62 protein-coding genes (2 of these 62 cut by a window edge) are annotated in these 55,283 nt (G+C 47.3%); 46 read left to right on the top strand and 16 right to left on the bottom strand.

The features are described from left to right. From FC652_RS09560 to rplQ, 30 genes are all read left to right on the top strand, one after another. Positions 1 to 979, top strand: partial view of an MBL fold metallo-hydrolase RNA specificity domain-containing protein gene (locus tag FC652_RS09560; RefSeq protein ID WP_176298380.1) — the 3' portion only. 362 nt of this gene lie to the left of the window's left edge; 979 of the gene's 1,341 nt are visible here — the last part of the coding sequence; its start codon lies off the left edge, out of view; the stop codon is at positions 977 to 979. 443 nt (positions 980 to 1,422) lie between these two features. After that, complete coding sequence (locus FC652_RS09555; RefSeq protein WP_176298379.1) at positions 1,423 to 5,976, top strand: SslE/AcfD family lipoprotein zinc metalloprotease; 4,554 nt, start codon at positions 1,423 to 1,425, stop codon at positions 5,974 to 5,976. A 772-nt stretch (positions 5,977 to 6,748) separates the two neighbouring features. Continuing rightward, positions 6,749 to 7,060 carry a 30S ribosomal protein S10 gene (gene rpsJ / locus FC652_RS09550; RefSeq protein WP_004410492.1) on the top strand — a complete coding sequence of 104 codons (312 nt, stop codon included), beginning with the start codon at positions 6,749 to 6,751 and terminating at the stop codon, positions 7,058 to 7,060. 14 nt (positions 7,061 to 7,074) lie between these two features. Further along, positions 7,075 to 7,704 (top strand): 50S ribosomal protein L3, encoded by a 630-nt coding sequence (gene rplC, locus FC652_RS09545; protein WP_011078831.1) that lies wholly within the window; start codon positions 7,075 to 7,077, stop codon positions 7,702 to 7,704. Positions 7,705 to 7,720: 16 nt separating this feature from the next. Then, positions 7,721 to 8,323 (top strand): 50S ribosomal protein L4, encoded by a 603-nt coding sequence (gene rplD, locus FC652_RS09540; RefSeq protein ID WP_011078830.1) that lies wholly within the window; start codon positions 7,721 to 7,723, stop codon positions 8,321 to 8,323. Beyond that, positions 8,320 to 8,622 carry a 50S ribosomal protein L23 gene (rplW, locus tag FC652_RS09535; protein WP_011078829.1) on the top strand — a complete coding sequence of 101 codons (303 nt, stop codon included), beginning with the start codon at positions 8,320 to 8,322 and terminating at the stop codon, positions 8,620 to 8,622. Before rplD ends, rplW begins: the two co-directional genes overlap by 4 nt. 16 nt (positions 8,623 to 8,638) lie before the next feature. Continuing rightward, a complete protein-coding gene (gene rplB / locus FC652_RS09530; protein ID WP_011078828.1) occupies positions 8,639 to 9,463 on the top strand; it encodes a 50S ribosomal protein L2 in 825 nt (274 codons plus the stop codon). A 21-nt stretch (positions 9,464 to 9,484) separates the two neighbouring features. Then, entirely contained in the window at positions 9,485 to 9,763 is a 279-nt protein-coding gene (rpsS, locus tag FC652_RS09525; RefSeq protein WP_011078827.1) for a 30S ribosomal protein S19, read from the top strand. 10 nt (positions 9,764 to 9,773) lie between these two features. Then, positions 9,774 to 10,106: a 50S ribosomal protein L22 gene (gene rplV, locus FC652_RS09520; RefSeq protein ID WP_005528535.1), complete on the top strand. Its 333-nt coding sequence runs from the start codon at positions 9,774 to 9,776 to the stop codon at positions 10,104 to 10,106. An 18-nt stretch (positions 10,107 to 10,124) separates the two neighbouring features. Continuing rightward, positions 10,125 to 10,826, top strand: a complete 702-nt coding sequence (rpsC, locus tag FC652_RS09515; RefSeq protein ID WP_176298378.1) for a 30S ribosomal protein S3 — start codon at positions 10,125 to 10,127, stop codon at positions 10,824 to 10,826. Positions 10,827 to 10,837: 11 nt separating this feature from the next. Continuing rightward, positions 10,838 to 11,248 (top strand): 50S ribosomal protein L16, encoded by a 411-nt coding sequence (rplP, locus tag FC652_RS09510; RefSeq protein ID WP_004728605.1) that lies wholly within the window; start codon positions 10,838 to 10,840, stop codon positions 11,246 to 11,248. Further along, positions 11,248 to 11,439 carry a 50S ribosomal protein L29 gene (gene rpmC / locus FC652_RS09505; protein WP_004410456.1) on the top strand — a complete coding sequence of 64 codons (192 nt, stop codon included), beginning with the start codon at positions 11,248 to 11,250 and terminating at the stop codon, positions 11,437 to 11,439. Before rplP ends, rpmC begins: the two co-directional genes overlap by 1 nt. After that, positions 11,439 to 11,693, top strand: coding sequence for a 30S ribosomal protein S17 (rpsQ, locus tag FC652_RS09500; RefSeq protein ID WP_038963691.1), 255 nt, complete (start codon positions 11,439 to 11,441; stop codon positions 11,691 to 11,693). Before rpmC ends, rpsQ begins: the two co-directional genes overlap by 1 nt. Positions 11,694 to 11,855: 162 nt before the next feature. After that, complete coding sequence (rplN, locus tag FC652_RS09495) at positions 11,856 to 12,227, top strand: 50S ribosomal protein L14 (protein WP_017420316.1); 372 nt, start codon at positions 11,856 to 11,858, stop codon at positions 12,225 to 12,227. Between the two features lie 13 nt (positions 12,228 to 12,240). Further along, positions 12,241 to 12,558 (top strand): 50S ribosomal protein L24, encoded by a 318-nt coding sequence (gene rplX, locus FC652_RS09490; protein ID WP_017420317.1) that lies wholly within the window; start codon positions 12,241 to 12,243, stop codon positions 12,556 to 12,558. Between the two features lie 26 nt (positions 12,559 to 12,584). Next, on the top strand, positions 12,585 to 13,124 hold the full coding sequence (gene rplE, locus FC652_RS09485; protein ID WP_011078821.1) for a 50S ribosomal protein L5: 540 nt from the start codon (positions 12,585 to 12,587) through the stop codon (positions 13,122 to 13,124). Positions 13,125 to 13,141: 17 nt separating this feature from the next. Beyond that, positions 13,142 to 13,447: a 30S ribosomal protein S14 gene (rpsN, locus tag FC652_RS09480; protein ID WP_176298377.1), complete on the top strand. Its 306-nt coding sequence runs from the start codon at positions 13,142 to 13,144 to the stop codon at positions 13,445 to 13,447. Between the two features lie 30 nt (positions 13,448 to 13,477). Then, positions 13,478 to 13,870, top strand: a complete 393-nt coding sequence (gene rpsH / locus FC652_RS09475) for a 30S ribosomal protein S8 (protein WP_011078819.1) — start codon at positions 13,478 to 13,480, stop codon at positions 13,868 to 13,870. A 12-nt stretch (positions 13,871 to 13,882) separates the two neighbouring features. After that, entirely contained in the window at positions 13,883 to 14,416 is a 534-nt protein-coding gene (rplF, locus tag FC652_RS09470; RefSeq protein WP_176298376.1) for a 50S ribosomal protein L6, read from the top strand. A 9-nt stretch (positions 14,417 to 14,425) separates the two neighbouring features. After that, on the top strand, positions 14,426 to 14,779 hold the full coding sequence (rplR, locus tag FC652_RS09465; protein WP_011078817.1) for a 50S ribosomal protein L18: 354 nt from the start codon (positions 14,426 to 14,428) through the stop codon (positions 14,777 to 14,779). 14 nt (positions 14,780 to 14,793) lie between these two features. Continuing rightward, a complete protein-coding gene (rpsE, locus tag FC652_RS09460) occupies positions 14,794 to 15,297 on the top strand; it encodes a 30S ribosomal protein S5 (RefSeq protein WP_011078816.1) in 504 nt (167 codons plus the stop codon). 7 nt (positions 15,298 to 15,304) lie between these two features. Then, the gene (gene rpmD, locus FC652_RS09455; protein ID WP_011078815.1) at positions 15,305 to 15,481 is read left to right on the top strand and encodes a 50S ribosomal protein L30; all 177 of its coding nucleotides are present in this window, start codon (positions 15,305 to 15,307) and stop codon (positions 15,479 to 15,481) included. A 6-nt stretch (positions 15,482 to 15,487) separates the two neighbouring features. Continuing rightward, positions 15,488 to 15,922 (top strand): 50S ribosomal protein L15, encoded by a 435-nt coding sequence (gene rplO, locus FC652_RS09450; protein ID WP_176298375.1) that lies wholly within the window; start codon positions 15,488 to 15,490, stop codon positions 15,920 to 15,922. Positions 15,923 to 15,942: 20 nt separating this feature from the next. Further along, complete coding sequence (gene secY / locus FC652_RS09445; RefSeq protein ID WP_176298374.1) at positions 15,943 to 17,277, top strand: preprotein translocase subunit SecY; 1,335 nt, start codon at positions 15,943 to 15,945, stop codon at positions 17,275 to 17,277. Between the two features lie 38 nt (positions 17,278 to 17,315). Continuing rightward, complete coding sequence (gene rpmJ / locus FC652_RS09440) at positions 17,316 to 17,429, top strand: 50S ribosomal protein L36 (protein ID WP_000868186.1); 114 nt, start codon at positions 17,316 to 17,318, stop codon at positions 17,427 to 17,429. A 146-nt stretch (positions 17,430 to 17,575) separates the two neighbouring features. Then, entirely contained in the window at positions 17,576 to 17,932 is a 357-nt protein-coding gene (gene rpsM, locus FC652_RS09435) for a 30S ribosomal protein S13 (RefSeq protein WP_011078812.1), read from the top strand. 18 nt (positions 17,933 to 17,950) lie between these two features. Continuing rightward, positions 17,951 to 18,340 (top strand): 30S ribosomal protein S11, encoded by a 390-nt coding sequence (rpsK, locus tag FC652_RS09430; protein WP_005597095.1) that lies wholly within the window; start codon positions 17,951 to 17,953, stop codon positions 18,338 to 18,340. 27 nt (positions 18,341 to 18,367) lie between these two features. Continuing rightward, entirely contained in the window at positions 18,368 to 18,988 is a 621-nt protein-coding gene (rpsD, locus tag FC652_RS09425) for a 30S ribosomal protein S4 (protein ID WP_176298373.1), read from the top strand. Between the two features lie 23 nt (positions 18,989 to 19,011). Beyond that, a complete protein-coding gene (gene rpoA / locus FC652_RS09420; RefSeq protein WP_010445384.1) occupies positions 19,012 to 20,004 on the top strand; it encodes a DNA-directed RNA polymerase subunit alpha in 993 nt (330 codons plus the stop codon). A 26-nt stretch (positions 20,005 to 20,030) separates the two neighbouring features. Continuing rightward, entirely contained in the window at positions 20,031 to 20,414 is a 384-nt protein-coding gene (rplQ, locus tag FC652_RS09415; protein ID WP_011078810.1) for a 50S ribosomal protein L17, read from the top strand. 178 nt (positions 20,415 to 20,592) lie between these two features. Here rplQ and FC652_RS09410 read toward each other — a convergent pair whose 3' ends face one another. Further along, positions 20,593 to 21,213 (bottom strand): FKBP-type peptidyl-prolyl cis-trans isomerase, encoded by a 621-nt coding sequence (locus FC652_RS09410; protein ID WP_176298372.1) that lies wholly within the window; start codon positions 21,211 to 21,213, stop codon positions 20,593 to 20,595. 227 nt (positions 21,214 to 21,440) lie between these two features. Here FC652_RS09410 and FC652_RS09405 point away from each other — a divergent pair, with 227 nt between their 5' ends. Further along, complete coding sequence (locus FC652_RS09405; protein WP_176298371.1) at positions 21,441 to 22,004, top strand: LysM-like peptidoglycan-binding domain-containing protein; 564 nt, start codon at positions 21,441 to 21,443, stop codon at positions 22,002 to 22,004. 67 nt (positions 22,005 to 22,071) lie between these two features. On the opposite strand, the gene FC652_RS09400 is transcribed toward FC652_RS09405, so the two are convergent. The 4 genes from FC652_RS09400 to cpdB all read right to left on the bottom strand — a co-directional run bounded on the left by FC652_RS09400 (position 22,072) and on the right by cpdB (position 26,093). Next, positions 22,072 to 22,965, bottom strand: a complete 894-nt coding sequence (locus tag FC652_RS09400) for a DMT family transporter (protein WP_176298370.1) — start codon at positions 22,963 to 22,965, stop codon at positions 22,072 to 22,074. Continuing rightward, a complete protein-coding gene (locus FC652_RS09395; RefSeq protein WP_176298369.1) occupies positions 22,962 to 23,417 on the bottom strand; it encodes a GNAT family N-acetyltransferase in 456 nt (151 codons plus the stop codon). Before FC652_RS09395 ends, FC652_RS09400 begins: the two co-directional genes overlap by 4 nt. Before the next feature lie 70 nt (positions 23,418 to 23,487). Continuing rightward, on the bottom strand, positions 23,488 to 24,060 hold the full coding sequence (locus FC652_RS09390) for a Crp/Fnr family transcriptional regulator (protein WP_176298368.1): 573 nt from the start codon (positions 24,058 to 24,060) through the stop codon (positions 23,488 to 23,490). A gap of 71 nt (positions 24,061 to 24,131) precedes the next feature. Beyond that, complete coding sequence (cpdB, locus tag FC652_RS09385) at positions 24,132 to 26,093, bottom strand: 2',3'-cyclic-nucleotide 2'-phosphodiesterase (RefSeq protein WP_176298367.1); 1,962 nt, start codon at positions 26,091 to 26,093, stop codon at positions 24,132 to 24,134. Positions 26,094 to 26,372: 279 nt separating this feature from the next. Between cpdB and cobA the strand changes: the two genes are divergently transcribed. From cobA to cysC, 5 genes are all read left to right on the top strand, one after another. Then, positions 26,373 to 27,242: a uroporphyrinogen-III C-methyltransferase gene (gene cobA, locus FC652_RS09380; protein ID WP_176298366.1), complete on the top strand. Its 870-nt coding sequence runs from the start codon at positions 26,373 to 26,375 to the stop codon at positions 27,240 to 27,242. Positions 27,243 to 27,299: 57 nt separating this feature from the next. Beyond that, positions 27,300 to 28,208 carry a sulfate adenylyltransferase subunit CysD gene (gene cysD / locus FC652_RS09375; RefSeq protein WP_176298365.1) on the top strand — a complete coding sequence of 303 codons (909 nt, stop codon included), beginning with the start codon at positions 27,300 to 27,302 and terminating at the stop codon, positions 28,206 to 28,208. A gap of 17 nt (positions 28,209 to 28,225) precedes the next feature. Then, the gene (gene cysN / locus FC652_RS09370; protein WP_176298364.1) at positions 28,226 to 29,653 is read left to right on the top strand and encodes a sulfate adenylyltransferase subunit CysN; all 1,428 of its coding nucleotides are present in this window, start codon (positions 28,226 to 28,228) and stop codon (positions 29,651 to 29,653) included. An 82-nt stretch (positions 29,654 to 29,735) separates the two neighbouring features. After that, positions 29,736 to 31,460, top strand: a complete 1,725-nt coding sequence (locus FC652_RS09365) for an SLC13 family permease (RefSeq protein ID WP_176298363.1) — start codon at positions 29,736 to 29,738, stop codon at positions 31,458 to 31,460. A gap of 12 nt (positions 31,461 to 31,472) precedes the next feature. After that, positions 31,473 to 32,096: an adenylyl-sulfate kinase gene (gene cysC / locus FC652_RS09360; protein WP_176298362.1), complete on the top strand. Its 624-nt coding sequence runs from the start codon at positions 31,473 to 31,475 to the stop codon at positions 32,094 to 32,096. Between the two features lie 89 nt (positions 32,097 to 32,185). Here cysC and FC652_RS09355 read toward each other — a convergent pair whose 3' ends face one another. The 7 genes from FC652_RS09355 to FC652_RS09325 all read right to left on the bottom strand — a co-directional run bounded on the left by FC652_RS09355 (position 32,186) and on the right by FC652_RS09325 (position 37,794). Further along, on the bottom strand, positions 32,186 to 33,088 hold the full coding sequence (locus tag FC652_RS09355) for a TIGR03899 family protein (RefSeq protein WP_176298394.1): 903 nt from the start codon (positions 33,086 to 33,088) through the stop codon (positions 32,186 to 32,188). A gap of 348 nt (positions 33,089 to 33,436) precedes the next feature. Further along, a complete protein-coding gene (locus FC652_RS09350) occupies positions 33,437 to 33,934 on the bottom strand; it encodes a DUF3299 domain-containing protein (protein ID WP_176298361.1) in 498 nt (165 codons plus the stop codon). Positions 33,935 to 33,938: 4 nt separating this feature from the next. Beyond that, positions 33,939 to 35,198: an ABC transporter permease gene (locus FC652_RS09345; RefSeq protein ID WP_176298360.1), complete on the bottom strand. Its 1,260-nt coding sequence runs from the start codon at positions 35,196 to 35,198 to the stop codon at positions 33,939 to 33,941. Beyond that, complete coding sequence (locus FC652_RS09340) at positions 35,195 to 35,899, bottom strand: ABC transporter ATP-binding protein (protein ID WP_176298359.1); 705 nt, start codon at positions 35,897 to 35,899, stop codon at positions 35,195 to 35,197. Before FC652_RS09340 ends, FC652_RS09345 begins: the two co-directional genes overlap by 4 nt. Before the next feature lie 64 nt (positions 35,900 to 35,963). After that, positions 35,964 to 36,647, bottom strand: a complete 684-nt coding sequence (locus tag FC652_RS09335) for a DUF2796 domain-containing protein (RefSeq protein WP_176298358.1) — start codon at positions 36,645 to 36,647, stop codon at positions 35,964 to 35,966. 155 nt (positions 36,648 to 36,802) lie between these two features. Then, complete coding sequence (locus tag FC652_RS09330) at positions 36,803 to 37,081, bottom strand: DUF2607 family protein (protein WP_176298357.1); 279 nt, start codon at positions 37,079 to 37,081, stop codon at positions 36,803 to 36,805. 161 nt (positions 37,082 to 37,242) lie between these two features. After that, a complete protein-coding gene (locus FC652_RS09325) occupies positions 37,243 to 37,794 on the bottom strand; it encodes a YtfJ family protein (RefSeq protein ID WP_176298356.1) in 552 nt (183 codons plus the stop codon). 321 nt (positions 37,795 to 38,115) lie between these two features. Between FC652_RS09325 and FC652_RS09320 the strand changes: the two genes are divergently transcribed. Continuing rightward, complete coding sequence (locus tag FC652_RS09320; RefSeq protein ID WP_176298355.1) at positions 38,116 to 38,325, top strand: DUF1107 domain-containing protein; 210 nt, start codon at positions 38,116 to 38,118, stop codon at positions 38,323 to 38,325. A gap of 96 nt (positions 38,326 to 38,421) precedes the next feature. Here FC652_RS09320 and msrA read toward each other — a convergent pair whose 3' ends face one another. After that, positions 38,422 to 39,051, bottom strand: a complete 630-nt coding sequence (gene msrA, locus FC652_RS09315; protein WP_176298354.1) for a peptide-methionine (S)-S-oxide reductase MsrA — start codon at positions 39,049 to 39,051, stop codon at positions 38,422 to 38,424. A gap of 227 nt (positions 39,052 to 39,278) precedes the next feature. Between msrA and FC652_RS09310 the strand changes: the two genes are divergently transcribed. The 3 genes from FC652_RS09310 to FC652_RS09300 all read left to right on the top strand — a co-directional run bounded on the left by FC652_RS09310 (position 39,279) and on the right by FC652_RS09300 (position 45,165). Further along, positions 39,279 to 40,994, top strand: a complete 1,716-nt coding sequence (locus FC652_RS09310; RefSeq protein ID WP_176298353.1) for an autotransporter assembly complex family protein — start codon at positions 39,279 to 39,281, stop codon at positions 40,992 to 40,994. Next, positions 40,991 to 44,746: a translocation/assembly module TamB domain-containing protein gene (locus FC652_RS09305; RefSeq protein WP_176298352.1), complete on the top strand. Its 3,756-nt coding sequence runs from the start codon at positions 40,991 to 40,993 to the stop codon at positions 44,744 to 44,746. The genes FC652_RS09310 and FC652_RS09305 overlap by 4 nt, the downstream gene beginning before the upstream one ends. 71 nt (positions 44,747 to 44,817) lie before the next feature. Further along, positions 44,818 to 45,165, top strand: coding sequence for a gamma-glutamylcyclotransferase (locus FC652_RS09300; RefSeq protein WP_176298351.1), 348 nt, complete (start codon positions 44,818 to 44,820; stop codon positions 45,163 to 45,165). An 11-nt stretch (positions 45,166 to 45,176) separates the two neighbouring features. Here the strand turns inward: FC652_RS09300 and FC652_RS09295 are convergent, their stop codons facing one another. After that, complete coding sequence (locus FC652_RS09295) at positions 45,177 to 45,362, bottom strand: DUF2065 domain-containing protein (RefSeq protein ID WP_176298350.1); 186 nt, start codon at positions 45,360 to 45,362, stop codon at positions 45,177 to 45,179. 173 nt (positions 45,363 to 45,535) lie between these two features. Between FC652_RS09295 and FC652_RS09290 the strand changes: the two genes are divergently transcribed. Both FC652_RS09290 and FC652_RS09285 read left to right on the top strand, forming a co-directional pair. Then, positions 45,536 to 46,852, top strand: a complete 1,317-nt coding sequence (locus FC652_RS09290; RefSeq protein WP_176298349.1) for an adenylosuccinate synthase — start codon at positions 45,536 to 45,538, stop codon at positions 46,850 to 46,852. 234 nt (positions 46,853 to 47,086) lie between these two features. Continuing rightward, the gene (locus tag FC652_RS09285; protein ID WP_176298348.1) at positions 47,087 to 47,722 is read left to right on the top strand and encodes a tetratricopeptide repeat protein; all 636 of its coding nucleotides are present in this window, start codon (positions 47,087 to 47,089) and stop codon (positions 47,720 to 47,722) included. Between the two features lie 120 nt (positions 47,723 to 47,842). On the opposite strand, the gene hmpA is transcribed toward FC652_RS09285, so the two are convergent. Continuing rightward, positions 47,843 to 49,027 carry an NO-inducible flavohemoprotein gene (gene hmpA, locus FC652_RS09280; RefSeq protein WP_176298347.1) on the bottom strand — a complete coding sequence of 395 codons (1,185 nt, stop codon included), beginning with the start codon at positions 49,025 to 49,027 and terminating at the stop codon, positions 47,843 to 47,845. 130 nt (positions 49,028 to 49,157) lie between these two features. On the opposite strand from hmpA, the gene nsrR reads away from it, so the two are divergent. Beyond that, positions 49,158 to 49,583 carry a nitric oxide-sensing transcriptional repressor NsrR gene (nsrR, locus tag FC652_RS09275; protein WP_011079284.1) on the top strand — a complete coding sequence of 142 codons (426 nt, stop codon included), beginning with the start codon at positions 49,158 to 49,160 and terminating at the stop codon, positions 49,581 to 49,583. A 63-nt stretch (positions 49,584 to 49,646) separates the two neighbouring features. Here nsrR and FC652_RS09270 read toward each other — a convergent pair whose 3' ends face one another. After that, positions 49,647 to 51,053, bottom strand: a complete 1,407-nt coding sequence (locus FC652_RS09270) for an amidohydrolase (protein WP_176298346.1) — start codon at positions 51,051 to 51,053, stop codon at positions 49,647 to 49,649. Positions 51,054 to 51,303: 250 nt separating this feature from the next. Between FC652_RS09270 and rnr the strand changes: the two genes are divergently transcribed. The 3 genes from rnr to FC652_RS09255 form a co-directional block, all read left to right on the top strand. Then, on the top strand, positions 51,304 to 53,757 hold the full coding sequence (gene rnr, locus FC652_RS09265; protein ID WP_176298345.1) for a ribonuclease R: 2,454 nt from the start codon (positions 51,304 to 51,306) through the stop codon (positions 53,755 to 53,757). A 37-nt stretch (positions 53,758 to 53,794) separates the two neighbouring features. After that, positions 53,795 to 54,538: a 23S rRNA (guanosine(2251)-2'-O)-methyltransferase RlmB gene (rlmB, locus tag FC652_RS09260; protein WP_011079287.1), complete on the top strand. Its 744-nt coding sequence runs from the start codon at positions 53,795 to 53,797 to the stop codon at positions 54,536 to 54,538. Between the two features lie 93 nt (positions 54,539 to 54,631). Beyond that, positions 54,632 to 55,283: the 5' portion of a phosphoglycolate phosphatase gene (locus FC652_RS09255; RefSeq protein WP_043877341.1), read on the top strand. The gene runs 35 nt beyond the window's last position; the window shows 652 of its 687 coding nt (coding positions 1-652); its start codon is at positions 54,632 to 54,634; its stop codon lies beyond the right edge, outside the window.

Genomic DNA, 55,283 nt, shown 5'->3' with positions numbered 1-55,283 from the left:
GAAGTATGGAGAATGGTTAAGGCTGACTCCTCGCGTAACAAATGGCAATCGGGCTTCGCGCTCTGCTTCTTATGCTTTAGAAAACTACCTCTATCTGCGTTTTAATCCTGCTGGTCATATACTGGGTTCAGCCTATTTGGAGTTTAAGCTACCAAACGATGAAATCGTGGTTTTTTCTGGTGATTTAGGTCCGAGAAATACCCCGTTACTGCCAGATCCCATTTCGCCTCCTCGAGCCGATTATCTGTATATAGAAAGCACTTATGGTGACAAATTGCATGAAAGCGTTGAAGAAAGAGGAGAGCGCCTCAAGTCGATCATCAATCACTCATTGCAAGACGGTGGCACCATCTTGATTCCTGCGTTTAGTGTCGGCCGCACACAAGAGTTGTTGTTTGATATTGAGCAGTTGATATTTGAGCATAATATCGGTACCGACATCCCTATTATTCTCGATTCGCCATTAGCCAAAAGAGTAACTCAATCGTATCGCCGATTTAAAAAACTATGGGGAAAGGAGGCGAAACGTCGGCTGGAGGTGCATCGCCATCCGTTGGCCTTTGAACAATGCATAACGATAGATGATTATCGTCAACATAAAACATTAGTGAATCGTCTCGCATCAACAGGGGAGCCAGCGATTGTGGTTGCCGCATCTGGCATGTGCCAAGGTGGCCGGATTATGGACTATCTCCAAGCGTTGTTGCCTGATGAGCGTACGGATGTGTTGTTTGCTGGATATCAGGCGAACGGTACTTTGGGGCGTGAGATTCAGTCTGGCGCGAAAACGGTACAAATAGAGCAGAAAATGGTGGAGGTTCGCGCTCAGATACATACGATGTCTGGATACTCGGCCCATGCAGACCAAGCAGACCTACTGGCGTTTATTCAAGGTATTGCGCAAAAGCCGAAGGAGATCTATTTGATCCATGGTGAAGAAGAAGCAAAACAAAGCTTGCTCCGAGCCATGCAGTTTTAGGTTTCTGGTTTCTTTTGTCTTTTCTTCATTTTTATCTTTTACTTGCTTTAGTCTTTAGTCTTTAGTCTTTAGTCTTTAGTCTTTAGTCTTTAGTCCTTAGTCCTTAGTCCTTAGTCCTTAGTCCTTAGTCCTTAGTCCTTAGTCCTTAGTCCCTAGTCCCTAGTCCCTAGTCTCTTATCTCATCATCTTCGCGCACGCGGGGAGTCATTGTTCAGCTAGCGCTGTAGTTTGCTGCGACTAAATCTCTAATTCTGCCTCTGCCACATTTTTTGAATGTACCAATTCATTTCTATTTCCCAAATTTGAATCCATATATAGAATGTTGAACTGTAAAAAATGAGCTTTAAAATTAAGTAAATTGCAGTTCTTTCGTCTTTTCTTTTTTATTTTGAGCTAATTAAGAAAGTCTGCTTGTTCAATGTATTCTTAAGAAGGATGACATCTTGAAACGAAGCCTTTTGTCGCTTTTGATTGCTTCTATGCTGGTGGCTTGTGGGAGTGAAGATCAAGTACTTGCCCCCGTTCTCCCCCCAACGTTAGAACCAGAGCTGCCCGATATTGGGGTTGATGACCCGATCATCGTCAGCGCCTTATCTTTGGATGGGCATTTGATGTTGAGCGGTTCGGTTGAGTGTAATGGTGAGCCTGCGAATCAGTTCGATGTTCCTCAAAAAGAGGATGTCGTGTGCATGGTGCAAGGTCGCACACTTGCAACCTTCACAACCCCATACGTTGCGGAACAAACTCGCAGTCGTGCCGTCAATGTGGAAGTCTTGTCGCTGGCTCAAGCCGATGAATACAAAGCTTCGCCAGTACGTTTGAGCAATATTCAAACGCTGATTAAAAACATCGGTAGCACACAGGGCAATACGATAGAGTTGGATTTGTCTTCGTCACGCGATGTGCTCACGTTCGAACATTATTTTGACCACAACCTAGACATGCCTGTTGATGAGTTTCGAGCGTTGATCACCGAGAAAGTGAGCAATGATAACCAAGTGGATAAGCAGCCTACCACGCACGTGCCCGATGTTCCACCGGCGGTGACGCCCGGCGCATCGAGTGACTTAACGAGTGGTTTTGTGTCAGCAAGTGCTGAAGAGTCTCTGGTTTATAAACCGAGCGAAGTTATCTTAACTCAAGCACAGTTGCTTAATGAGCAAGGTTTGCCTGTCAATGGTATTGCGTATTTCAGTGCCCATGGTCGAGGTGTCTCTGGAGTCGATAAGCAAGGAAATATGATCGGTGATGGTCGCTTTGAATTCTCTTGGGGCGAAAACATCAGTTTTGCTATCGATACGTTTGAACTGGGTGAGATACGTGGCAACAAAACAGCCTTCCAGCTAACAGAACTTGCTCAAGGAAATGAGGGGAAAAACGTTGAAAAACTGGTGCATCGTTATGCCGACCGTACTGACAGTAAAGTAACGCTTCCTCAACAAGTCACGGAGGTTTTTGCCCTCTATCCGAACGTGGTCAATGAAGCGATCTCTTTATCGCTCAATAGCGATGACACGTTACTTGATGTGGGTGGAGGCCAAACGCAACTGGTTCCGGGTGAATTTGAACAGCAATTTGCTCATGGTCTCGCTGCGGATATCGATCAACAGCTAGCCAAGCCATCTGCTCGCTCAAACTTTGAGGTGCCAGTGGTTAAAGGCGCACTCGATCCGCAAGCAAGCCGCATTCAAGCGGATATCCAAAAACTTTGGGGGGCGACTCACCAAGTGCAGCAAGCCGGATGGAAAAAAGTAGAACGTTTCCATGTGTTCCATGACAGTACCAACTTCTACGGGAGTACAGGTAATGCACGTGGCCAGGCGGCGGTGAATATTGCCAATAGCGCGTTTCCGGTCATGATGGCTCGTAACGACAACAATTACTGGATCGACTTTGGTCAACCGAAAGCTTGGGATGCGCAAGGTCTGGCGTTTATCACCGAGGCCCCTTCTTCTGTGGTGCCAGAAAAAGTGTCGGCGGAAACGGCGACCTTCAATCTGCCTTTCATGAGCATTGGTGAGTTGGGCGAAGGCAAAGTGATGGTGATGGGCAACGCGCGCTACAATAGTGTGTTGGTTTGCCCGAATGGCTTTAGTTGGAATGGCGGGGTGAATCCAGATGGCTCGTGTAAGCAATCCAGCGACGCTGACGACATGGCAAACTTCTTTGCTAACACGCTGCGTTATTTAACCGGCAAATCAGCGCAAGCGCTGACGGTTGGCACCAATATTCCTTATGTCTACTTTAAGCGTCATGGTCAAGTGATGGGCGAGCGGGCTGATTTTGTTATCGACCCTCGTTTAGCGGCTAAAACGGAGCAACTCCCTGATTTTGGCTATCTTGACCCTGAAGCGATGCCTGTTGTGATCATCAATGGGTATGAGTATTTAGGTCACGCGGGTATCGGCGCGTACGATCTGCCAATGAGTGCCAATATCAATAAGCCTAAATTGAGCCAGCAAGATGTCTCGGATCTCATCGACTACGTGAATCGTGGTGGCAATGTTTTGATGATGGAAACCATCATCAATCGTGCTAACGCGGGTGAAGTTGCTCGGCTACTCGATAGTGCCGGTATCGCGTTTGGCATGGGGCAGAGTGTGGTGCCAAATGGCAATGGACCAAGTGGCGGTTATCCTGATCGCCCGCGCAATCAGCGTCAGCACGGCATTTGGGTGTTAGAGCGCTATGCGGCGGTACAAGATGCGGATGGTAAACCAGTATTGCCGTACACCATTAAAGACGATGGTTCGGTTGAGTGGCAATATCAAGTAGAAGGCAAGCCAGATGATAAACCCAATCTAGAGATGGCACGTTGGCCTGAGTTGGATGAGCAAGGTGAGCCAGTGCTGGATAAAGATGGCAACCCGGTCATTAATGTCGCCTTTATTGATGAATCACAGCATTGGCGTAAAGATGAAGAGGGCCATGTGGTTGTCGATGAACATCAACAGCCTATATTGGATCAAGACAGCCTTGCCAAGGCAAAGCAACGTATTTTGAACGCTTTCTTGGTAGACGGAGAACCCGCTTATCAAGAGTGTCACGATAGCCAATTTCATTATGAAGTGAACTGTTTGGAAGACCGCCCAGGGAACGGCATACCCATAGGAGGGGGGATGCATGTGCCTTATTACACTGAGCTCAAACTTGGTGAAGCGGAATCGCAAGCCATGGTGAAAGCGGCGAACTTAGGGACCAATATTGAGGCGCTGTATCAGCATGAGCGCTATTTCCGTACCAAAGGGAAGGTGGGTGAGCGTTTAAGCAGTGTTGATCTCAACCGTCTCTACCAGAATATGACGGTTTGGCTATGGAACGACCTCGATTATCGCTACGAATCACAGAGTGATGATGAGCTAGGTTTCCAGCGTTTTACTCAATTCTTAAACTGTTACACCAATGATGTGGCAGGCGGTAATACTCATTGCCCAGAAGAGGTGAAATCTGAGTTGATCCGGTTGAACATGGTCTATGGTGATGAGGCTGGTGAGTATGCCGGTCAAATGAACCCTAGCTACCCGCTCAACTATATGGAAAAACCGTTAACCCGATTAATGCTTGGTCGCTCTTTTTGGGATTTAGACATCAAGGTGGATGTCCGTGCATTCCCTGGAGAAGCTGGTGAGGGGGCGGGTGGCCGTAATGTTACTTTGGATATGCGTAACTTGACGACCGCATGGTTTGCGGGCAACCGTCAGCCAACAGGGCAGTGGGCGGTCGCGCAGCAGCCGTTTACGGTATCGGTGGCTGGGGAGGAAGCGCCAGTCACTATCACCATCGCTTTGGCGGATGATTTAACTGGTCGTGAAAAACATGAGCTTGGTTTGCAGCGTCCGCCAAGAATGACCAAGTCGTTCGTCATTGGTGGTGGCCATGCCACAAGTCAGCAGTTTACCATTCCTTATGGTGGGTTGATTTATGCCCAAGGTGGCAATAGCGAGCAAGTGAGCTTAACGTTTAGTGGCACGGTTGATGCGCCTCTGTTTAAACAGGGCAAATGGCAAAATCCAAAGACCTCTCCTGCGCCAATGGGGGAGGTGATTTCAGATACCTTTGTCTTTACTGCCCCGAAAGCGAATTTAAATGCTTCTGGTTACTCTGGTGGTATCGAACAGTTCGCACGGGATCTCGATCGTTTTTCGGCGGATCTCAATGATTTTTACGCTCGTGATGAAGGTGTTGAAGGGCGCTTAAATCGTCAAGCGACCAGTTCAAGTAATCCTAATAACCGCCATCACTTTGTAAATGATGTTGCGATCAGTATTGGTGCGGCTCACTCTGGTTACCCAGTGATGAATGCGAGCTTTAATGCCAAGAGCCAAAGTCTAAATACAGCGCCACTGAACAGCTGGCTGTTATGGCATGAGGTTGGACATAACGCCGCAGAGGCACCGTTTAATGTCGATGGCGCAACGGAAGTGGTGAATAACCTACTGGCGTTGTACATGCAGGATCTACACTTAGGAAAAATGGCGCGCGTTGAGCAAGACATCCGAATCGCGCCAGATTTTGTGCGTATGGAGAATGGTCATGCATGGGGCGCGGGCGGTGCGGGTGAACGCCTAGTGATGTTTGCACAGCTGAAAGAGTGGGCCGAGAGTGAATTTGATATTCAGCAGTGGTATGGCGATGAGTTGCCAAGTTACTACAGCTCGGAAGAAGGGAGCACAGGGTGGAACCTCTTTAAGTTAATGCATCGATTAACGCGTAATAAGACTGAGGATTTGTTTAAGCTAAAAGGTGAGAACATGTGCCAAGCGTCAGGGTTTGGAAAGAGTGACATGTTGATGCTTTGCGCCTCTTATGCGGCTCAAATGGATCTGAGTACTTTCTTCCAAGCGTGGAATCCGGGGTCTAAAGCGTTTCTCTACCCAGGTGACCCAACACCAAGGTATGAAGGCGGGATAACGAAAAGTGGGCTAGACAAGGTGAAAGCGCTCAAGTTGCCTGAACCACAACATGATCCATTAGCGATAAATCAGTTATCAAGATAATAGACAAGGCCCTAGTTCTCTAGGGCCTTTGTTTTCGTGCTAAGCTGCAGTTACCTTTCTAGTTTTCTAGTTTTCTAGTTTTCTAGTTTTCTAGTTTTCTAGTTTTCTAGTTTTCTAGTTTTCTAGTTTTCTAGTTTTCTAGTTATCTAGTTATCTAGTTATCTAGTTCCTAGTTTTCTAGCTCCTAGCTCCTAGTTCCTAGTTCCTAGCTCTCTAGTTTCCTTCACTTCTGACTTGTATTTGAGCTCTGGGTCGATTCATTTCTTTCTCATCGTTTACCTCATTATCCTGTGTCTACGGGAAAAGGGCTGGTGGTCGGGGCGCGCGATTGATTCCGTCTATTGTCTATGTCTATCACTCTATATTGAGGTTTAAGCTCGGCCGATGTGACTCTCGTTGCTAGGGTTCCAATCCATGGAATCTTTCTCCGATTATTTTTCAAACAGCCCTTGCAAGCAAAACTGTGATCTGTATAATACGCCGCACTGACTTGTTCAGTTGTGAACCAATGAGCAGCGAGGAGCCAGCAGCTTCGGTTGTAGGGTAATGTATACTCAGCTTATGTTCGCAGTTAATACAATTAGCTTATCTATTTTAGTGTTCCTATCTGATAGCGTTCCTTTCATAGATACATGGTTAATCGAAAATTAACTGACAATGCGTCCTAATCTTGGATGCTACGGTTTCACATAAATCAATCGGCATTCTCTCGTCTTAACGAGTTTGAGTGGCGATATTGTTTGTGTAATTTTTAATATTGGAGCTCTGTCTCATGCAGAACCAACGTATCCGTATCCGCCTTAAAGCTTTCGATTACAAACTAATCGACGCTTCAACAGCGGAAATCGTTGAAACAGCTAAGCGCACTGGCGCACAGGTTCGTGGTCCAATCCCACTACCTACTCGTAAAGAGCGTTTCACCGTTCTTATCTCTCCACACGTTAACAAGAAAGCTCGTGACCAGTACGAAATTCGTACTCACAAGCGTCTAATCGACATCGTTGAGCCAACAGACAAAACTGTTGACGCTCTGATGCGTCTAGACCTTGCTGCAGGCGTTGACGTTCAAATTAGCCTAGGTTAAGGGAGATTAGAAGAATGATTGGTCTAATCGGTCGTAAAGTGGGCATGACCCGCGTATTTACTGAAGAAGGCGTTTCTATCCCTGTAACTGTTGTTGAGGTTGAAGCGAACCGTGTTGCTCAAGTGAAAACTCTTGAGACTGACGGCTATGCAGCAATCCAAGTTACAGCTGGTACAAAGAAAGCTAACCGCGTAAACAAAGCTGAAGCAGGTCACTTTGCTAAAGCTGGCGTTGAAGCTGGTCGTGGTCTTTGGGAATTCCGTTTAGAAAACGGCGAAGAGTTTGCAGTTGGTTCAGAACTAACTGTTGAACTATTCAACGAAGTTAAAAAAGTAGACGTTACTGGTACATCTAAGGGTAAAGGTTTCCAAGGCACTGTTAAGCGCTGGAACTTCCGCACTCAAGATATGACTCACGGTAACTCATTGTCTCACCGTGCTCCTGGTTCTATCGGTCAATGTCAGACTCCAGGTCGCGTATTTAAAGGCAAGAAAATGGCAGGTCACATGGGTGCTGAGCGTGTAACGACTCAAAACCTAGAGATCGTACGTGTTGACGCTGAGCGCAATCTGCTTCTTATTAAAGGTGCAGTCCCTGGCGCAACTGGCGGTAACGTGATCGTTAAACCAGCTGTTAAAGCATAACGTCTAGGAGTAAGTAATGGAATTGATGGTTAAAGGTGCTGCTGCACTAACTGTTTCCGAAGCTACTTTCGGACGTGAGTTCAACGAAGCTCTTGTTCATCAAGTAGTTGTTGCGTACGCAGCAGGTGCTCGTCAAGGTACTCGTGCTCAAAAAACACGTTCAGAAGTTTCTGGCGGTGGTGCTAAGCCATGGCGTCAAAAAGGTACTGGCCGTGCACGTGCTGGTACAATCCGTAGCCCACTATGGCGTACAGGTGGTGTTACTTTTGCTGCGAAACCACAAGATCACAGCCAAAAAGTAAACAAGAAAATGTACCGTGGTGCGATGAAGAGCATTCTTTCTGAGCTAGTTCGTCAAGAGCGTCTAATCGTTGTTGATAACTTCTCTGTTGAAGCACCAAAAACGAAAGAGCTAGTTGCTAAGCTTAAAGAACTTGAGCTAAACGACGTGCTTATCGTAACTGGCGAAGTAGACGAGAATCTATTCTTAGCTGCACGTAACCTATACAAAGTTGACGCACGTGACGTAGCTGGTATTGACCCAGTTTCTCTAATCGCGTTTAACAAGGTTCTAATGACTGCTGACGCAGTTAAGCAAGTTGAGGAGATGCTGGCATGATCACTCAAGAGCGTCTACTAAAAGTTCTACGTGCACCGCACATCTCTGAAAAAGCAACTATGGCAGCTGAGAAAGCGAACACTATCGTTTTCAAAGTAGCGAAAGATGCAACTAAGAAAGAGATCAAAGCAGCTGTAGAACAGCTATTTGAAGTTGAAGTTAAGTCTGTAAATACTCTTATCACTAAGGGTAAGACCAAGCGTCAAGGTCTACGCCAAGGCCGTCGTTCAGACGTGAAGAAAGCGTACGTTACTTTGAAAGAAGGTCAAGATCTTGACTTTGTTGGCGGCGCGGAATAACAGGAGTAGTTGAATAATGGCTATTGTTAAATGTAAGCCGACTTCGGCTGGTCGTCGTCACGTTGTTAAAGTTGTTAACGCTGACCTACACAAGGGCAAGCCTTACGCACCTCTTCTAGAGAAAAACTCTAAGAACGGTGGTCGTAACAACAACGGTCGTATCACAGTACGTCACATCGGTGGTGGTCATAAGCAACACTACCGTGTAGTTGACTTCAAACGTACTAAAGACGGTATCCCAGCGAAAGTTGAGCGTCTAGAATACGATCCAAACCGTAGCGCAAACATCGCTCTAGTTCTGTACGCAGACGGTGAGCGTCGTTACATCATTGCACCTAAAGGTATGCAAGCTGGTGACGTTATCCAATCTGGTGTTGATGCACCGATCAAAGCGGGTAACACTCTACCAATGCGCAACATCCCAGTAGGTTCTACAATTCACTGTGTTGAATTGACTCCTGGTAAAGGTGCACAGTTGGCTCGTTCAGCGGGTGCTTACGCTCAGCTAGTAGCTCGTGATGGTTCTTACGTAACTATCCGTCTACGTTCTGGCGAAATGCGTAAAGTTCTATCTGAAGGTCGCGCAACAATCGGTGAAGTTGGTAACTCTGAGCACATGCTTCGTGAGCTTGGTAAAGCTGGTGCAAGTCGCTGGCGTGGTGTTCGTCCAACCGTTCGCGGTGTGGTAATGAACCCAGTAGATCACCCACACGGTGGTGGTGAAGGTCGTACTTCTGGTGGCCGTCATCCAGTTTCACCTTGGGGTGTACCAACTAAAGGCTACAAGACTCGTAGCAACAAACGCACTGACAAGTACATCGTACGTCGTCGTAACAAGTAATCTATATAAAGAGGAATCGCCATGCCACGTTCTCTCAAGAAAGGTCCATTTATTGACCTACACTTGCTGAAGAAGGTAGAGAAAGCGGTGGAAAGCGGAGACAAAAAGCCACTTAAGACTTGGTCCCGTCGTTCAATGATCATCCCTACGATGATCGGTTTGACCATCGCTGTCCATAATGGTCGTCAGCACGTTCCAGTTTTCGTTACCGAAGAAATGATCGGTCACAAACTGGGTGAATTCGCACCAACTCGTACTTACCGCGGTCACGCTGCGGATAAGAAAGCTAAGAAGCGTTAAGGAGTAAATAATGGAAGCTATTGCTAAACATAACTTTGCTCGCATTTCGCCTCAGAAAGCTCGCTTAGTTGCGGATCTAATCCGTGGTAAATCTGTTGACCAAGCTCTTGAAATCCTAACGTTCAGCAACAAAAAAGCTGCTGTACTAGTTAAGAAAGTTCTTGAGTCTGCTATCGCTAACGCGGAGCACAACGAAGGTGCAGATATTGACGATCTGAATGTTGCAAAAATCTTTGTAGATGAAGGCCCAACCATGAAGCGTATTATGCCTCGTGCAAAAGGTCGTGCGGATCGTATCTTGAAGCGTTCAAGCCACATCACTGTTGTTGTAGCAGATCGCTAGAGACTAGGAGAGTAAGCAATGGGTCAAAAAGTACATCCTAATGGTATTCGTCTAGGCATCGTTAAGCCTTGGAATGCTACATGGTTTGCTAACACCAAAGATTTCGCTGACAACCTAGACGGCGACTTCAAGGTACGTCAGTTCCTAACTAAGGAACTAGCAAAAGCGTCTCTATCACGCATCGTTATCGAGCGTCCTGCTAAGAGCATTCGTGTGACTATTCACACTGCTCGCCCAGGTATCGTTATCGGTAAGAAAGGTGAAGACGTTGAGAAGCTACGCACAGCTGTAGCAAAAATCGCAGGTGTACCAGCGCAAATTAACATCGCTGAAGTACGTAAGCCTGAACTAGATGCGCAACTTGTTGGTGACAGCATCGCGTCTCAGCTAGAGCGTCGTGTTATGTTCCGTCGTGCTATGAAGCGCGCAGTACAAAACGCAATGCGTCTAGGTGCTAAGGGTATCAAAGTGGAAGTAAGTGGCCGTCTAGGCGGTGCTGAAATCGCACGTTCTGAGTGGTACCGTGAAGGCCGTGTGCCTCTACACACTCTACGTGCAGACATTGATTACGCAACTTCTTCGGCTCACACCACATACGGTGTAATCGGCATTAAAGTTTGGATCTTCAAAGGTGAGATTCTAGGCGGTATGCCAGCAGCAACTGAAGCTGCAGAGCCAAAGGCTGACAAGCCTAAGAAGCAGCGTAAAGGCCGTAAGTAAGGAGTCGACAGATGCTACAACCTAAACGTACTAAGTTCCGTAAGGTTCATACTGGTCGTAACCGCGGTCTAGCTAAAGGTACTGAAGTAAGCTTTGGTTCTTTTGGTCTTAAAGCTGTTGGCCGTGGTCGTTTGACTGCTCGTCAAATCGAAGCTGCACGTCGTGCTATGACGCGTCATATCAAGCGTCAAGGTAAAATCTGGATCCGTGTGTTCCCAGACAAACCAATCACAGAAAAACCACTTGAAGTTCGTCAAGGTAAGGGTAAAGGTAACGTTGAGTACTGGGTAGCCCAAATCCAACCTGGTAAGGTTATGTACGAAGTTGATGGTGTACCTGAAGAATTGGCTCGTGAAGCGTTCCGCCTAGCGGCTCGCAAACTGCCATTCAAGACTACATTTGTAACTAAGCAGGTGATGTGATGAAAGCACAAGATCTACGCGAAAAGAGCGTTGAAGAGCTTAACGCTGAGCTATTGAATTTGCTACGTGAACAGTTCAACTTGCGCATGCAAGCTGCAACTGGTCAACTTCAGCAGACTCATACTCTGAAAGCTGTACGCCGTGATATCGCACGTGTGAAAACTGTTTTGACTGAGAAGGCAGGCGCATAATGAGCGACAAAATTCGTACTCAACTAGGTCGTGTTGTTAGCGACAAGATGGACAAGTCTATCGTTGTTGCTATCGAGCGCATGGTGAAGCACCCTATCTACGGTAAATTCGTTAAGCGCACGACTAAAGTTCACGCACATGACGAAAACAACGAGTGTGGCATTGGCGACACTGTTGAAATCGTTGAGTGTCGTCCACTGTCTAAGACTAAGTCTTGGACTTTGGTAAAAGTTGTAGAAAAAGCGAAGATCTAATCTTCACTATTCTATGAATATAAACGGCTCCAAAAATTTTTTGGGGCCGTTTATTTTTTGACTACCCAATCACAAAAAAGGGTGGTACAATTCGCGTCCCTTATAAAGAGGCAGCCCGACCCGAGAGGGTCTAGTTTTTTTAATATTTAGCGGAGCACTAACATGATCCAAATGCAAAGTATGCTGGACGCAGCTGATAACTCAGGCGCTCGCAGCGTAATGTGTATTAAGGTTCTGGGTGGCTCTCACCGCCGTTATGCACATATCGGTGACGTTATCAAAGTTACTGTTAAGGAAGCAATTCCTCGCGGTAAAGTTAAAAAAGGTGACGTTCTGAAGGCGGTGGTAGTTCGCACCCGTAAAGGCGTACGTCGTCCAGACGGTTCTGTCATTCGCTTCGACCGAAATGCTTGCGTACTGTTGAACAACAACAGTGAGCAACCTATCGGTACACGTATCTTTGGTCCTGTGACTCGCGAACTTCGTGGCGATAAGTTCATGAAGATCGTTTCACTGGCTCCAGAAGTTCTGTAAGGAGCGGCAAATAATGGCAGCTAAAATCCGTCGTAACGACGAAGTAATCGTTCTTGCTGGTAAAGATAAAGGCAAGAAAGGTAAAGTAACTAAGGTCCTAGCAACTGGTAAAGTTGTTGTTGAAGGTATCAACCTAGTTAAGAAACATCAGAAACCTGTTCCAGCTCTAGGTATCCAAGGCGGTATCGTTGAGCAAGAAGCAGCTATCGACGTTTCTAACGTGGCTATCTTCAATGCAGCTACTGGCAAAGCTGACCGTATCGGTTTCCGTTTTGAAGACGGCCAAAAGGTTCGTTTCTTCAAGTCTAACGGTGAAACTGTTTCTAACTAATTTAGAAAGTAATTTGGAGTTCTACTATGGCGAAACTGCATGATTACTACAAGTCGTCTGTAGTCGCTGAACTGACCAAACAGTTCGGTTACACAAGCGTCATGCAAGTCCCTAGAATCGAAAAGATCACCCTTAACATGGGTGTGGGCGATGCTATCAACGATAAGAAACTGCTAGAAAACGCAGCTGCTGATATGGCAACGATCTCTGGTCAAAAGCCACTTATCACTAAAGCGCGTAAGTCTGTTGCAGGCTTCAAAATTCGTGAAGGCTACCCAATCGGTTGTAAAGTAACCTTGCGTGGCGAACGTATGTGGGATTTTATGGAGCGTCTAATCTCTATCGCTCTTCCACGTGTACGTGACTTCCGTGGTGTTAACGCTAAGTCTTTTGACGGTCGCGGTAACTACAGCATGGGCGTTCGCGAGCAAATCATCTTCCCGGAAATCGACTTTGATAAAGTTGATCGTGTACGCGGTTTAGACATCACTATTACGACGTCTGCTGGTACTGATGAGGAAGGCCGTGCTCTGCTGGCTGCCTTTAACTTCCCATTCCGTAAGTAAGGTGAAGGGTTACTGTTATGGCTAAACAATCAATGAAAGCACGTGAAGTAAAACGTGCAAAGCTAGTAGCTAAGTTCGCTGAAAAGCGTGCTTCTCTAAAAGCTATCATCAGCGATGTAAATGTATCTGAAGAAGATCGTTGGAATGCGGTTCTAAAACTGCAAACTCTTCCACGTGATTCTAGTGCGTCACGTCAGCGCAACCGTTGTAACCAAACTGGTCGTCCACACGGTTACCTACGTAAATTCGGTCTGAGCCGTATCAAAGTTCGTGAAGCTTGCATGAAAGGCGAGATTCCTGGACTTCGTAAGGCTAGCTGGTAATTGCCACTTTAATCATTTGGAGTAAATCATATGAGCATGCAAGATCCGATTTCGGATATGCTGACCCGTATTCGTAACGGTCAGGCAGCAAACAAAGTTGCTGTTAAAATGCCTTCTTCAAAGCTGAAAGTTGCAATCGCTGCACTACTAAAGGCTGAAGGTTACATCGTTGACTTCGCTGTTGAAGGCGAAGCAAAACCTGAGCTAGAAGTTACTCTTAAGTACTTCCAAGCTAAACCAGTAATCGAGCAACTTAAGCGTGTTTCACGCCCAGGTCTGCGCGTCTACAAGAAGAAAGACGATCTGCCATCTGTAATGGGTGGTCTAGGTGTTGCTGTAGTTTCCACTTCCAAGGGTCTGATGTCAGACCGCGCTGCTCGCAAAGCAGGTCTTGGTGGTGAAATCATCTGCTACGTAGCTTAATAGGAGTAGAATATGTCTCGTGTTGCTAAAGCACCTGTCGCTATTCCAGCTGGCGTAGAGGTGAAACTGAACGGCCAAGAAATCACTGTAAAAGGTGCTAAAGGTGAACTATCTCGCGTTATCAACAACGCAGTAGTTGTCGCTCAGGAAGAAAACAAGCTAACTTTCGGTCCTCGCGAAGGTGTTGCTAACGCATGGGCTCAAGCAGGTACTGCTCGCGCTCTAGTTAACAACATGGTTGTAGGTGTTACTGAAGGCTTTACCCGTAAGCTAACCCTTAAGGGTGTAGGTTACCGTGCTGCTATTAAAGGCAACGCGGTTGGTCTAACTCTTGGCTTCTCTCACCCAGTTGAGCATGAATTGCCAGCGGGTATCAAAGCTGAGTGTCCTAGCCAAACTGAAATCGTTTTAACTGGTTGTGATAAGCAGTTGATCGGTCAAGTAGCAGCTGACATTCGTGCTTACCGCGCGCCTGAGCCTTACAAAGGTAAAGGTATTCGTTACGCAGATGAAAATGTGCGTAGTAAAGAAGCTAAGAAGAAGTAAGGTAACACTATGGATAAGAAAGCATCTCGCATCCGTCGTGCTACACGTGCACGTCGTAAGATTGCAGAACTTGGTGCAACTCGCCTGGTAGTACACCGTACTCCTCGCCACGTTTACGCTCAAGTTATCGCGGCAAACGGCTCTGAGGTTATCGCAGCAGCTTCTACTGTAGAAAAAGCGATCCGTGAGCAAGTGAAATACACTGGTAACATCGAAGCAGCTAAAGCAGTTGGTAAAGCTGTAGCAGAGCGCGCTCTTGAAAAAGGCGTATCTACTGTTGCATTCGATCGTTCTGGTTTCCAATACCACGGTCGAGTAGCGGCGCTAGCAGATTCTGCTCGCGAAGCTGGTCTGAAATTCTAAGGTAGGGTTGGAAGATGGCTAAAGAACAACAAGTTCAAGCGAATGATTTGCAAGAAAAGCTAATCGCAGTTAACCGTGTTTCTAAAACGGTTAAAGGTGGTCGAATCATGAGCTTTACTGCACTAACAGTAGTTGGTGATGGTAATGGTCGTGTAGGTTTCGGTTACGGCAAAGCACGTGAAGTACCTGCAGCGATCCAAAAAGCAATGGAAAAAGCGCGTCGTAACATGGTTACTATCGCACTTAACGAAGGCACACTTCACCACCCAGTGAAAGGTCGCCACTCGGGCTCTAAAGTTTACATGCAGCCTGCTGCAGAAGGTACTGGTGTTATCGCAGGTGGTGCGATGCGTGCAGTACTAGAAGTTGCTGGTGTACACAACGTACTGTCTAAAGCGTACGGTTCTACTAACCCAATCAACATCGTTCGTGCAACGATTGATGCGCTAGTAGACGTTAAGTCACCAGAAATGGTTGCTGCTAAACGTGGTCTAACTGTTGAAGCTATTTCGGAGTAAGAACACCATGGCAACTATCAAAGTAACACAAACTAAAAGCTCAATTGGTCGTCTACCTAAGCACAAAGCTACACTTCGTGGTCTAGGTCTTCGTCGTATCAACCACACAGTAGAACTTGAAGATACTCCGTGTATTCGCGGTATGATCAACAAGGTTTACTACATGGTTAAAGTTGAGGAGTAATCAGAAATGCGTTTGAATACTCTATCACCGGCTGCTGGCTCTAAGCATGCTCCTAAGCGTGTAGGTCGCGGTATCGGTTCTGGCCTTGGTAAAACAGGTGGCCGTGGTCACAAAGGTCAAAAGTCACGTTCTGGCGGTAAAGTTCGTCCAGGTTTTGAAGGCGGTCAGATGCCTCTAAAACAACGTCTACCAAAATTCGGTTTCACTTCTCGTAAGAGCCTAGTGTCTGCTGAAGTTCGCGTAGCTGAGCTAGCGAAAGTAACTGGTGACGTGGTAGATCTAAGCAGCCTTAAAGCTGCTAACGTTATCACCAAAAACATTGAGAACGTGAAAATCGTTCTTTCTGGTGAAATTAACAAGGCAGTGACTGTTAAAGGTCTACGTGTGACTAAAGGCGCTAAAGCTGCAATCGAAGCTGCAGGCGGCAAAATCGAGGAATAATCTCGAGGAACGAGGTACAGATGGCTAAGAAACCAGGACAAGATTTTCGTAGTGCTCAGAGCGGCTTAAGTGAATTAAAGTCGCGCTTATTATTCGTAATTGGTGCACTTTTAGTATTCCGAGCTGGCTCATTTGTGCCGATTCCTGGTATTGACGCAGCTGTACTTGCCGATTTGTTCGAACAGCAAAAAGGTACCATCGTTGAAATGTTTAACATGTTCTCCGGTGGTGCTCTTGAGCGTGCATCTATTTTAGCTCTGGGCATCATGCCGTATATTTCGGCATCTATTGTTGTCCAGTTGCTAACTGTAGTTCATCCAGCGTTAGCTGAACTCAAGAAAGAGGGTGAAGCAGGCCGTCGTAAGATCAGCCAATATACACGCTACGGCACGCTTGTACTTGCAACATTCCAAGCTATTGGTATTGCAACTGGCCTACCAAACATGGTCGACAATCTGGTCGTTATCGACCAAACCATGTTTACGCTAATTGCTACCGTGAGTTTAGTAACCGGCACCATGTTCTTGATGTGGTTAGGTGAACAAATTACAGAGCGTGGAATTGGTAACGGTATCTCGTTACTTATCTTTGCAGGTATTGTTGCTGGATTGCCTTCGGCAATCGGTCAAACAATCGAGCAAGCGCGTCAAGGTGAATTGCATGTACTTCTTCTGCTGTTAATCGCAGTTTTGGCTTTTGCTGTTATTTATTTCGTTGTTTTCATGGAGCGTGGTCAGCGTCGTATCGTTGTTAACTACGCGAAGCGTCAACAAGGTCGTAAAGTGTTTGCAGCGCAAAGCTCGCACCTACCATTGAAAATTAATATGGCTGGTGTAATTCCTGCGATTTTCGCATCAAGCATTATCCTGTTCCCTGGAACATTGGCCCAGTGGTTTGGTCAGAATGGTGAAAGCAGCGCGTTTGGTTGGTTAACTGACGTGTCATTGGCTCTAAGTCCTGGTCAACCTCTGTATGTAATGCTTTATGCAGCAGCGATTATTTTCTTCTGTTTCTTCTACACGGCGTTGGTTTTCAACCCGCGTGAAACAGCAGATAACCTGAAGAAGTCAGGTGCATTCGTACCCGGTATCCGCCCAGGCGAGCAGACAGCCAAGTACATTGATAAAGTAATGACGCGTTTAACCTTAGCTGGTGCGCTATATATTACCTTTATCTGTCTGATTCCGGAGTTCATGATGGTCGCGTGGAACGTACGTTTCTACTTCGGCGGTACATCACTACTTATCGTAGTGGTTGTAATTATGGACTTTATGGCACAGGTACAGACACATTTGATGTCTCATCAATATGAGTCTGTGTTGAAGAAAGCGAATCTGAAAGGCTACGGCCGTTAATCCGGCGGTAGTTTCAGTTTCAATTACGGAGTTTAGCAATGAAAGTTCGTGCTTCCGTTAAAAAAATCTGCCGTAACTGTAAAGTAATCAAGCGTAACGGTGTCGTTCGCGTGATTTGCAGTGAGCCAAAGCACAAGCAGCGCCAAGGCTAATCAGCAGAAATTTTTACTTGAAATAAAAGGTAGTGTCGAGTATATTCCTCGGCCTACCTTTTGCGTGCAAAAGAAGTAGTATCCCGCAGCGTATCCGACACGGGCTTTGCTGCGGATAATTCTTTTATGAAAACTAGGAGTGAATAATGGCCCGTATTGCAGGCATTAACATTCCTGATCAAAAACATGCTGTAATCGCACTAACTGCGATCTACGGTATCGGTAAGACTCGCTCAAAAGCTATCCTAGCTGACGTGGGTATTGCTGAAGATGTTAAGATCAGTGAACTAACTGAAGAGCAGATCGATCAACTGCGTGATGGTGTAGCTAAGTACACTGTAGAAGGTGATCTACGTCGTGAAGTATCTATGAACATCAAGCGTCTTATGGACCTTGGCTGTTACCGTGGTCTTCGTCATCGTCGCAGTCTACCTCTACGTGGACAGCGTACTAAAACCAACGCTCGCACCCGTAAGGGTCCGCGTAAGCCGATCAAGAAATAATCGGGAAGGTAGAGTACAATGGCTAAACAACCAACTCGCGCGCGCAAGCGCGTACGCAAGCAAGTTGCGGATGGCGTTGCGCACATCCATGCTTCTTTCAATAACACAATCGTAACCATCACTGACCGTCAAGGTAACGCTCTTGCATGGGCAACTGCAGGTGGTTCAGGTTTCCGTGGTTCTCGTAAGTCTACTCCGTTCGCTGCACAGGTTGCTGCTGAGCGTTGTGCTGAAATGGCTAAAGAATACGGTCTAAAGAACTTGGAAGTTATGGTTAAGGGTCCTGGTCCAGGTCGCGAGTCTACTGTTCGCGCACTGAATGCAGCTGGTTACCGCATCACAAACATCGTTGATGCTACGCCAATCCCTCATAACGGTTGTCGTCCACCGAAGAAACGTCGCGTTTAACGTTTCTAGGAAGATTGGAGAAGAATCATGGCAAGATATTTGGGTCCTAAGCTGAAGCTTAGCCGTCGTGAAGGCACTGACTTATTCCTTAAGTCTGGTGTACGCGCGATCGATACCAAGTGTAAAATTGATAACGCACCAGGTGTACACGGCGCTCGTCGCGGTCGTCTATCTGAGTATGGCGTTCAGCTTCGTGAGAAGCAAAAAGTACGTCGTATGTACGGCGTTCTAGAAAAACAATTCCGTAACTACTACGCAGAAGCTGCTCGTCTTAAAGGCAACACAGGTGAAAACCTACTTCAGCTTCTTGAAGGTCGTCTTGATAACGTAGTTTACCGCATGGGCTTTGGTGCAACTCGCGCAGAAGCACGTCAGCTAGTTAGCCACAAAGCTATCCTAGTAAACGGTAAAGTTGTAAACGTTCCTTCTTTCAAAGTAGCGGCTAACGACGTTGTTTCTATTCGCGAGAAAGCTAAACAGCAATCTCGTATTAAAGCAGCTCTAGAAGTTGCTGAACAACGTGAAAAACCAACTTGGATTGAAGTCGATGGTGGCAAGATGGAAGGTACATTCAAGCGTATGCCTGAACGTTCAGATCTATCAGCTGACATCAACGAACAATTGATCGTCGAGCTTTACTCTAAGTAAGGTTAAACTAAAGAGAGGACACAATGCAGGGTTCTGTAACAGAATTTCTTAAGCCACGTCTAGTTGACATCGAACAGATCAGCTCGACTCACGCAAAAGTAACTCTTGAGCCATTGGAGCGTGGTTTCGGCCATACTCTAGGTAATGCACTACGCCGTATTCTTCTATCTTCTATGCCAGGTTGTGCTGTGACAGAAGTAGAAATTGAAGGCGTTCTTCATGAGTACAGTACGAAAGAAGGCGTTCAAGAAGATATTCTTGAAATCCTACTAAACCTTAAGGGTTTGGCTGTACGTGTTGCCGAAGGCAAAGATGAAGTGTTCATTACACTGAACAAATCAGGCTCGGGCCCTGTGGTTGCAGGTGACATCACCCATGACGGTGATGTAGAGATCGCTAACCCTGAACACGTTATTTGTCATCTAACGGATGACAACGCAGAGATCGCAATGCGCATCAAAGTAGAACGTGGTCGTGGTTATGTTCCAGCTTCTGCTCGTATCCATACTGAAGAAGATGAGCGTCCAATCGGTCGCCTACTAGTAGACGCTACTTACAGCCCTGTAGACAAAATTGCCTACGCTGTAGAAGCAGCTCGTGTAGAACAGCGCACTGACTTAGACAAGCTTGTTATCGATATGGAAACGAACGGTACTCTTGAGCCTGAGGAAGCAATCCGTCGTGCAGCAACTATTCTTGCTGAACAATTGGATGCGTTCGTAGATCTTCGTGATGTACGTGTACCTGAGGAGAAGGAAGAGAAGCCAGAATTCGATCCGATCCTACTGCGTCCTGTAGACGATCTTGAACTAACAGTTCGCTCTGCCAACTGTTTGAAAGCAGAAGCGATTCACTACATCGGTGATCTAGTACAACGTACTGAGGTTGAGCTACTTAAAACTCCAAACCTTGGTAAGAAATCTCTTACAGAGATTAAAGACGTACTTGCGTCACGTGGTTTGTCTCTGGGCATGCGCCTAGAAAACTGGCCACCTGCATCAATCGCTGAAGATTAATCGATACTAGTTAGAAGGATTAGGTCATGCGCCATCGTAAGAGTGGTCGTCAACTCAACCGCAACAGCTCACATCGCAAAGCGATGTTCAGCAACATGGCTAGCTCTCTTGTACGTCATGAAGTTATCAAGACTACATTGCCAAAAGCTAAAGAGCTACGTCGCGTAGTTGAGCCTTTGATTACACTAGCTAAGACTGACAGTGTTGCTAACCGTCGTCTTGCGTTTGCACGTACTCGTGACAACGAAGTAGTTGCAAAGCTATTTAACGAACTAGGTCCACGTTTTGCTGCTCGTCAGGGCGGTTACACTCGTATCCTAAAAGCTGGCTTCCGTGCTGGTGATAAAGCTCCAATGGCTTACATTGAGCTTGTAGATCGCCCAGCTGCAGAAGAAGCTGCTGCTGAGTAATCAGGTTCGTAAGAACGGAAAAGCCGAGCATTAGCTCGGCTTTTTTGTTGACACAACCATGTAAGGTTGGCAAAAATTCCGCACCTCGCACCTCGCACCTCGCACCTCGCACCTCGCACCTCGCATATAAAAAAAGCCGACCGAAGTCAGCTTTTGCAATCCGTATAGAAATTACTGCTTAAACGATATCTAGCAGTTCTACTTCAAATACAAGTGCTGCAAATGGAGGGATAGATGCACCCGCACCACGCTCACCGTAAGCAAGATCGTGTGGGATGTAGAGTTTCCATTTAGAGCCTACAGGCATCAGTTGTAGTGCTTCAACCCAACCTTTAATCACGCCTGTTACTGGGAATTGCGCTGGTTGACCACGTGATACTGAGCTATCGAATACCGTCCCATCAACCAGTTCACCGTGGTAGTGAACACGTACAGTTTTGTCTGAAGTTGGGATTTCACCATTACCTTCAGTAATGATTTCGTATTGAAGGCCAGATTCAAGAACCGTGACTTCTGAACGAAGCGCGTTGTCTTTTAGGAAGGCTTCGCCGTCAGCCGCTGCCGCTTTTGCCGCTTCTGCACGAGCAGATTCTGCGCGAGTGTACAGCTCATGTAGTGCTTTGTTGATTTCGTCTACTTCTACCGCTGGCATGTCGCCAGTTAGAGATGTTGCGATACCCGCAGCGATGGCAGCAACGTTTAGGCCATCTAGACCTGAACCTGCTAGCTGCTGGCCCATTTGTAGGCCGATACCGTAGCTTGCTTTCTCTTCTACGGTTTCAAATTTAATGTCAGACATAAAAGTCACTCTTATTGAACGAATAAAGGCGAAAGGATAACAGTTTCAGCCCGATGTTTAAACGTTTCATCTCTCATCAAAAGGCCTTAAGAGAACCCGGGTGTTTGTTTTTGTTCACGCTTTTAAACCATTTTTACTTGGGAATGACTAACACTTGCAGCAAAGCACTATACTCAGCTGATTTGTATTTTTATACTTAAGTGCAAAGGGTTTGAGGAAGCACTAGCATGAATCGACGTAAAAAGAAAAAAGCGCAGGTTGATTATATTGCGCTGATAAAACAGCGTGTCGCTAATTTTGATGCAAAAGCCAAACTCATGGCTACACGCCAGCTCTGGCAGAGGTTGCCACGTCTCCATCAGCGTGCACTTTATGTTCTGGTGCCGATATTGTTGATTTTATTGGTTTGGCCAGCAAGTGAGCCTAAACAACAAGAGCTGGTGACGAAGGCACCACAACGTGTATCGTTAGATATCGATACCACGGGCTTGAGTGAGCAACGCACACAAGAGCAAAAAAGCTTAAAATCAGTCGCTTGGAAGGAGTATCTGGTACGCGATGGGGACACTTTGTCGCAAGTATTTCGTAACAACCAACTTGCTATGTCAGACCTCAATGCCTTGGTGAGGATCGAAGGGGATGACAAGCCTTTGAGTCAAATTAAACAAGGTCAGTTGGTGCGATTTAAGCTCAATGATGCTGGGCAACTGGATATTTTGCAGCTTGAGAAAGGCGCCACTTCGGTCATGTTCTTCCGTCTTTCTGATGGTGGCTTTGGCCGTAGCAAGTAACGATTAGCTTTGCCAAGTTGACGTTTAGTTACTGAGAAATAGGGCACACTGAGTGTGCCTTATTCTTTCATTCCTCGTACGAGGAGTTGCTGTCACGGATGGTCTCTTTTGCTCGATGTTTCTTTCTCAATCTTAGATGCTGGATAGGCATTAAAGGCAATATGATCAAAAGAATGCCCAGCCAAGTGAAGGTGTCCGGTATTTCACTGAACCATACGACGCCAATCACCGTCACGAAGATCAATCCAGAGTACTCCGAAAGCGCGATTTGGCCTGCGGGTGCTTTCCGATAGGCCGCCACGGCTAACCCGTTATAACCAAGAATGCACAGTGCGCTAATAGCAACGTATAGAACGTGATCTAACTGGATGGGTTGCCAGAAAAAGGCCGCCAGCAATGCTGCCACAGGTAGGGAAAAGAGCGTGGTCCACCACAATGTTGTCACTACCGATTGTTGCGCTGGTAGCTTTCTTACCAAGATATTGAACAGAGCTAATGTTGCCGCGGTACCCAAAGCACACAAGGCGGCCCAATGGAAATGTGATGGTCTCAACACAATCAAAACACCAATAAAGCCGATAGTGGTTGCGATGATTTTGCCTAAAGAAGGGCGCTCTTTTAATAGCCAGACCGAGAGTGGCAACATGAGTAGCGGTGCTGCGTAGAAAATGGCGTTGGCCGTGGCGAGTGGTAAATAGGTGATTGATACCATCATGCAACCGCTACCAACTAAAATCAGGTGTGCGCGAGTTAGAGTCACCTTAGGTTGTGATAATGAGCGTAGCTCGCGGCCTTGTGTTAACCAAAAAGGAGTCAATATGAGAAGTGAGCACAGCTGGCGTAAAAACATGTATTGAAAGGGTGAAATGCCACCGTCGAGCAGTTTCACCGCCACGTCAGAAAGGGTGGCGAATAGATTACCCAAAACCAGCAGAGCAATAGCGACTTGAGGCGTTGTCATCTCGCGTGCTTTTTCATATCGACATGAGGTATGCCATCTTCTAAGTACATCTCTGATGTAGTTTGAAAACCATGGTGTTGATAGAAACCTTCTAAGTGTTGCTGGGCTCCAATTTCAATGGCGGCCCCAGGCCAAAGCTGCTCACAGTGCGTCAAGGCTTGGTTTAGTAGCTGATGTCCTAATCCTTCGCCGCGCGCAGATTTAAGCGTAGCGACTCGACCAATGGAGACATTCTCGTACGTAGTGCCCGCAGGCAACAGACGACTGCACGCGACAAGCTGACTATTTTGGTAACCGAGTAAGTGCTGTACTCCGGGTTTCGTATCGTGCCCATCCAATTCTGGATAAGGGCAGTTTTGCTCAACAACAAAAACGTCAACACGCAGTTTGAGAAGTTCATAGAGCTGCTGAGTGGAAAGCTGTGAAAAAGGCAGGAGTTGCCATTGGGTCATCGTTATTGTTCCTTACGCCATTGATTAGTGGAATGTACGGCTTGTGTCGCTCGTTTGCCATTAACATAAGTTAAGATTGCCCTTTGCAATAACGATTTTTTATCCTACTCAAGCTGACCGGTGTGATGCCTAAATACGCGGCAATTTGTTTATCACTTAATCTCTCTAACAAGGTTGGGAAAGAATCTTTAAATAGCTGGTATTTTTGCTCCGGTGTATACAGCAGTAAAAAGCGTTCTTTCCGCTCTTTATACAGCAGTTGTGTTTCCAACAGCTTTACGTAAAGCGGATGATGGGTTTCTCGCCACTGTTTAAAAACCTCGATTGGGAAAGTCAGTAAATGAACCGGAGAGAGCGTCTCAAGCAGAAAAGGGCTGGCTTGTTGTGAAATGAGGCTTTCAAAGTCGATCATCCAATCCACTTCCCAATAGAACTCTTTGCTAAATTCCTTACCTTCTTCGGTGAGATAACAGGCCTGGCAAAGTCCATCGAGCAGAAAATAGATCTGTTGTGGCTGCTCACCTTGGTGAGTAAGGATATGGCGAGTAGGGAGTTGTAGCTCTTTGGCGTGCTCACTGATCATCGCAATATCACTGGGGGTTAAGTTCAGTGTGGCTAAGTGTTGTGTAAAACGAGTATCCATATCGCTCCCATAAAAAAACCGTTGCCTTATGACAACGGTTTGAGTTTAAAGATATCTCTTCATCAGAAAAGTTATTTTTGCAGATCGACTTGGTAAACCGCGAAACCAACGTCGTCGGTCGCCACTTGTTTCATTGGATATACACCTTTGTCCTTGATGAACTGCGCCGCTTTTTCACTTGGTGAGGTTTCAAAACGAATATCAAGCGCTTTGTCCGACTTAATTGGTGCGAAAGTCCAGTTATTGTCAGCACTTGGTGTCACTTCGCCTTTCTCTTGGCTAACGCGAGAAATGTAGTTTGCCACCACGGTGCGGTTTTCATCTGGAGAATCGAATGCGACAAACTCTGAGCCAGTGCCAGGGAACTTGTTGCTATAAGCACGGTAGTTGTTGGTTGCAATAATGAACGTTTGCTTCACATCGATCGGCTTGCCTTGGTACGTTAAGCCTATTACACGCTGTGCGTCTGGGTTGATCACCTTACAATCACCATCGTATTTCGCAGGCTTAGTGATGTCGATCTGGTAGTTAACGCCATCGATCACATCAAAGTTGTAAGTGCGGAAGCCATCCCAATCGATCAGGGATTGAGGTGCGGTGCTGTTTACGTCGATTTGTTTGAATTGACCCGCGCTGCATTCAAGCCACTCTTTCACTTCGTGACCAGTGACTTTCATCGTCACCAGTGTATTCGGATAGAGGTACAAATCCGCCGCGTTACGGAAGGTGAGCTGACCAGATTCTACCTCAGTAAAGTTGGCCGGATCGTTTTTGCGACCACCGGCTTTAAAGGGGGCTGCGGCAGAAAGAACTGGGAGACCTGCGAGATCGGGATCGCCTTGGATAAAACGCTCTACGTAGTCTTTTTGCGCCAAGTTAACAATTTGCACGGTTGGGTCGTCTTGAACCAAGGCGAGGAAGCTGTACATCACGTCATTCGCCTTACCGATAGGTTGGTTAACGAACTCACGAGTGCCTTTGTGATCCGCTTCCAGTGCTTTTACCATCGTAGGATCGGCATCGACTAGGGGTTGCTTGGTCGCTTTGTCGAAAATTGGGCGCGCTTCGGTTTGTCCTTTAACAACCGTCCATTTACCTTCTTTTTGCTGCAGCTCTAAGTCAATAATACCGACATGGCTACCCCAGCGGCCTGGCATTACCGCAGCAACACCATTGATGGTGCCTGCTTGATTATCGACACCTTGGATGTTGTCAAAGCCTTTGCCTGGGAACACGGCGTGGGAGTGGCCAAACGCAATTGCATCAATGCCGTCCACTTCTGAGAGATAGTACACCGAGTTTTCAGCACCAATTTTGTATGGATCGGATGAAACACCGGAATGCGGGATAGCGACGATGACATCAGCACCCTCTTTTTTCATCTGTGGAACCAGCTCTTCAGCGGTTTCACGAATATCTCTGGCGAAGACCTTGCCTTCTAGGTTTTTCTTGTCCCAAACCATGATTTGAGGTGGAACAAAACCAATGTAACCCACTTTGATAGTGTGTTCTACGCCGTTGACATCTTTGAACACATGTTCCTTGATAAGGTATGGTTTGAAGTAGTGCTTGCCCGTTTTCTTATCAAACACGTTGGCGCTGACATACGGGAAATCTGCGTCGTTAATCGTTTCTGCTAAGAATTCTAAACCGTAGTTAAACTCATGGTTTCCGATGTTACCGACATCATAGTTCAATTGATTCATCGCTTTGTAAACAGGATGAACCTCACCGACTTCAATGCCCTTTGCAGCCATATAGTCACCCATTGGACTGCCTTGAATCAAATCACCATTATCAACCAACACGCTGTTGACCACTTCGCCACGAGCTTGTTTTACCAAAGTTGCTGCGCGTGTCAGACCAATTTGTTGTGACGGTTTGTCTTTGTAGTAGTCGTAGTCCATAACATTGGTATGGATGTCTGTGGTTTCGACGATACGTAATTTGATGGTCTCTGCCATTGCTGGTCCAGCCATCACTAACATACTGGTCAACACAGCGAGAGATAGGGGTTTCACTGCCAGTTTCATCGTTTGCTCCAAAAAGAGGTTTGCGGAAATAACGGTGATTAATGTAACAAATAATTATGAAACCCATATTGAACAGCATGTTGAATTGTGATTTTGAGCAATTACTTTAGCGTGTAGTGCTTGCTGGATCTCATCTGATGCCGATTTTTTCAACAATGTCGACTAATGAGTAATCGTTCCTTAGCAGTTTTTTGAATAAAAAATGAAATTTTAGAATTTCAGGTAATATGAAGAGCTCGCCATAATGCACACATCAATAGGTTCGATGGAAAGATGACCATGGCAAAAAAGGACACAGCAACGGTTTTCCCTTTTAAGCGCCCAAGTACTGTGGCGAGCAATTCGGTGGCAAATCGTTATGGCCATAGTCAACTAAAAGCGGGTGAAGTTGCCTTAGTGGGTGCGGGGCCAGGTGATCCAGAGTTACTCACATTAAAAGCGCTTAACTATCTGCAGCAAGCCGATGTGGTGTTGTATGACTACCTTGTTTCCGAAGAAATCATGGCTTTGGTGCCGAGTGAGACGATTCTGGTGTGTGTGGGTAAACGTGCTGGCCATCATAGTGTGCCGCAAGAAAAAACCAACCAGCTATTGGTCGACTTTGCCAAACAAGGCCACAAAGTGGTACGCATCAAAGGTGGCGATCCTTTTGTCTTTGGCCGCGGTGGCGAAGAACTCGAAGTGCTGGCCGATGCGGGGATCAATTTCCAAGTGGTGCCGGGGATCACCGCCGCCGCTGGTGCCACTGCCTACGCAGGCATTCCACTGACCCACCGAGATTACGCGCAGTCCGCTATGTTTATTACAGGGCATCTCAAAGCGGAAAGCGATCAAATGGATTGGTCGACTCTGGCGCGAGGTCAGCAAACACTGGTGATCTACATGGGGTTGATGAAGTCCAACTACATCCAAGAACAACTGATCAAGCATGGTCGTGCTCCTCACACGCCAATTGCGATCATCGAACGTGGTACGCAGTTATCGCAGAAAGTATTCAAAGGTCAGTTAGCCGAGTTGGCTGATTTGGCCAAGCAAGCCGAGGCTCCTGCACTGATCGTGATTGGTGAAGTAGTGCAGTTGTCTCAGAAATTAGATTGGTTCTTATCTGGTAGTCGAAGCATCAATAGTGCTATTGCCAACTCAATGTAATCGTTACCAAAGATTTAGGGATACGTATAAACCAACCGGTTTAAAAAGGAAATAACTATGGATCAACAACGCCTGACTCACTTGAAGCAGCTGGAAGCTGAAAGCATTCACATTATCCGTGAAGTGGCTGCTGAGTTCGACAATCCTGTAATGATGTACTCAATCGGCAAAGACTCTTCGGTCATGCTGCACCTAGCACGCAAAGCCTTCTATCCTGGAAAAATTCCTTTCCCACTATTACACGTGGATACCGATTGGAAGTTCCGCGAAATGATCGAGTTTCGTGACCGTACCGCACAAAAGTATGGTTTTGAGTTGTTGGTGCACAAAAACCCCGAAGGTCTCGCAATGGGCATTAACCCGTTCGACCATGGTTCTTCTAAGCATACCGACATCATGAAAACACAAGGTCTCAAGCAAGCATTGAACAAGTATGGTTTTGATGCTGCTTTTGGTGGGGCTCGTCGTGATGAAGAGAAGTCACGAGCGAAAGAGCGTGTCTACTCGTTCCGCGACAAAAACCACACTTGGGATCCGAAGAATCAGCGCCCTGAGTTGTGGAAAACCTATAACGGTCAAGTAAATAAAGGCGAAAGTATCCGCGTGTTCCCGCTGTCGAACTGGACCGAATTGGATATTTGGCAATACATCTACCTAGAGAACATTGAGATTGTACCGCTGTATCTTGCGGCAAAACGTCCGGTGGTTGAGCGTGATGGCATGCTGATCATGGTGGATGATGACCGTATGAAACTCAAAGAGGGTGAAGTGGTTGAAGAGAAAAGCGTACGTTTCCGTACCCTCGGTTGTTACCCACTGACCGGCGCGATCGAGTCAGAAGCGAATACGCTGACAGGTATCATTGAAGAGATGCTGGTCGCGACTTCCAGTGAACGTCAAGGACGAGCCATCGACCACGATCAATCGGGCTCGATGGAACTGAAAAAACGTCAGGGTTATTTCTAAGGATCTAAGGAAAGAATATGAATAGTGCAGTTCAAGCTCAGCTCGCTGAGTTAGGTATTGAAGGTTACCTAAATCAACATCAACACAAATCACTACTTAGATTCCTCACCTGTGGTTCAGTAGATGATGGTAAAAGTACCCTGATTGGTCGTTTGCTTCACGACTCAAAACAGATTTATGAAGATCAATTGGCCGCTGTGCATAACGATAGCCAGCGCGTCGGTACCACCGGCAGCCGTCCAGACTTGGCGTTGTTGGTCGATGGTCTACAAGCGGAGCGTGAGCAAGGCATCACCATCGATGTGGCTTACCGTTACTTTTCAACCCAGAAGCGTAAGTTCATTATCGCCGACACTCCGGGGCATGAGCAGTACACGCGTAACATGGCAACTGGTGCTTCGACCTGTGATCTTGCGGTTATTTTGATCGATGCTCGTAAAGGGGTGTTGGATCAAACACGTCGCCACTCGTTTATCTCCAACTTGCTTGGCCTGAAACACTTTGTGGTGGCGGTGAACAAAATGGACTTGGTGGAATTCTCTCAACAGCGTTTTGAAGAGATTAAAGCCGAATACCAAGCGTTTTCTAAGAATCTTCGTGGTGAAACGGATATTCAAATTATCCCAATCTCTGCTCTGGAAGGCGACAACGTGGTTGAACTAAGCCAGCAAATGGCTTGGTACCAAGGCCCGACACTACTGGAAATTTTGGAATCGGTGGACGTAGTAAAAGAGAAAGAAGCGGGTGAGTTCCGTTTCCCTGTTCAATACGTTAATCGTCCGAACCTCGATTTCCGTGGTTTTGCTGGCACCATTTCGTCCGGAGTGGTCCAAGTGGGCGATCGCATTACCGCGTTGCCATCGGGTAAGAGTTCAACCGTTGCGCGCATCGTCACTTTTGATGGTGACCTTGAACAAGCACAAGCGGGTTTGGCCGTAACGCTCACGTTAGCCGATGAAATCGACATCAGCCGCGGTGATTTGATTGTTCATCAAGGAACAGACGTTGAGCTGACTAACCACTTCGCCGCCGATGTGGTGTGGATGACTGAGCAGCCACTTCAGCCAGGGCGTGATTACGATATCAAGATCGCTGGTAAGAAAACCATTGGCCGTGTTGAGCACATTCATCATCAATATGACATCAACAACCTGTCAACGCACAGTGCGGCAGAGCTTCCGCTCAACGGTATTGGTTTGTGTGAATGGACGTTGAACGAGTCGATTGCCCTCGATAACTACCAAGATTGTGCCGACACGGGTGGTTTCATCATTATCGACCGTCTTACCAACGTTACGGTAGGCGCGGGCATGGTGAGTGAGAGCTTGGTGGAAGTGCAGAAAGCCGTTGGCGATTACTCGGCATTTGAAATTGAACTCAATGCTCTGATTCGTAAACACTTCCCTCATTGGGATGCGAAGGATTTGAGCCAGTTGCTGAAGTAAGCACTGCGCACAAGTCAGTGAAATAATCAGAAATCAATTGTAGTCATGGGAGAGACACACTCTCCCTTTATGGGGATGTAGTATGTGGGAGCAAGGATTTGTATTGGCGGTGTTGCTGGGCATCATCACTTGTTTGCTCGTCACAAAAATAAAGCCAAGCTACATTTTTGCAGGCGCAGCGTTTGCGGCCTTTATGGCGGGGTTAAGTGATTTAACCACCATTGCGGCCAATTTCACTAACTCATCCCTATTAACATTGGTTTTGTTGATCTTAGCGTCAACGGCATTGGAAAAAACGCGTCTCATCAGTTGGGTGAGTCGCAGTATTTCAGAAGGAAGTTTAGTGACGGTGATTGCCAAGTTAGGCTTTTCCACCGCCTTTCTCTCCTCGTTTACCAACAACACCGCAGTGGTCGTGTCGTTGATTGGCGCGATTAAGCGCAACCGACAACACTCTCCATCTAAGTTGTTGATTCCACTATCTTATGCCGCTATTTTTGGTGGCACGCTAACGCTGATTGGTACATCAACCAACTTGATCATCAATAGCTTTGTCGAAGATGCCGGCTTGCCAAGCCTCAATTTCTTCACCCCCACCTTAATCGGATTGGCGGTGGTGCTTGGTGGGGTATTAGTGCTGATCCCATTGAGTTATTTGTTGCCCGATTATGATGAGCAAGGCCAAGATGATTTACCCTATTTTCTCGAAGCGAGGGTCGAACCTGGTTCGCCTTTAGTTGGGCGCAGCGTCACTGAAAATAACCTGCGTGCTTTACGTAAGCTGTTTTTGGCCGAAGTGATTCGGGATGGGCAAACGGTATCATCGGTTGGCCCAGATTTTGTTCTGCAAGCGAAAGACAGACTGCTGTTTTGTGGCGAGGTGGACAGTGTGTCGACATTGCAAGAGATTCAGGGGCTTACTCTGTTTGGCCAGCAGCATCTTAATGGCCAGAACTTTGTCGAAGTCGTGGTGAGCTCCTCCGCAACCTTCTGCAATAAAACGCTAAAATCGAGCCGTTTCCGTGACCGTTTTGATGCGGTCGTGGTGGCAATTCGCCGTGGTCATGAGCGTTTAGAAGGTGGTTTAGGCAATATCACCTTGGCTGCGGGGGATACCTTGGTGGTCGTTCCAGGAAAACGCTTTGAAGCAGAGCGCCAAGCGCACCGCAAAGAGTTTGTGTTGATGAACGATTTAGACTCTAGCGCGCGTTTGGACAGTCACAAATCGGCACTGGTGTTGCTCGGCTTCGCGGCGGTGATTGTTGCTGCATTGGTGGGTTTAGTGCCTATCATCAAAGGGTTAGCCGCCTATCTATTGGCGTTGGTGGTGTTTGGCATCGTGCAACTGAATGAGCTAAGAAGACGCTTTCCGATTGATATTGTGGTGATTGTTGGCTCGGCGCTATCCATTGCGCAGCTGATGATCAGCTCGGGTTTTTCTGAGCGTATGGGAGGGATGTTCATTGAGGCGTTCAATGGTTGGGGAGTGTTTGGCGCGCTCGTCGCTACCTATGTGATGACCTTAATACTGACTGAGTTAGTGACCAACAACGCTGCCGCTGCCCTCGCTTTTCCCTTGGGCTACAGTATGGCGCTAGGCTATGGCGTTGATCCAATGCCTTTTATCATGGCGGTGCTGTTTGGTGCGAGTGCGAGTTTTATCTCTCCTTATGGTTACCAAACGAACTTGTTGGTTTATAGCGTAGGCAACTATCGTTTGTTGGATTATTTGAAAATTGGCGTACCCATCTCACTGGTCTATTCCGCGCTAGTGCTGACGTTGATTCCGGTTTTCTTCCCGTTTTAAAAAGGATTTTCTATGAGCAGCGTTATCGCGCAAAAAGATGAAAATGTAGTTTGGCATCAACATGCTGTGACTAAGGAACAGCGCGCCAAATTAAAACAGCAAAAGCCGGCCGTATTATGGTTTACCGGACTCTCAGGCGCAGGCAAATCTACGGTGGCCGGAGCGTTGGAAAATCGTCTTGCGGAGCAAGGTTTTCATACCTATTTGCTTGATGGTGATAACGTGCGTCACGGTTTGTGCAGCGATTTGGGGTTTTCGACGCAAGATCGTCGTGAAAATATCCGTCGGATTGGTGAACTGGCTAAGTTAATGGCGGATGCGGGTTTGATTGTCCTGACCGCTTTTATTTCTCCGCATCGTGCAGAGCGACAATTGGTGCGAGATCTCTTGCCAGATGGTGAGTTCATCGAAGTGTTTGTCAACACTTCCTTGGAGGTCTGTGAACAACGGGATCCGAAAGGCTTATACAAGAAAGCACGAGCAGGGGAGATTCGTAACTTTACTGGGATTGATTCTGAGTATGAGGTGCCGCTGAACCCTGAAATTGATTTACCTGCCGGTGAGAAAAACATCGAACAGCTGGTGGATCAACTGATAGAAGCGCTCAGCCAACGTGGGGTGATTTCACCGCGCTAGATTGAAACCTATGGATAGACTAAGCCGAATTGAAAACGACCGCTCACTGCGGTCGTTTTTTATGGCGAGAATGTTACGGTTAGAGAGCGCTAAACGGTGTGATGGACGGAGCTTTGTACGTCACTTTGTACGGTGAACTTCTGATTAAGTAGAGCGACCAGCTGATCGTAATACTGGCTGTGTGGTTTGTTGCCAAGTAATTTACACAGTTCATTGCCTGTTGGGGTAAAGCGGTAATAGAGCAGACGCACCCCTTTTGACTGCGCATTTAGCTGTAGATTTCGCCCTTGATAAGTCAACATTAAGGGTGTTTGTTGGTCAATTTCGCCCGATTCCAATTCGGTACCATGCAGCAAACCCAGTTCAATCAACACCAACAAGCTGGAAAATGGCAGTTGAAAGCTGCCAATGTTGATGTTGGTTGTGGTATCGCGTTTACCAAAGCTGAATAACCCTCCTTGAGCGCGATAACCGATCAGCAGTTTTCGACTGGCATCTCCACCAAAGCTGCACGCTAAGGAAGCGGCTCGCTGTAACGTATGGGCTTCTTTCGGCGTCATGTCCTGCAATACCTTGAGGGCTTTCATTGAGGTCGAACCAGGATTGGTCACTTCGCGCTTGAGCACCTGTGCCCAGAGTTTCTGCATGGCGGCATTGTGGATCTCTTGTGCCATATCGAAGAAACGATAGAGCCAATCTTGGTCTGGATCACCAGCGGTTTCATCTTTGCATGAGAGGTGTGCCAGCTTCAGAATCTGTTCCAAGTTTTGCTGGCGCTGCTCTTTACGCTTTTGTTCACAAAAAACGGCCCGCTCTAAAGCGGTTTTTGCTGGGGGATCTTTTTGCAGCAACGCATCGAGACCGTAAGTTTGGGCAATGGTTTGAATGCGGCTAGCGCTGTCTTTGATATAGCTGGATTTTTTCTCCTGAAAACTTTGGTTTTTCGTTTCAGGTTCTACATCAATCACCACGGGAGGTCTGCTGTCCGCCATGCCCATATCCTTCGCGTTATTCATTACACATAGGTCTCAATGTACCTTTTATCGGAAGGGGACTGCAAGATTTACGCCTCACACTCTCGGCTTCACTCGTGTGATCTTACTTTGTCCTCGGAGAAAATCGTAAAACGCCACACAATAAGCTATGACAAAATGATAATAACTTGTTAAAATTGTTGCCGTCTTTTGTGAGGGAACTATGAAGTATTTCGGAGAGAATAAGCTGAAAAAACACCTGTCAATCGCTCTGCTTTTGGCGGTTTATGTGGCAACACTAATTTATTTATCTAAATTTATTGCGTAATGCAGAATGATTGACAGGTCATACAAATGTTAATCTAGTTACATGTCATCGTAAGGTTCAATCGCATCACCTTCAATCACGTATGCTGTTTCAGCCAATTCATGATTGACGGTTTCTGTTTTTAATGTCCCTACCAAGTAGATCACGTCCCACAGCTCTTGTACTGGCGCCCCTTTTGGAAATTTAACATAGATAATTTGGTTCGGCGGTGGCGGTGGTACGTGAATACAAGCGCCAAAGTAAGGTACAAGAAGAAACTCGGTGACCTTGTTTGCATCACCTTCCAGAGGGATCACAAAGCCTGGAATTTTTACTTTGGTGTTGTTTAGCTCAGGTCTTACGCCGCCCACTTTTGATTGTGCGGCAGCAGTCCCTGAATGGTCAGCGGCTGGCATGCCAACGCTATCAAACATTTTGCGTTCTTGCTCAGGTACCAAGTCAATCCAATCTAGCGTAGTGACTTCGTTTGCTAGCACCTGCACGGGGAGCCAAGCTGCAAAAATCACGGCTAAAAGCAGAGTTATTTTACCTTTCATCACGTTAAATCCTTATGGTCATTCCATCACTCAGTGATTGTTTATAGGCTCGAATAGCAGGAATGAAACCGATCAAAATTCCTGCAATTTGGACAAAGGCGAGTAACATCCATTCATGGGGTGAAATAGCCGTCATGGTGATGTTAATGCCATATTGTTGTTGAATAATGGGTTGGGCAACACTCAACAGCGCGTAAACCCCGGCAACACCCAGTGCGATACCTGCAAAAGTGAGTAAACTCGCTTCGCTGATCAGCAGGGCGAAAACATGACGAGGACGAGCGCCCATCGCTCGTAGGATAGCCATCTCCCGACGTCGTTCTTGTAAGCTGGTCAGCAGGCTACTCAGCATGCCAAGTAAGCCGGCGATCACCACAAATACCGAGACGGCCATGAGAGCCTGTTCTGCCACGGACATCATGCCCCAAAGTTCGTGCAGAGCAACGCCGGGCATGATGGCGCTAAGCGGTTCTTGATTGTAGGTGTTGATCTCACGTTGCAGCGCAAAGGTCTGAATGCGTGATTTCAAACCCAGCATCATGGCGGTGATCTGCTTCGGTTGAAATGCTTTCTGTTCCAGTTGCGATGCGTCTGGCGATGGGCCCATGCGCGCACCCGACTCCCAACCCACATGAATGGCTTCAATGGCTTCCAGAGAAACATGCACGGTTTTATCGACGGGCGTTCCTGTCGGAGCAAGAATGCCGACGACTTTAAAAGGAAGGTTGTCGTGGCGGCTGAAGCCGACATCGCTAATGCCATGAGCGATAATGATTTCGCTACCGATACGGTAGCCCAGTTGCTTGGCAACATCCGCCCCTAATACGGTTTCAAATAAGCCATGAAACTCATGACCTTGTGAAAAAGTAAGTGGTTGCTTACTGCCATATTTATAGTGTTCAAAGTAGCTATGATTGGTGCCCATCACACGGAAGCCTTTGTGTGAATCCCCAAGCGCAATTGGAATTGCCCATGCGACAGCACGATGATGAGCAAACTCTTGGTAACTTTTCCAATCAATATTGTTGGTGGCATTGCCGATGCGAAAAACAGAATAGAGCAGCAGATTGACCTGGCCGGAGCGACCGCCAACGATCAGATCGGTACCAGAAATGGTATTGGCAAAGCTCTCTTTCGCTTGGGTACGAATGCGTTCAACGCCCATCAAAAGAATGACGGAGATGGCGACCGTCATGATGGTGAGAACTGCGGTGGCTTTGCGGTTGCATAAACTTTTCCACGCTAAGGTAAAAGTCGCACTCATTGCTGATCTCCTGCTTGGTTTAACTGGCGTAAATCAATGGTGCGGTCAAACAAACGCTCTAGCGTTGGATCGTGGCTGACAAATACTAAGGTGGCATTCACCTCGTTTGCTTGCTCCATTAATAGCTCGATAAACGCACTGCGGTTATCAAAATCGAGTGCTGAAGTGGGCTCGTCAGCGATGACTAAGGCAGGTGAGCCAATTAATGCGCGAGCAGCGGCAACGCGTTGTTGCTGGCCGATGCTGAGTTCACTGACCGCTTTGAAATGCAAAGACTTAGGCAGGTGAAGTCGGTTTAAGAGTTGCGCCGCTTTTTGTTGTGCGTCCCCAGCGACATTGTTTGCACGCGTCTTGGAAAACTGGCAAGGCAGCAATACGTTTTCCAACACATTGAGGTAGGGCAATAAGTTAAACTGCTGAAAAATGTAGCCAATATTGTCTGCTCGAAATCGGTCTCTTTGACTGGGTGATAATTTGGCTAACTCTGTCCCTAAGATGGTGAGTTGACCGGATTGAACTTGGTTGATGCCAGTGAGCAAGCTCAGCAGTGTGGATTTCCCGCAGCCACTTGGACCTTTAATAAATACATGCTCACCACGAGCAACTGAAAAATGCGGGATCTGCAGGATCGGTTTGGCGGCGTCTTTCCAAGTAAAAGAGACGTGACTCAAACCAATCACTTCAGATGGGGTGTTCACCATAACGTTTATCCTATCAGTGGCGAGGAATTGTGGGTAAGTGATGGCTTACCCACTTGCTCTTCTATTACTTCAGCGAGATCGTCGTTTGTGTTGCTGAGAGTTTGACGGAGTTTTGCAGCTTATCGGTTAGCACATTAGCTTGAATGGCTTGAGTCGCAGAAAACTGACTAAACCAACCAGTTTTCAGTGACGTCAACGCGGCCAGATTATCGCAGTGATATTGGTATTCCACCGTAAATGCGCCATGGCTATCGTGGTCATGGTCGTCATGATGTTTGTGGTCGTCATGGTGTTTGTGGTCATCATGGTGTTTGTGGTCATCATGGTGTTTGTGATCGTCATGATGTTTGCGGTCATCATGGTGTTTATGATCGTCGTGATGTTTGTGATCATCATGCTCTTCATGTTCATGATGCTCTTCACCACCTAAAGTGTGCTTCACCGAGACCGTTTCGATAGAACATTTAGCCGCACCATCCAGTTGAACGATCAACTCGGCTTTAGAAAGGGTCTCTAGTGCTGTTTTGAGCTGAGTTTCTTGATCGTGATTCTCTGGGGCGTGCTCAAACCCCACGACATCGGCTCCCGGCGCGGTGATCTCAATCAGTAGATCATGGCCGTCTTGAGCCACGTTAAACTCCACTTGGCCGTGGACGTGCGCATCATGTTGACGAAAGCCCTCTTGTGCGAAAGCGAGTGAAGAAAACGTTAGTCCAACCACAATGGCGAGAGAAGTTTTGCGAAGCATGGTTCTAATCCTTATCGTAAATAAATTGATTGTTGTACAGATTTATTTAGTGCGCCTCAGTTTGGGACGAGAAAGTTCGCTAAGTGATATTGCAATACCCACGTAAGCTCGAAAGTGTGTAAATAGGCATTGTCGTGACAGGCTTAAACGCTCCCCTACTGAGGTGCGGTAACCGGAGGTGAGCGCGCAAGATAAGCTGTAACTATAGCGACAGGTGCTTCAAAGGATGGAGGTGTACTTTCAAACCAGCTTGGTGGATCGATTGGTATGGTGATAACCGCTGGGCTCACACCATGATGAGCATTGGCAAACAACTGGCAATGGTGCGAGTTGTGATGTTCTGCATTAAAGTCAAAATCATGTGCAATACTGGCGAAACTCAAGAATAAGCTTAAGACCACCGCAAATAGAGCAGTGTGGTGCAGCTTGTTCATGGAAGTAGTGAGACCGTGTTGCATAAACTGATTGAGACGTAAGAAAGTGTTATAACATAACAGAAATTACAGCGAAACGTTGATTATTTTTGTCAAAACCGGGTACAAAAATAAAACCCATCACGATGGAGTGTATGGGTTTTATTGATGAAAAGAAGTAATTAAATGTTAGTTTTGATTAATTCAAGAACTTGAGTGATTTCATCAGCAGAAAGTGCCCCTTCTTTCACAAATAACACCTTGCCTTGCTTGTCTTGCACAATGATCGCAGAGCTTTCTTTGTTTAGTTGCCAACTTTGTGCGACCACGCCATTTTCATCCAACACCATGGAAGACCATGGAAACTCCATTTTACTCTCTTGTGCTGATGATTTTACGAATGACCCAGTGCCCCAAATTGCGTCGTCTTGATTGATAATGGTGGTGGTTTGGTAGTGATCCGCCGAAAATTGCGCCGCTGTGATGGCCTGCATTAATGGGGCATTCAGTTCTTTCGCACTGCTGCGACCAGCGATGGCTTGAATCACGCGAACTTTCCCCATCATTTGCGCCGATGCCCATGGTTGGAAAGCGGTGCCTTTACCTTGAAGAACGATTTCGCCGTAAGCATCGACTTTGACGCTGGGAACATTGGTGCCGATGGAAAGATTGTGTGCCGCCGTATTAAATGAAGCGCCTAGCAGAGCCAGTGCGAGGAGAGTCTTTTGTTTCATATCTCTTTTTCCTTATTTTCCCCGTTATCTGGGTATCCTGAGTGGGGGTTATTTTATCCTTTACGGCACCAGTATAATATGGGTGAGAGATAAATAATTGACTGAAAGTAACATTTTATTAACAAAAACACTTAGGATGAGTTTATCTGTCGGCGACTCTGATGTATGCTTTATCGGTCCATTAGATACTACTAATGATGAATAAGTGAGTTGGCACAGCGTTGCTTGCACAGCTCAGACAAAAAAGACATTGCCGGGAAAGGCAGGAGTGGCGTGGATTCACCATGTCACATTGGACTGATACGGAAGTTGAGGTTATTTATGTTGCGCGAGTTTGCTGTCTATCGGCCACGTCAAGTGGCTCGATTTGTAAAAACCCTTTTTAAAGGATCGTTTTCTATTGATGGGATCGGGGAGTTTGAGTTCGATAATGGAAAAGTACTGTTGCCCGATACATACAACGCAAAAAAGATATCGGTTTATCGTGAAGTGAATGCGGAAATCGCGGCACTTTCTTTAGCAGCGGCATAATCAGCGAAGAGAGCCAAAGCCGATCTTTAATCTAGAGTAGAAGCTTTCGAGCGATCGCAGTAAAGCGATCGCTGAAATGGGCGTTTTATCAGCGCTCTAAGCAGTAGGGAAACAGACCCCTGTACCACCAAGGCCGCAGTAGCCATCGGGATTTTTGGCTAAATACTGCTGATGGTAGGTTTCTGCATAGTAGTAGGCTCCTGCTGGTTGAATGTCGGTGGTGATGTTTGCCAGTTGATTACCGGATAGCGCTGCTTGGTACGCTTCTTTGGATGCGAGAGCGATAGCCATCTGTTGTTCATTAAAGGTGTAAATCGCCGAGCGGTACTGTGTGCCTAAATCGTTACCTTGTCTCATGCCTTGAGTAGGATCATGGCGCTCCCAGAATTTCTCTAGAAGTTGTGTTAACGGCAAAACTTGAGGATCAAACACCACACGGACCACTTCGGTGTGGCCAGTTTGTCCGCTGCAGACTTCTTCGTAAGTGGGGTTGACTGTGAAGCCGCCGCTGTAACCCACCGAGGTCGAAACTACCCCTTCAAGTTGCCAAAACAGGCGTTCTGCACCCCAAAAACAACCCATGCCGAGGAGAATTTCTTCTTGTCCCGCTGCGATGGGGGCGGTGATGTCGCTGCCATTGACAAAATGAACCGTTTCCACCGTCATTGGTGTCGCTCTCCCTTTGAGTGCTTGTGCGGCATCAATGAGAATCTGTTTGTTGAGCATGTCTCTTCCCTTTTAATCATCTGTGATATGAGTCCGAACAAAAAAAGGAATCTGGTTGTTCCTTTGTGGGTCGGGTGCTATCTTGCAAGCTAAGTCTCAGCTGGTAATGCAGGATAGTTTAGAGCGTCAGCCTAACGCAACTTATCTATCGGTAGCTTGTGTTGATTTCCAACGATATTCCACCCGCATCGCCTCGATCTCAGCCGACGTTTTGTACTTACTAAAACATGATAAAAAAAGTATTACCACTATTCGTCAGTCTTATCTTGTCCGGTAAGCTTTTTGCGGAGCCACAGATCTCTTTAACTTTGGAAGGGGTCAGTGGTGCCATTGAAGATAATATAGAAGCACATTTGAGCGCTATCGACGAAAAGGATTATTCCACATCGCTCCGCTTTCAGTCGCGTTTAGACGTTATCATCAATAGTGCATTGAACGCGCTTGGCTATTATCACGCCACGATCGACTATCAAATTTCCACTGATCAACAAGAATTGATTGCGCATATCACCCTGGGTGACCCCGTTACTATTGATACCATGGATGTGAAAATCGATGGTGAAGCGAGCACTGACAAAGATTTTATCCAGTTGATAGAAAAGTCACCGGTGAAACAAGGGGCGGTATTGAATCATGGTGATTACGACGCGTTGAAATCCTCCATTCGCAACTTAGCCTTACAAAAAGGGTACTTTAAGGGTGACTTTACGGAAGCGCGCTTAGAGGTCGCTGCCGATCTCAATCGTGCTTTCGTGCGCCTGCACTATGCCAGCGGCATCCGTTATCACTTTGGTGAAACCACAGTGACGGGCAGCCAAATTGAAGACAACCGAGTACGTTCCCTTCAACCCTATCAAGCCGGTGATCCTTACCTTGTCGCCAAAGTGGGCGAGTACAACCAAAATCTGTCGAACACCGATTGGTTCTCGTCTGTGTTTGTCGAGCCCGATTTGACCCTGTTGGATGAATCACGCGTGTTGCCGATGAAAGTGAGCCTTGCTCCTCAAGCGAAGAACCAAATTGAAACGGGTATTGGTTACGCAACCGATGTTGAGTTTCGTGGCACGCTCAAGTGGAAAAAACCTTGGGTGAATGAGCTGGGCCACAGTTTTGATAGCAGCTTACTGATTTCAAAGCCTGAGCAAACTATTACCGCTGGCTATCAGATCCCTTTGGAAGACGTGTTGCACGATTACTATCGTATTCAATATGCGATGAAGAATGTGGATAGTCGTGACACTAAGAGCTTGGAGTCTAACCTTGCAGTCGAACGTCATTGGTTACTAGACAACCGTTGGCATCGAACCGTCTTCGTCCGCTATTTGATTGAAAACTATGAGCAAGGTTTGCAAGATGATGTCGCACAGTTTGTGCTGCCGGGTATCTCTTTTTCTCGCAGTCGAGTGCGGGGAGGAAGTATGCCAAGCTGGGGAGATAAACAGAGTATCACCTTAGAATTCGGTGATGATCACTTACTGTCCGAAACGAGTGTGCTGCGTGTTCAAGGGCGTACGACTTGGATTCGCAGTTTGGGGGAAAATCATCGTGGCATCGCGAGATTGGAAGGAGGGGCCAATATTGCTGATGAGTTTGACAAACTTTCTCCCTCTTTACGTTTTTTCGCTGGCGGTGATAACAACTTGCGTGGCTATGGTTATGAGTCCATTTCGCCGAAAGATGAAAGTGGCGCTTTGACCGGTGCGAAGTACATCGCCACCAGTACGCTCGAATATCAGTATCGCCTTGTCGGTAACTGGTGGGCCGCAGCCTTTGTCGATTACGGTGATGCATTTAATGAAACGCCCGATTGGAAGACTGGGGCCGGGATTGGTGTTCGTTGGGGCTCTCCGGTTGGCCCAATTCGACTGGACTTTGCTTGGGGGTTAGATGCCGAGCCGGGAGACGAATTTCGTGTCCACTTCACTTTGGGGCCTGAGCTATGATCAGAGTGGTGTTTAAGTGGAGTAAATGGCTATCTGCGGGCGTGATGGCGGTGTTGGTGTTGCTGATCGCGTTGATTGGCATGGTGCTATTTACCCATCCAGGACTGACTTCTGCGATTTGGGTTGCTGAAAAAGCGTTGCCGCAGTTACAAGTGGGTCAAGTGCAAGGTTCTCTTTTCCCTAAGTTTACTTTGCGGGATGTGACGTTTAACGACCCTAATCTTAAGGTGGATGCCTCTGTCAGGAAGTTCACACTGGCGATGAATTTTCAGTGCTTATTGGAGCCTAAAGTCTGCATTAATGATATCGACCTAGACGGTTTGACTTTTTCGATGCCTGAGTTGCCCGCCACAGAGGAAAGTGTGGAAGAACCCAGTGAACCACTGAAAAGCATCAGCACACCAGTGCCGATTTTTTTGCATCGTTTAGCGCTCACAGACTTCAAGCTCGATGTGTTGGGCAATCAAGTTTCTTGGGGTGAGTTTAGCAGCGCACTTTCCATGCAAGGTGAGCGCTTAGTGATTTCTCCCACCCATTTTAAAAATGTGGATCTAACGCTTGCACCAAGTAATGAAGTAAAAGAAGAAGAGCTTCCAGTCGCGCAGCCACGGCAAGACATTGTTTTGCCTGAGGTGTGGATTCCACTGCAAGTCGTATTGCAACGATTTGATCTGGAAAGATTTACCTTACATCAAGCAACGCCGTTTACGCTCAATCATTTAGGCCTGCAAGCCCGTGCTGCTAAGCATCAGGTAGAGCTAAAAACGCTAGAACTGGATATTCCTCAAGTGGATGCGCAAGCCAGCGCGAAAGTGGAGCTGAAAGGTGACTACCCTTTAACGTTGCTGTTGAACGCAGATCTGAAAGAAGGTGACTTAAAAGGTCAGAATATTGTGTTTAAGGCGGCGCAGAGTGTGGCGAATTTGGCGATTGAAAGTGAGTTGACGGGGCCAGTATCTGCTCGTCTCTCTGCGTCGTTGCAACCCCTTTTGGTTCGTTTGCCCTTTGATGTCAACTTAAGTGAACTCAAAACGCAATGGCCGTTTGTCGGTGAGGCTGATTACCATGTCGATGTGGCGAGTTTGACCGCCAAAGGTGAGTTGCAAGATTACCAACTCGCTCTGCAATCTCATTTGGATGGGAAAGCGATTCCGGCGCTGGATTTTGCGTTAAAAGGCAAAGGCTCACTGGAGCGGATTGAGCTGGAGAAGTTGGACTTGGAAACCTTGGGCGGCACGCTGGCTGGCCAAGTCTTTGCTAGTTGGAAAGGTCCGGTACATTGGCAAGCGGATTTTCAGCTCGACAACATTCAGCCGGGCTTACAGTGGCCAGAAGCAGAAGGCAATCTCAGTGGTAAGCTCTCCACTAAAGGGATGCTCACGGAACGTGGTGGCTGGGAAGTCTCGCTGCCTTTGCTTGATATCGATGGCCTGCTTCGTGGTTATCCGCTTAATGTTGAGGGATCTTTGCAGGCTTCAGACCGCAGTGGCAAAGGTGACATTCATCTCAACACAGACAGACTGACGCTTTCCCATGGCCCCAATTCGCTTACTGCAAAAGGAAAGCTTGATAAGCGTTGGGCAATGGATGTCGATGTAAAGTTCACCGATTTAGCCAAAAGTGTGCCGGATCTTTCAGGTGTGCTGATGGGTGAGATTGATTTGCGTGGTGCCTTAAAAGAGCCGGATATTGAGCTTGATTTGCAGGCTAGCCAAGTGCAATGGCAGCAACAAGCCAGCATTGAAACATTGTCGCTGGCTGGCAGAATTACGCCGATGCCGCAGCCGCAAGCGGACGTTACCCTAAATATTTCTGCATTGCGCTACCAAGAGACTCTCTTGGATTCGATTGTGCTCTCGGCCAATGGTTCCGAAAAGCAGCATCAGCTGAGTTTAGATGTTTCATCTGATCTTGCCTCGACCAGTTTGGCGATCAGTGGCAGTTTGGTGCAAAAACCGGAGATGGTGTGGTCGGGAGCATTAGAGCGTATGTTTGCCACCACCAAACAGGGAACTTGGACACTTGAGCAGAGTACACCGATCACGGCCAACATCGACAAACAGAGTGTTGCGGTTGCTGCACATTGTTGGCAGCAGCAAGGGTCGAGTCTATGCCTTACGCAAGATATTAATGTGGGCAAAAAGGGCGAAGCGACATTGGCGCTCAACCAGTTTGATTTCAAACAGATTGCCATGTTCTTACCTGCGGAAACCCACCTTGATGGCAGTGTGAATGCGAATGTGTGGGCGAAATGGGCGCCAAAAACCGCACCACAAGTGACGCTTTCTGTCACGCTGCCATCGGGGCAAGTTCAGCAAAAAATTGAACAAACGGTGACGCTCGGTTGGGATGATATCTCATTCAATGCCAACTTAAAGCAGGACAAGCTCAACGCAGACTGGCAGATCAACGTCAGAGACAACGGCGATTTGAGTGGTCGTTTATCTGTTGCGGATGTGCAGGCAAAAGATCCTCAACTGCAAGCAAAGTTGTTGTTGAGTCAATTTAATCTGGACTTCCTGCAGCCATTAGTGGGTGAGTACAGCTCACTAAAGGCGCTCCTTTCGGCAGACTTACAGCTAGAAGGATCCGCTTTACAACCGAAAGTGACGGGTCAGTTTCTGGTTGATGATATTGAGGCCAATGGTGATATCAGCCCGATTGATGTACAACGAGGCAAAGTGGCGGTGGCATTTTCCGGCTATGACGCCAACCTCAATGCCAATATCGTTACACCTGATGGTGAGTTGAAAGTCGAAGGTGATGCTAATTGGCAGCAATTGGATAACTGGCACAGTAAAGTCCGTGTTTACGCAGATTCGCTGAAAGTGAACATGCCTCCGATGGTCAAGATTCAGTTAGTCCCTGACATGACCATTGAAGTGAATCCGACGTTGGCTAAAGTGACGGGTAACTTGGCGCTGCCATGGGGACGCATTGTGGTTGAAGAGCTGCCACCAAGTGCCGTCAGTGTTTCGAAGGATCAAGTGATGCTCAATGACCAATTGGAACCTCTCAATAACGCCTCTTCTATGCCATTCAATGTGGAAACGGACATCAATATCTCGATCGGGGATGACTTCAAGCTGAGCGCATTTGGTCTTGAAGGTGGATTGATTGGTAAACTCAATGTGACCCAGAAAGACAAGGGGCCATTCATTCTTGGTGAAGTGAATATCGTCAACGGTACTTATCGCTCGTTTGGTCAAGATTTGTTGATCAAAGAAGGTAAAGTGTTGATGAATGGCCCAGTGGATCAACCTTATGTCGCCATCAAGGCAATTCGCAATCCAGAAAACACCCAAGATGATGTTATTGCTGGCGTTAAGGTTACTGGTCCAGCGACAGAGCCTGAGATCTCCATATTCTCTGAACCCGCTATGCCGCAAGCCAATGCGCTTTCTTATCTGCTTCGGGGGCAAGATATCGATGGTGAATCTGGCGGTGGCAGTGCCATGACTACGGCATTGATCGGATTAAGCTTAGCGAAAAGTGGCAAAGTGGTTGGTGAAATTGGCCAAGCGTTTGGCGTGCAAGATCTGCAGTTAGATACCGCAGGGTCGGGGGAAGATTCTCAAGTGACGGTGAGTGGTTACATCATGCCTGGCTTACAGGTGAAGTATGGTGTTGGCATCTTTAAACCGTTGGGGGAGTTTACGGTCCGTTACCGCTTAATGAAAGATCTCTACTTGGAAGGGGTCTCTGGCGTCGAAAGTGCGGTTGACTTGCTCTATCAGTTTGAGTTTGATTAAAGCGCCGCCACATGCTATCAAACCTTAACTTGGTCCAACATCGCACGTCATGCAGATAACAAGGAGGCGTTATGCAGCATTTGGTTTTTGTCTATGGCACCTTGCGCAAAGGGGAATCTAACCATCATTATCTCGAGAAAAGCGAGTTTTTGGGTGGTTATCAAAGCGCTCAAGATTACCGCCTTTACGATCTCGGAGACTATCCCGCGTTGGGGGATGGTCATCGCGCCATTCATGGCGAAGTCTATCTGATTGACGATGAGACCTTATACGCACTTGATAAATTAGAAGATGTTCCCGTAGAGTATCGACGCGAAACCATTGAAACGCCATTTGGGCGAGCGTGGATCTACCTCTATCAAGATAGCAGCAAGTTGGTGGATGAGATCGTGTCGGGCGATTGGTGTCAGCGTGTTTGAGCTGTTGACGCTTAGCTCATCATATAAGTAATCACAGCGCCAGCCACGACAAGGCAGCCTCCAATGCGGCGTAACTGATTATCGGGTTGCTCACTTAACTGTGCCACCATATTTCGCCACCCTCTCGGAGCCAGCAATGGCCCCAATCCTTCCACAATCAGTACCAGCCCAAGCGCCAGCCACAGTGAGTTCGACATTGCATAAATCCGCAGTGAAAATAAAGTGAAATATTATCAGTGATATGATGGTGGCAAAAGTGGCCGTGTTGAGGAATGACTAAACGGTAGGGATCGCTGTGCACAAAAAATGACTGCAAGATGCGTAATTCGGTGCTAGAATCCTTTTTTAACTATCAATCAGACTTGGAAAGATGGCAAATAACGTAGTCGTTCTGGGCACCCAATGGGGTGACGAAGGTAAAGGTAAAATCGTTGACCTTTTGACTGAAGATGCAAAGTATGTGGTTCGCTACCAAGGCGGTCACAATGCTGGTCATACACTCGTAATCGACGGTGTTAAAACCGTACTTCACTTAATTCCATCAGGTATCCTACGCGATAACGTAAAATGTGTTATCGGTAACGGTGTAGTACTTTCACCTGAAGCGCTAATTAAAGAAATGAAACCTCTTGAGGAGCGCGGTATTCCAGTTCGCGAACGCCTATTCATTTCTGAAGCTTGTCCTCTCATTCTTCCTTACCATGTTGCACTCGATCAAGCTCGTGAGATTGCTCGCGGCAAAAAAGCGATCGGCACAACAGGCCGTGGTATTGGTCCTGCGTACGAAGATAAAGTGGCTCGCCGCGGTCTACGTGTTGGCGACCTATTCGATATGGAAGCGTTTGCAGAAAAACTAAAAGAAGTGATGGAGTTCCATAACTTCCAGCTAGTGAACTTCTACAAAGCAGAAGCAGTAAGCTACGAAGAAGTGCTTGAGCAAGCGAAAGGCTATGCTGAGCTACTGACTTCAATGGTGATTGATGTTACTGACGAACTAGATGCAGCACGCAAGCGTGGCGATAAGATCATGTTCGAAGGTGCTCAAGGTACTCTGCTAGATATCGACCACGGTACTTACCCATACGTAACCTCTTCTAACACAACCGCTGGTGGTGTTGCAGCAGGTTCTGGTTTTGGTCCTCGTTACATTGGTTACATTCTAGGTATCGCAAAAGCTTACTGTACTCGCGTAGGTGCTGGTCCATTCCCGACTGAGCTATACGATGGTAAAGACAAACAAGATCCTGTTGGTAAACATTTAGGTACGGTTGGTCACGAGTTTGGTGCAACAACGGGTCGCCTACGTCGTACTGGTTGGTTTGACGCTGTGGCAATGCGCCGCGCAATCCAAATCAACTCTGTATCAGGTTTCTGTCTAACCAAACTTGATGTTCTAGATGGTTTGAAAGAGCTGAAAATTTGTACTGCTTACCAGATGGAAGATGGCTCAATTCTTGAAGTTTCTCCAATGGCGGCAGAAGCATTTGAGAAAGCGACACCAATCTATGAAACCATGCCTGGTTGGTCTGAGAACACCTTTGGTGCTAAATCTCTAGAAGATCTACCACAAGCAGCGATCAACTACATCAAGCGTATTGAAGAGCTGACTGGCGTGCCAGTAGACATTATCTCTACAGGTCCAGATCGTAACGAAACGATCGTTAAGGTTCATCCATTCGAATCTTAATCGCGAACTCAGATGACAACGAAACCGGCCTCTTGGCCGGTTTTTTGTATTCTCTAGTGGGAGTCATTTTCCACGGCACTCAAGCTGGTGAAAAACTATACTAGCTGTGGCAAGCTATTGCCGATAAGCGGCAATTTTTGTCTAAAGCTAAGTGGTCTTTTGCCGATAATGTTATCAAGCCTGTGATTTCAACGAGACGCGTTGGCTGAGGATAGACATTAAAGAGTGATGAATATGAAATTACGAACAGTAGCTGCTTCGCTGCTGTTGGTGTTGAGTGCCCCATTTGCGAAAGCGAATGTCGCCGAGGTGGGAGCACCTGTACCGATTTATAGCGAAGCAGAGCTTATTAAGCTGATTGAGCAAAATAGGCATCTTGAGCGTGTGCGCGGCGATAACTGCCAGCTGGTGGAAGATATCGTGGCGCGGGCAACGAGAATTAACCTACCTGCGTACGAGTTCCTTTATGGTGATATGTTGGCGTGGGGTGTGTGTGTGGACCAAGATGTTGAGCTTGGCTTGTACTACATGGAAAACGCAGCCCACCAAGGGCTACCGGCAGCGTTAGAGCAACTGGGGCGCTACTATTCACGTGGTACCTTAGTGCAGCAAGACAAAGAAAGAGCGATTCCCTACCTTCGTGAAGCGGCGGCCATGGGTAACCTCAATGCGCGTATCCATCTTGCTGAACTGCTGCTGCGTGATTATGGCAGCCCTTTAGATTACGAAGATGCCTATCGCTGGCTCTACAACTCAGTCACTGCTGACCAACGTCAGCACCAACGAATTTCAATGCTGCGCCAAGGTTTAGAGCAGCGCATGCCAGAGAATATTATCGCCCGAGCGAAAAGGCGAGATACGTTCTGGTAATACCTTGTCATCACTCTTCTCTCTTTGAATGCCAAAGCCCACCAACTCGGTGGGCTTTTGTGTCTTGTGTGGTTGAGTTCAACGAACCTTGTCGCACTCTAATACTAAACTACTTTAATGCTAAACCACTTTGTGTGGGCCAAAACATTCGTAATGGAACTGTTGTTCAGGCACTCCCATCTCAAGCAATTGTTTGGCGATAAACTGCATAAAGCCAACAGGGCCGCAGAAGTACACTTGTACATCTGCCTGTTTGAGGACGGTTTCAATCTCATGCAGGTTCACCCATCCACTGAACTGGAAATCGTCACCGATTTTATCGTCTGAGTTTGGTTGGTTGTACCAAACTAACGAATTGAAATGCGGATGCGTTTCAACCAATTGTTTGACGTGTTGTTTAAATGCGTGTTGTTGGCCATTTTCAGTTGCATGAATCCAAGTCACCGGCGCTTGATGCTCGGTTAGGCTTTCAAGCATAGAAAGTGTTGGCGTGAGGCCGACACCCGCAGAGATAAGCACGACTGGTGCCGTTGGCGCGGCATCAAGGAAAAAGTCACCGGCAGGCGCCGCGAGTTTGACTTTGCTGCCAACGTCGAGATGATCGTGCAGATAGTTAGAGACTCGGCCGCCTTCTTCACGTTTCACTGAAATGCGATAGCAATCAGGACGTACAGAGGATGACAAGCTGTATTGGCGAATTTCTTGATTTTCAAACTGCTCATCGTTGATGTAAATCCCTAAATATTGTCCTGGTTTGAAGCTAACGACAGCGCCACCATCGACGGGCTTGAAGACAAAGCTACAGATGTGTGTACTCTCGTACTGTTTTTCGACCAGTTCAAACTCTCGCAAGCCACGCCAGCCGCCAGTTTGTGATTGGTTGTCTTGATAAATTTGCTCTTCTCGCTGAATGAAGACATTCGCCAGCACACCATAAGCTTCAGCCCAGGCATCGAGCACGGCTTGCCCCGGAGAGAAAAGTTCATCGATGGTTGCCAGCAAGTGACTGCCGACAATTTGATATTGATCGGCAGTGATCAAAAAGCTGGAGTGCTTGTGAGCGATTTTTTCCACCGCGCCTAAGAGTGCAGGCAGATTGTCAATGTTGCTGGCGTAGGCGCAGATGGCGTTGAACAACGCTTCTCGTTGGTCACCATTGCGTTGGTTGCTCATGTTAAAGATATCTTTGAGTTCAGGGTTGTGCTCAAACATACGTTGGTAGAAATGGGCGGTCAGTTTTGGTCCTGTTTCGGCCAACAGGGGGGCGGTCGATTTTACAATGTTAATGGTGTTTTCGCTGAGCATAGCGGGCTTCCTATTAGGATTATTTGTTTAATTTTAAGTTGCATCTGTAATGCATGTTTAAAGTTGTATCTCAAATGTATCTTTCAATCAAGAAAAGTTTTAGACTTTCTTCACCAGAGAGGAGCCCACCATGCAACTGACGAGCTTTACTGATTACGCCTTGCGCACCCTGATTTATCTCGCGTCGTTGCCGGATAATGAACAGACCAATATCACCGATGTGACTGAGCTATTTGGTGTTTCACGCAACCATATGGTCAAGGTGATCAACCGTTTGGGGCAGTTAAACTACATTCAAACCGTAAGAGGAAAAAATGGTGGGATTCGCTTGAATCGCCCGGCGAAGACGATTTTAGTTGGCGAAGTTGTGCGAGATTTGGAGCCATTGGATCTTGTCAATTGCTCGGTGGAGTTTTGCCATATTACGCCCGCATGCCGTTTGAAGGAGCGCTTATATCGTGCGAAGCTGGCCTTTTTGGCGGAGTTGGATGACTGCTCGATCGCTGAGCTGTTGGATGACAACGCAGAGCTCCTGATCTTGCTGCAAAAAGCCTAACTGGCGTTGCCAGTATGCCCTATCCAAAGATAGAGCACACTGTTGCTGCAGAACGTCGCGGAGTTAGCGAATCTCTTCGCCCGAGTCGAGCACGGTTTTACGGACGATGTCAGTAAAGGCCTGTGCTTCTTGGCGAATTTGCTCCTCATTCACCGTGTTGATTTGGCGCTCTTGCATGATCAGCTTGCCATCAACAATGGCATGGCGCACATTGCCGCTGTTGGCTGAGTAAACCAAAGCAGAGTATGGGTTGTAAACGGGGACCATATTTGGCGCTTTGGTATCGATAACGATGATGTCCGCCAGTTTGCCGACTTCAAGAGAACCGATTTTATCTTCCATATGCAGTGCTTTTGCAGCGCCCATGGTCGCCATATCGATCACTTTGAGTGGTGGCATGGCCGCACGATCGTGATTGACCAGTTTGTGTACTTTCGCCACTTGGTTGAATTCATCAATGGTGCTCAGCGTGTTGCCCGACATTGGACCATCGGTACCCAAACCAATACGCACGTTTTCGTCGTACATCTTGAGGGCTGGGGCGACGCCTTTGGCGGACTTAATGTTGGCACTCATGTTATGAGCCACGCCCATATCGGCCTGCTTCACTAACTCAATGTCTTTGTCGTCGACCAAAATCATGTGAGCGCCGACGAGGTTGGCATTCAATGCGCCGATTTGATGCATGTACTGCACCGGCGATAAACCATTTGCGCGTTCAGCAATCTTTTCTTGTTCACGGGTGGATTCGGCTAAGTGAATCAAAACAGGCACGTTTTTTTCTAGCGAGAGTTTGGCGATTTTCTGTAGCGTTTCTGTGGTGTTGGTGTAGGGCGCATGCGGTGCAAACGCTGGGGTAATTCTTGGGTGATCTTGGTATTGGTCGATAAAGTTCAGGGCGTATTGAATGCCTTCGTCGGCGTTTTTGGCATCGGCGACAGGAAACTGAATCACACTCTGGCCAAGCACGGCGCGCATACCAATTTGGTCGACCGTTTTCGCCACTTCATCTTCGAAGTAATACATGTCTGCGTAGGTCGTTACGCCACCTTTGAGCATTTCAACGTTGCCCAAGTTTGCGCCGATACGCACCATATCGCGTGACACCAGTTTGGCTTCCAATGGGAAAATGTAGCGATGTAGGCGGTCAGGAACATCGTCACCTAATGAGCGAAATACCGTCATCGACACATGCGTGTGCGTGTTGATTAAACCCGGCATCACAATGTCACCATCGACATCAAGCACTTGTTTCGCTTGATACTGCTTTGCCACATCCGCATCACCCACCGCGATGATTTTGTTCTCTTTTACCACTACAGTGCCGTTTTGATACACCACTTTGTCTTGGTTCATGGTGAGGATCATGGCGTCGGTGATCATGAGATCCGCGGGTTGTGCGGCATAACTCATGGATGAAAACAGGCTCATGCCTGCAATGGCAGCAGCAATTACGTTACGTTTCAGCATTCTATTTTCCTTGGAACAGGTGTCGGTATAGTTTGCCGCGATAGTAAGAGATTCATGATGAATTGCAAACGTTTGCCCACCAGTTTGCATACTTCTGTGATCTTGGCACGGAGATGTAAACGAATCAGAAGAATGATGAAAAACTATGAAAAATAAGTGTTAATTTGCTGAAACTGCGACGCGTGGCTGTAGCTTATGAGCAGAGTCAGATATACTACAACCATACCTTCCTTGCTAAATAGGCGTGCCTATGTCAGACGTTATTCAAAACGATCCTTTTGCCGATCGTGAATCAGAAAATTACGAAAATCCCATTCCAAGTCGTGAGTTTATTTTAGAGTTTCTCGAACAAGCTGGCGTACCGATGAATCGCAATGATTTGTTCGAAGCACTGCAGTTAAAAGACGAAGATCAATATGAAGGGCTAAGACGCCGTTTGCGTGCAATGGAGCGCGATGGGCAGCTCGTCTTTACTCGTCGTCAATGCTATGCCTTACCTGAAAAATTGGAAATGATTAAAGGGTACGTGATTGGTCACAAAGACGGCCACGGTTGGGTAAGACCAGAACGCAGCGTGAACAAAGACGATGACATTCTGCTGCCTCATCATCAGATGAAGACCTTGATTCATGGCGATTTCGTTTTGGTGCAACCGACGGACAACAGCAAGCGCGGCCGCAGGGAAGGGCGTTTAGTGCGAGTGTTGGAAGAGCGCAAAGCACAAATCGTTGGGCGTTTTTTCCTTGAATACGGCTATTCCTATGTGGTGGCCGACGACTCACGCATCAGCCACGATATCCTGATCCCAAATGAACACAAAGCGGGCGCTCGTATGGGCAACGTGGTGGTGATTGAAATCACTGACCGTGGTGCTCGCTCACGCAGCATGATGGGTAAAGTGGTGGAAGTGTTGGGCGAAAACATGGCGCCGGGCATGGAAACGCAAATTGCTATTCGTACGCACCAAATCCCTCATGAGTGGCCGGAAGAAGTCGATAAGCAGATCGCGAACTTAGGCGAAGAAGTGCCTGAAGAAGCGAAGGTTGGTCGCGTGGACTTACGGCAACTGCCGTTGGTCACCATCGATGGTGAGGACGCTCGTGACTTTGATGACGCGGTTTACTGTGAGAAGAAAAAAAGCGGCGGCTGGCGCTTATGGGTGGCGATTGCGGATGTGAGCTACTACGTTCGCCCTGACTCGGCGCTCGACAAAGAAGCGATCAACCGCGGTAACTCGGTTTATTTCCCATCACAAGTCGTTCCTATGTTGCCAGAAGTACTGTCCAATGGCCTCTGTTCGTTGAATCCTCAAGTGGATCGCTTGTGTATGGTGTGCGAAATGACCATTTCAGATAGCGGTAAGCTGTCAGGTTACAAGCACTATGAAGCGGTGATGAATTCCCACGCCCGCTTGACTTACACCAAAGTCAGCCAAATCCTTGAAGGGGATGAAGAGCTGCGTGAGCGTTACGCACCACTGGTACCGCATCTTGAAGAGTTGCATGCGATGTACAAGGTGCTCAAAGAAGCGCGTGATCAGCGCGGGGCAATTGAATTTGAAACCGTGGAAACCAAGTTCATCTTTAACGCCGAACGTAAGATCGACCGTATTGAACCTGTGATTCGTAATGATGCACACAAGATCATCGAAGAATGTATGATCATGGCCAACATTGCGTCTGCCTCGCTGGTGGAAAAAGCCAAAGAGCCTGCGCTCTATCGTATTCACGAATCGCCAGGAGAACTTCGTCTGCAAGGCTTCCGCGATTTCTTGGGCGAGTTAGGCTTAGATCTGAAAGGGGGCTTGGAGCCATCACCGACAGATTATGCGGATTTGGTGAAGCAAATTGGCGAACGTGCCGATAAAGAGCTGATCCAGACCATGTTGCTGCGCTCAATGAAGCAAGCGGTGTACAACGCAGATAATGCCGGCCACTTTGGTTTGGCTTTGCAGCGCTACGCGCATTTCACCTCGCCGATTCGTCGTTATCCGGATCTGTTGTTGCATCGTGCGATCAAATATCTGATCGCTAAAGAGAAAGGCCAAAATCAAGATCGCTGGACCCCAACGGGGGGCTTCCACTATTCATTTGATGACATGGATTTCTATGGCGAGCAGTGTTCAATGACCGAACGTCGCGCCGATGACGCCACACGTGATGTGGCTGATTGGCTCAAATGTGAATACATGCAAGATCATGTGGGTGACGAACTTGATGGGGTGATTGCCAATGTCACCAGTTTTGGTTTCTTTGTTCGTCTAACGGAATTGCACATCGATGGTTTGGTGCACATTTCGACGCTGGCCAATGACTACTATCAATTTGATCCGATTGGTCAACGACTTATCGGTGAAAGCTTTGGTCACATTTACCGTTTAGGCGACGCCGTCAAAGTGAAAGTGCTAGCGGTGAACTTAAATGATAAGCAAATTGACTTTGAATTGGTGGGAACAAGCCGTAAGCTACGCGGCGAAGGCAAAACCGCGAAGAAGCGCGTCGCGGAAGCGAAAGAGAAAGCCAAAGCGAAGAAAAAAGGTGTCGCTCGAGCATCGAAAGCGCCAATGCGTCACGAACCTGTCGTCGAACCGACCAAGCGTCCGGAAGAAAAAGACGACAAGAAAAAGAAAGTGAAAAAAGCGCAGAAGAAAAAACCACACAGTAAACCGAAGAAAGCCAAGCGCAGTAAAAACGCGGCGGAGTAATCGGTCCGGTATCTTCTACGAGTAAACAGGTTAACTCATGAGTAATGAATTTATTTACGGCATCCATGCTGTAAGAGCCGTTCTGGACAAAGAGCCAGAGCGTTTTATTGAAGCCTATGTGCTAAAAGGGCGTCAGGATGACAGACTGATGCCGATCCTCAATGAGCTGCAAATGGTGGGCGTGTCACTACAACAGATGACACGCAAAACCTTGGATGACAAAGCGCACGGCGCAAACCATCAGGGCATCATCGCACGGGTAAAACCGGCCAAGCAGCTGAATGAGAACGATCTGGATGACATTTTGGCCAAGCATGCTTCGCCACTGTTGTTGATTCTGGATGGGGTGACCGACCCACACAACCTTGGCGCATGTTTGCGTAATGCCGATGCTGCGGGTGTGGCGGCGGTCATTGTACCGAAAGACAAGTCAGCACCGATGACAGCGACCGTCAGTAAAGTGGCGTGTGGCGCGGCCGAAACGGTGCCTTTGGTGCGCGTGACCAACTTGGCGCGCACCATGCGTCATCTGCAAGAGCAAGGTATTTGGATTGTGGGTACGGCGGGTGAAGCAACGCACGATATCTATCAAGCGAAGCTGACGGGCTCATTGGCCATAGTGATGGGCGCTGAAGGGGATGGCATGCGCCGTTTAACCCGTGAAACCTGCGATGACTTGATCAAAATCCCAATGGCAGGGGCGGTTTCTAGCCTCAATGTTTCCGTGGCCTCAGGCATCTGTTTGTTTGAAGCGGTGCGTCAGAGACTGGCATCACAATAACCACTTCGGTATAGTGAGCGGATGAAATTGAACAAAGGATGGCAATGACCATCCTTTGTTTTTAGTGAGCCAAGTTTAGTGAGCCAAGTAGTGATGACTCAACAAGAGATAAAATTAATCGCCTTCGATCTTGATGGCACCTTGCTAGACAGCGTGCCAGATTTAGCCGTTGCGGCGGATCAAGCGACACGTGCAGTCGGTTTTCCGGGAGTAACCGAGCTGCAAGTTCGCGATTACGTCGGTAATGGCGCAGACATTCTGATTGGTCGTGCCTTGAGCCAAAGCTTAACCATCAACCCAGAGTTGAGTGATGAATTGAGAGCTCAGGCGCGTGAGCTGTTTGATGATTTCTATCAGCAAACTGGTCATAAGCTTAGCCACCTCTACCCAACGGTGAAAGAAACGCTGAAAGCGCTGCACCAAGCGGGCTTCACCTTGGCGTTGGTGACCAACAAACCCAGCAAGTTTGTTCCGGATGTGTTGCAGCAGCACGGCATCGCTGACTACTTTGTCGATGTGCTTGGTGGTGATTCATTCCCAGAGAAGAAGCCCAACCCAATCGCACTCAATTGGCTCATGGAAAAACATCAGATTCAGCCAACCGAGATGTTGATGGTGGGCGACTCTAAGAACGATATTCTGGCAGCAAAAAATGCTGGTTGTGCCTCTTTTGGTTTGACCTATGGTTACAACCATGGCGAACCTATTTCTGCCTCTGAGCCGGATTTCGTTGCCGATAGCTTGG

This window comes from Vibrio sp. 05-20-BW147 (genome assembly GCF_013369385.1).
Lineage (GTDB): Bacteria > Pseudomonadota > Gammaproteobacteria > Enterobacterales > Vibrionaceae > Vibrio > Vibrio floridensis.
This window is presented reverse-complemented; position numbering and strand designations above follow the sequence as displayed.

What these genes read in the sequence shown, in the direction of transcription:
- rpsJ (WP_004410492.1), top strand. Translation starts at nt 6,749, where the DNA reads ATGCAGAACCAACGTATCCGTATCCGCCTTAAAGCTTTCGATTACAAA.
- rplC (WP_011078831.1), top strand. Translation starts at nt 7,075, where the DNA reads ATGATTGGTCTAATCGGTCGTAAAGTGGGCATGACCCGCGTATTTACT.
- rplD (WP_011078830.1), top strand. Translation starts at nt 7,721, where the DNA reads ATGGAATTGATGGTTAAAGGTGCTGCTGCACTAACTGTTTCCGAAGCT.
- rplW (WP_011078829.1), top strand. Translation starts at nt 8,320, where the DNA reads ATGATCACTCAAGAGCGTCTACTAAAAGTTCTACGTGCACCGCACATC.
- rplB (WP_011078828.1), top strand. Translation starts at nt 8,639, where the DNA reads ATGGCTATTGTTAAATGTAAGCCGACTTCGGCTGGTCGTCGTCACGTT.
- rpsS (WP_011078827.1), top strand. Translation starts at nt 9,485, where the DNA reads ATGCCACGTTCTCTCAAGAAAGGTCCATTTATTGACCTACACTTGCTG.
- rplV (WP_005528535.1), top strand. Translation starts at nt 9,774, where the DNA reads ATGGAAGCTATTGCTAAACATAACTTTGCTCGCATTTCGCCTCAGAAA.
- rpsC (WP_176298378.1), top strand. Translation starts at nt 10,125, where the DNA reads ATGGGTCAAAAAGTACATCCTAATGGTATTCGTCTAGGCATCGTTAAG.
- rplP (WP_004728605.1), top strand. Translation starts at nt 10,838, where the DNA reads ATGCTACAACCTAAACGTACTAAGTTCCGTAAGGTTCATACTGGTCGT.
- rpmC (WP_004410456.1), top strand. Translation starts at nt 11,248, where the DNA reads ATGAAAGCACAAGATCTACGCGAAAAGAGCGTTGAAGAGCTTAACGCT.
- rpsQ (WP_038963691.1), top strand. Translation starts at nt 11,439, where the DNA reads ATGAGCGACAAAATTCGTACTCAACTAGGTCGTGTTGTTAGCGACAAG.
- rplN (WP_017420316.1), top strand. Translation starts at nt 11,856, where the DNA reads ATGATCCAAATGCAAAGTATGCTGGACGCAGCTGATAACTCAGGCGCT.
- rplX (WP_017420317.1), top strand. Translation starts at nt 12,241, where the DNA reads ATGGCAGCTAAAATCCGTCGTAACGACGAAGTAATCGTTCTTGCTGGT.
- rplE (WP_011078821.1), top strand. Translation starts at nt 12,585, where the DNA reads ATGGCGAAACTGCATGATTACTACAAGTCGTCTGTAGTCGCTGAACTG.
- rpsN (WP_176298377.1), top strand. Translation starts at nt 13,142, where the DNA reads ATGGCTAAACAATCAATGAAAGCACGTGAAGTAAAACGTGCAAAGCTA.
- rpsH (WP_011078819.1), top strand. Translation starts at nt 13,478, where the DNA reads ATGAGCATGCAAGATCCGATTTCGGATATGCTGACCCGTATTCGTAAC.
- rplF (WP_176298376.1), top strand. Translation starts at nt 13,883, where the DNA reads ATGTCTCGTGTTGCTAAAGCACCTGTCGCTATTCCAGCTGGCGTAGAG.
- rplR (WP_011078817.1), top strand. Translation starts at nt 14,426, where the DNA reads ATGGATAAGAAAGCATCTCGCATCCGTCGTGCTACACGTGCACGTCGT.
- rpsE (WP_011078816.1), top strand. Translation starts at nt 14,794, where the DNA reads ATGGCTAAAGAACAACAAGTTCAAGCGAATGATTTGCAAGAAAAGCTA.
- rpmD (WP_011078815.1), top strand. Translation starts at nt 15,305, where the DNA reads ATGGCAACTATCAAAGTAACACAAACTAAAAGCTCAATTGGTCGTCTA.
- rplO (WP_176298375.1), top strand. Translation starts at nt 15,488, where the DNA reads ATGCGTTTGAATACTCTATCACCGGCTGCTGGCTCTAAGCATGCTCCT.
- secY (WP_176298374.1), top strand. Translation starts at nt 15,943, where the DNA reads ATGGCTAAGAAACCAGGACAAGATTTTCGTAGTGCTCAGAGCGGCTTA.
- rpmJ (WP_000868186.1), top strand. Translation starts at nt 17,316, where the DNA reads ATGAAAGTTCGTGCTTCCGTTAAAAAAATCTGCCGTAACTGTAAAGTA.
- rpsM (WP_011078812.1), top strand. Translation starts at nt 17,576, where the DNA reads ATGGCCCGTATTGCAGGCATTAACATTCCTGATCAAAAACATGCTGTA.
- rpsK (WP_005597095.1), top strand. Translation starts at nt 17,951, where the DNA reads ATGGCTAAACAACCAACTCGCGCGCGCAAGCGCGTACGCAAGCAAGTT.
- rpsD (WP_176298373.1), top strand. Translation starts at nt 18,368, where the DNA reads ATGGCAAGATATTTGGGTCCTAAGCTGAAGCTTAGCCGTCGTGAAGGC.
- rpoA (WP_010445384.1), top strand. Translation starts at nt 19,012, where the DNA reads ATGCAGGGTTCTGTAACAGAATTTCTTAAGCCACGTCTAGTTGACATC.
- rplQ (WP_011078810.1), top strand. Translation starts at nt 20,031, where the DNA reads ATGCGCCATCGTAAGAGTGGTCGTCAACTCAACCGCAACAGCTCACAT.
- FC652_RS09410 (WP_176298372.1), bottom strand. Translation starts at nt 21,213, where the DNA reads ATGTCTGACATTAAATTTGAAACCGTAGAAGAGAAAGCAAGCTACGGT.
- FC652_RS09405 (WP_176298371.1), top strand. Translation starts at nt 21,441, where the DNA reads ATGAATCGACGTAAAAAGAAAAAAGCGCAGGTTGATTATATTGCGCTG.
- FC652_RS09400 (WP_176298370.1), bottom strand. Translation starts at nt 22,965, where the DNA reads ATGACAACGCCTCAAGTCGCTATTGCTCTGCTGGTTTTGGGTAATCTA.
- FC652_RS09395 (WP_176298369.1), bottom strand. Translation starts at nt 23,417, where the DNA reads ATGACCCAATGGCAACTCCTGCCTTTTTCACAGCTTTCCACTCAGCAG.
- FC652_RS09390 (WP_176298368.1), bottom strand. Translation starts at nt 24,060, where the DNA reads ATGGATACTCGTTTTACACAACACTTAGCCACACTGAACTTAACCCCC.
- cpdB (WP_176298367.1), bottom strand. Translation starts at nt 26,093, where the DNA reads ATGAAACTGGCAGTGAAACCCCTATCTCTCGCTGTGTTGACCAGTATG.
- cobA (WP_176298366.1), top strand. Translation starts at nt 26,373, where the DNA reads ATGGCAAAAAAGGACACAGCAACGGTTTTCCCTTTTAAGCGCCCAAGT.
- cysD (WP_176298365.1), top strand. Translation starts at nt 27,300, where the DNA reads ATGGATCAACAACGCCTGACTCACTTGAAGCAGCTGGAAGCTGAAAGC.
- cysN (WP_176298364.1), top strand. Translation starts at nt 28,226, where the DNA reads ATGAATAGTGCAGTTCAAGCTCAGCTCGCTGAGTTAGGTATTGAAGGT.
- FC652_RS09365 (WP_176298363.1), top strand. Translation starts at nt 29,736, where the DNA reads ATGTGGGAGCAAGGATTTGTATTGGCGGTGTTGCTGGGCATCATCACT.
- cysC (WP_176298362.1), top strand. Translation starts at nt 31,473, where the DNA reads ATGAGCAGCGTTATCGCGCAAAAAGATGAAAATGTAGTTTGGCATCAA.
- FC652_RS09355 (WP_176298394.1), bottom strand. Translation starts at nt 33,088, where the DNA reads ATGGCGGACAGCAGACCTCCCGTGGTGATTGATGTAGAACCTGAAACG.
- FC652_RS09350 (WP_176298361.1), bottom strand. Translation starts at nt 33,934, where the DNA reads ATGAAAGGTAAAATAACTCTGCTTTTAGCCGTGATTTTTGCAGCTTGG.
- FC652_RS09345 (WP_176298360.1), bottom strand. Translation starts at nt 35,198, where the DNA reads ATGAGTGCGACTTTTACCTTAGCGTGGAAAAGTTTATGCAACCGCAAA.
- FC652_RS09340 (WP_176298359.1), bottom strand. Translation starts at nt 35,899, where the DNA reads ATGGTGAACACCCCATCTGAAGTGATTGGTTTGAGTCACGTCTCTTTT.
- FC652_RS09335 (WP_176298358.1), bottom strand. Translation starts at nt 36,647, where the DNA reads ATGCTTCGCAAAACTTCTCTCGCCATTGTGGTTGGACTAACGTTTTCT.
- FC652_RS09330 (WP_176298357.1), bottom strand. Translation starts at nt 37,081, where the DNA reads ATGAACAAGCTGCACCACACTGCTCTATTTGCGGTGGTCTTAAGCTTA.
- FC652_RS09325 (WP_176298356.1), bottom strand. Translation starts at nt 37,794, where the DNA reads ATGAAACAAAAGACTCTCCTCGCACTGGCTCTGCTAGGCGCTTCATTT.
- FC652_RS09320 (WP_176298355.1), top strand. Translation starts at nt 38,116, where the DNA reads ATGTTGCGCGAGTTTGCTGTCTATCGGCCACGTCAAGTGGCTCGATTT.
- msrA (WP_176298354.1), bottom strand. Translation starts at nt 39,051, where the DNA reads ATGCTCAACAAACAGATTCTCATTGATGCCGCACAAGCACTCAAAGGG.
- FC652_RS09310 (WP_176298353.1), top strand. Translation starts at nt 39,279, where the DNA reads ATGATAAAAAAAGTATTACCACTATTCGTCAGTCTTATCTTGTCCGGT.
- FC652_RS09305 (WP_176298352.1), top strand. Translation starts at nt 40,991, where the DNA reads ATGATCAGAGTGGTGTTTAAGTGGAGTAAATGGCTATCTGCGGGCGTG.
- FC652_RS09300 (WP_176298351.1), top strand. Translation starts at nt 44,818, where the DNA reads ATGCAGCATTTGGTTTTTGTCTATGGCACCTTGCGCAAAGGGGAATCT.
- FC652_RS09295 (WP_176298350.1), bottom strand. Translation starts at nt 45,362, where the DNA reads ATGTCGAACTCACTGTGGCTGGCGCTTGGGCTGGTACTGATTGTGGAA.
- FC652_RS09290 (WP_176298349.1), top strand. Translation starts at nt 45,536, where the DNA reads ATGGCAAATAACGTAGTCGTTCTGGGCACCCAATGGGGTGACGAAGGT.
- FC652_RS09285 (WP_176298348.1), top strand. Translation starts at nt 47,087, where the DNA reads ATGAAATTACGAACAGTAGCTGCTTCGCTGCTGTTGGTGTTGAGTGCC.
- hmpA (WP_176298347.1), bottom strand. Translation starts at nt 49,027, where the DNA reads ATGCTCAGCGAAAACACCATTAACATTGTAAAATCGACCGCCCCCCTG.
- nsrR (WP_011079284.1), top strand. Translation starts at nt 49,158, where the DNA reads ATGCAACTGACGAGCTTTACTGATTACGCCTTGCGCACCCTGATTTAT.
- FC652_RS09270 (WP_176298346.1), bottom strand. Translation starts at nt 51,053, where the DNA reads ATGCTGAAACGTAACGTAATTGCTGCTGCCATTGCAGGCATGAGCCTG.
- rnr (WP_176298345.1), top strand. Translation starts at nt 51,304, where the DNA reads ATGTCAGACGTTATTCAAAACGATCCTTTTGCCGATCGTGAATCAGAA.
- rlmB (WP_011079287.1), top strand. Translation starts at nt 53,795, where the DNA reads ATGAGTAATGAATTTATTTACGGCATCCATGCTGTAAGAGCCGTTCTG.